This window comes from Halomonas sp. OfavH-34-E (genome assembly GCF_024124525.1).
Lineage (GTDB): Bacteria > Pseudomonadota > Gammaproteobacteria > Pseudomonadales > Halomonadaceae > Halomonas > Halomonas litopenaei.
This window is the reverse complement of record NZ_JAMXRY010000013.1, coordinates 57672-101592: the sequence shown is the minus strand read 5'-3', so window position 1 is coordinate 101592 and position 43921 is coordinate 57672. Positions and strand designations below refer to the sequence as shown.

General features: G+C 63.5%; 41 protein-coding genes and 1 tRNA gene (1 of these 42 running past the window's edge). 29 read left to right on the top strand and 13 right to left on the bottom strand.

What is annotated here, in order from left to right; genetic code table 11:
* The 6 genes from NH448_RS08040 to NH448_RS08020 all read right to left on the bottom strand — a co-directional run.
* Window positions 1–391, bottom strand: a 391-nt coding sequence (locus NH448_RS08040) for a UvrD-helicase domain-containing protein (RefSeq protein ID WP_253028661.1), incomplete at its 3' end; no start/stop codon positions are given.
* A complete protein-coding gene (recC, locus tag NH448_RS08035) occupies window positions 388–4122 on the bottom strand; it encodes an exodeoxyribonuclease V subunit gamma (protein ID WP_253028660.1) in 3735 nt (1244 codons plus the stop codon). The genes NH448_RS08040 and recC, both read right to left, overlap by 4 nt.
* Window positions 4123–4394: 272 nt before the next feature.
* Window positions 4395–4529 (bottom strand): hypothetical protein, encoded by a 135-nt coding sequence (locus tag NH448_RS23540; RefSeq protein ID WP_275041598.1) that lies wholly within the window; start codon window positions 4527–4529, stop codon window positions 4395–4397.
* 210 nt (window positions 4530–4739) lie between these two features.
* Window positions 4740–4961: a hypothetical protein gene (locus NH448_RS08030; protein ID WP_045991614.1), complete on the bottom strand. Its 222-nt coding sequence runs from the start codon at window positions 4959–4961 to the stop codon at window positions 4740–4742.
* A gap of 220 nt (window positions 4962–5181) precedes the next feature.
* A complete protein-coding gene (locus NH448_RS08025; RefSeq protein ID WP_045991613.1) occupies window positions 5182–5541 on the bottom strand; it encodes a hypothetical protein in 360 nt (119 codons plus the stop codon).
* 554 nt (window positions 5542–6095) lie between these two features.
* Window positions 6096–6172 (bottom strand) — tRNA-Pro (locus tag NH448_RS08020).
* Between the two features lie 205 nt (window positions 6173–6377).
* On the opposite strand from NH448_RS08020, the gene NH448_RS08015 reads away from it, so the two are divergent.
* The 7 genes from NH448_RS08015 to NH448_RS07985 all read left to right on the top strand — a co-directional run bounded on the left by NH448_RS08015 (window position 6378) and on the right by NH448_RS07985 (window position 12310).
* Window positions 6378–6731: a CidA/LrgA family protein gene (locus NH448_RS08015; RefSeq protein WP_045991507.1), complete on the top strand. Its 354-nt coding sequence runs from the start codon at window positions 6378–6380 to the stop codon at window positions 6729–6731.
* On the top strand, window positions 6731–7459 hold the full coding sequence (locus NH448_RS08010; protein WP_045991506.1) for an LrgB family protein: 729 nt from the start codon (window positions 6731–6733) through the stop codon (window positions 7457–7459). The genes NH448_RS08015 and NH448_RS08010 overlap by 1 nt, the downstream gene beginning before the upstream one ends.
* 75 nt (window positions 7460–7534) lie before the next feature.
* Window positions 7535–7708, top strand: a complete 174-nt coding sequence (locus NH448_RS08005; RefSeq protein ID WP_083970217.1) for a DUF2970 domain-containing protein — start codon at window positions 7535–7537, stop codon at window positions 7706–7708.
* A gap of 135 nt (window positions 7709–7843) precedes the next feature.
* Window positions 7844–8956 (top strand): cytochrome c oxidase subunit II, encoded by a 1113-nt coding sequence (gene coxB, locus NH448_RS08000; RefSeq protein ID WP_045991627.1) that lies wholly within the window; start codon window positions 7844–7846, stop codon window positions 8954–8956.
* Between the two features lie 211 nt (window positions 8957–9167).
* A complete protein-coding gene (ctaD, locus tag NH448_RS07995) occupies window positions 9168–10799 on the top strand; it encodes a cytochrome c oxidase subunit I (RefSeq protein ID WP_045991505.1) in 1632 nt (543 codons plus the stop codon).
* A gap of 15 nt (window positions 10800–10814) precedes the next feature.
* A complete protein-coding gene (locus tag NH448_RS07990; RefSeq protein WP_083970215.1) occupies window positions 10815–11450 on the top strand; it encodes a cytochrome c oxidase assembly protein in 636 nt (211 codons plus the stop codon).
* Complete coding sequence (locus tag NH448_RS07985; RefSeq protein ID WP_045991504.1) at window positions 11447–12310, top strand: cytochrome c oxidase subunit 3; 864 nt, start codon at window positions 11447–11449, stop codon at window positions 12308–12310. The genes NH448_RS07990 and NH448_RS07985 overlap by 4 nt, the downstream gene beginning before the upstream one ends.
* A 21-nt stretch (window positions 12311–12331) precedes the next feature.
* Here NH448_RS07985 and NH448_RS07980 read toward each other — a convergent pair whose 3' ends face one another.
* Window positions 12332–12523 (bottom strand): DUF2909 family protein, encoded by a 192-nt coding sequence (locus NH448_RS07980; RefSeq protein ID WP_045991503.1) that lies wholly within the window; start codon window positions 12521–12523, stop codon window positions 12332–12334.
* On the opposite strand from NH448_RS07980, the gene NH448_RS07975 reads away from it, so the two are divergent.
* The 13 genes from NH448_RS07975 (at window position 12522) to ihfA (ending at window position 25318) form a co-directional block, all read left to right on the top strand.
* On the top strand, window positions 12522–13277 hold the full coding sequence (locus tag NH448_RS07975) for an SURF1 family protein (protein ID WP_253028659.1): 756 nt from the start codon (window positions 12522–12524) through the stop codon (window positions 13275–13277). The two genes, NH448_RS07980 and NH448_RS07975, sit on opposite strands and share 2 nt — an antisense overlap.
* Window positions 13278–13495: 218 nt before the next feature.
* The gene (locus NH448_RS07970; protein ID WP_204248914.1) at window positions 13496–14149 is read left to right on the top strand and encodes a hypothetical protein; all 654 of its coding nucleotides are present in this window, start codon (window positions 13496–13498) and stop codon (window positions 14147–14149) included.
* The gene (locus tag NH448_RS07965; protein ID WP_045991501.1) at window positions 14142–15182 is read left to right on the top strand and encodes a COX15/CtaA family protein; all 1041 of its coding nucleotides are present in this window, start codon (window positions 14142–14144) and stop codon (window positions 15180–15182) included. The genes NH448_RS07970 and NH448_RS07965 overlap by 8 nt, the downstream gene beginning before the upstream one ends.
* Window positions 15175–16095, top strand: coding sequence for a heme o synthase (cyoE, locus tag NH448_RS07960; RefSeq protein ID WP_045991500.1), 921 nt, complete (start codon window positions 15175–15177; stop codon window positions 16093–16095). The genes NH448_RS07965 and cyoE overlap by 8 nt, the downstream gene beginning before the upstream one ends.
* 154 nt (window positions 16096–16249) lie before the next feature.
* Entirely contained in the window at window positions 16250–16717 is a 468-nt protein-coding gene (locus tag NH448_RS07955) for a DUF2489 domain-containing protein (protein ID WP_045991499.1), read from the top strand.
* Window positions 16718–17036: 319 nt separating this feature from the next.
* Entirely contained in the window at window positions 17037–17849 is an 813-nt protein-coding gene (locus tag NH448_RS07950; protein WP_045991498.1) for an OmpA family protein, read from the top strand.
* A gap of 267 nt (window positions 17850–18116) precedes the next feature.
* Window positions 18117–20015 (top strand): threonine--tRNA ligase, encoded by a 1899-nt coding sequence (gene thrS / locus NH448_RS07945; RefSeq protein WP_045991497.1) that lies wholly within the window; start codon window positions 18117–18119, stop codon window positions 20013–20015.
* 94 nt (window positions 20016–20109) lie between these two features.
* The gene (gene infC / locus NH448_RS07940; RefSeq protein WP_083970214.1) at window positions 20110–20649 is read left to right on the top strand and encodes a translation initiation factor IF-3; all 540 of its coding nucleotides are present in this window, start codon (window positions 20110–20112) and stop codon (window positions 20647–20649) included.
* A gap of 88 nt (window positions 20650–20737) precedes the next feature.
* Window positions 20738–20932, top strand: a complete 195-nt coding sequence (gene rpmI / locus NH448_RS07935; protein WP_045991495.1) for a 50S ribosomal protein L35 — start codon at window positions 20738–20740, stop codon at window positions 20930–20932.
* Between the two features lie 37 nt (window positions 20933–20969).
* Window positions 20970–21323 carry a 50S ribosomal protein L20 gene (rplT, locus tag NH448_RS07930; protein WP_045991494.1) on the top strand — a complete coding sequence of 118 codons (354 nt, stop codon included), beginning with the start codon at window positions 20970–20972 and terminating at the stop codon, window positions 21321–21323.
* Window positions 21324–21497: 174 nt separating this feature from the next.
* Complete coding sequence (gene pheS, locus NH448_RS07925) at window positions 21498–22517, top strand: phenylalanine--tRNA ligase subunit alpha (protein ID WP_045991493.1); 1020 nt, start codon at window positions 21498–21500, stop codon at window positions 22515–22517.
* Window positions 22518–22582: 65 nt separating this feature from the next.
* Entirely contained in the window at window positions 22583–24964 is a 2382-nt protein-coding gene (gene pheT, locus NH448_RS07920) for a phenylalanine--tRNA ligase subunit beta (RefSeq protein WP_253028658.1), read from the top strand.
* A gap of 57 nt (window positions 24965–25021) precedes the next feature.
* The gene (gene ihfA, locus NH448_RS07915; protein ID WP_045991491.1) at window positions 25022–25318 is read left to right on the top strand and encodes an integration host factor subunit alpha; all 297 of its coding nucleotides are present in this window, start codon (window positions 25022–25024) and stop codon (window positions 25316–25318) included.
* A 266-nt stretch (window positions 25319–25584) separates the two neighbouring features.
* On the opposite strand, the gene NH448_RS07910 is transcribed toward ihfA, so the two are convergent.
* Both NH448_RS07910 and NH448_RS07905 read right to left on the bottom strand, forming a co-directional pair.
* Complete coding sequence (locus NH448_RS07910) at window positions 25585–26964, bottom strand: nucleobase:cation symporter-2 family protein (RefSeq protein ID WP_108133571.1); 1380 nt, start codon at window positions 26962–26964, stop codon at window positions 25585–25587.
* Window positions 26965–27205: 241 nt separating this feature from the next.
* Window positions 27206–27412 carry a DUF2788 domain-containing protein gene (locus NH448_RS07905; protein WP_045991489.1) on the bottom strand — a complete coding sequence of 69 codons (207 nt, stop codon included), beginning with the start codon at window positions 27410–27412 and terminating at the stop codon, window positions 27206–27208.
* A gap of 152 nt (window positions 27413–27564) precedes the next feature.
* Here NH448_RS07905 and NH448_RS07900 point away from each other — a divergent pair, with 152 nt between their 5' ends.
* Window positions 27565–28029, top strand: a complete 465-nt coding sequence (locus NH448_RS07900; protein WP_045991488.1) for a flavodoxin domain-containing protein — start codon at window positions 27565–27567, stop codon at window positions 28027–28029.
* A complete protein-coding gene (locus tag NH448_RS07895) occupies window positions 28029–28397 on the top strand; it encodes a hypothetical protein (RefSeq protein ID WP_045991487.1) in 369 nt (122 codons plus the stop codon). The genes NH448_RS07900 and NH448_RS07895 overlap by 1 nt, the downstream gene beginning before the upstream one ends.
* Window positions 28398–28481: 84 nt before the next feature.
* Here the strand turns inward: NH448_RS07895 and ppnN are convergent, their stop codons facing one another.
* The gene (ppnN, locus tag NH448_RS07890; protein WP_045991486.1) at window positions 28482–29855 is read right to left on the bottom strand and encodes a nucleotide 5'-monophosphate nucleosidase PpnN; all 1374 of its coding nucleotides are present in this window, start codon (window positions 29853–29855) and stop codon (window positions 28482–28484) included.
* Window positions 29856–29881: 26 nt separating this feature from the next.
* Entirely contained in the window at window positions 29882–30220 is a 339-nt protein-coding gene (locus NH448_RS07885) for a YfcL family protein (protein WP_045991485.1), read from the bottom strand.
* A 193-nt stretch (window positions 30221–30413) separates the two neighbouring features.
* Here NH448_RS07885 and NH448_RS07880 point away from each other — a divergent pair, with 193 nt between their 5' ends.
* The 5 genes from NH448_RS07880 (at window position 30414) to NH448_RS07860 (ending at window position 38018) form a co-directional block, all read left to right on the top strand.
* Window positions 30414–31331 carry a LysR family transcriptional regulator gene (locus NH448_RS07880; protein WP_045991484.1) on the top strand — a complete coding sequence of 306 codons (918 nt, stop codon included), beginning with the start codon at window positions 30414–30416 and terminating at the stop codon, window positions 31329–31331.
* 221 nt (window positions 31332–31552) lie between these two features.
* On the top strand, window positions 31553–32881 hold the full coding sequence (locus NH448_RS07875; protein ID WP_045991483.1) for an allantoin permease: 1329 nt from the start codon (window positions 31553–31555) through the stop codon (window positions 32879–32881).
* 224 nt (window positions 32882–33105) lie between these two features.
* The gene (locus tag NH448_RS07870) at window positions 33106–34851 is read left to right on the top strand and encodes a hydantoinase B/oxoprolinase family protein (protein ID WP_108133634.1); all 1746 of its coding nucleotides are present in this window, start codon (window positions 33106–33108) and stop codon (window positions 34849–34851) included.
* 9 nt (window positions 34852–34860) lie between these two features.
* A complete protein-coding gene (locus NH448_RS07865) occupies window positions 34861–36948 on the top strand; it encodes a hydantoinase/oxoprolinase family protein (RefSeq protein ID WP_045991482.1) in 2088 nt (695 codons plus the stop codon).
* A gap of 110 nt (window positions 36949–37058) precedes the next feature.
* Complete coding sequence (locus NH448_RS07860) at window positions 37059–38018, top strand: helix-turn-helix domain-containing protein (protein WP_045991481.1); 960 nt, start codon at window positions 37059–37061, stop codon at window positions 38016–38018.
* 102 nt (window positions 38019–38120) lie between these two features.
* Here NH448_RS07860 and gcvP read toward each other — a convergent pair whose 3' ends face one another.
* Both gcvP and gcvH read right to left on the bottom strand, forming a co-directional pair.
* Window positions 38121–41015 carry an aminomethyl-transferring glycine dehydrogenase gene (gcvP, locus tag NH448_RS07855; protein WP_045991480.1) on the bottom strand — a complete coding sequence of 965 codons (2895 nt, stop codon included), beginning with the start codon at window positions 41013–41015 and terminating at the stop codon, window positions 38121–38123.
* 146 nt (window positions 41016–41161) lie between these two features.
* Window positions 41162–41554, bottom strand: coding sequence for a glycine cleavage system protein GcvH (gcvH, locus tag NH448_RS07850; protein WP_045991479.1), 393 nt, complete (start codon window positions 41552–41554; stop codon window positions 41162–41164).
* A 564-nt stretch (window positions 41555–42118) separates the two neighbouring features.
* On the opposite strand from gcvH, the gene NH448_RS07845 reads away from it, so the two are divergent.
* Entirely contained in the window at window positions 42119–43510 is a 1392-nt protein-coding gene (locus NH448_RS07845) for a sodium:alanine symporter family protein (protein WP_045991478.1), read from the top strand.
* A gap of 83 nt (window positions 43511–43593) precedes the next feature.
* Window positions 43594–43921 carry the 5' end (the start) of a glycine cleavage system aminomethyltransferase GcvT gene (gene gcvT / locus NH448_RS07840; RefSeq protein WP_045991477.1) on the top strand. 782 nt of this gene lie beyond the right edge of the window, so only the first 328 of its 1110 coding nucleotides appear in the window; the start codon lies at window positions 43594–43596; the stop codon falls past the right edge of the window.

Below are 43921 nucleotides of genomic sequence, written 5' to 3'. Positions count from 1 at the left end.
GCTCGGCGAGGCCGTCGTCCGGAGCGGTGGTTGAGCCGTCGTCCTTGTCGCCGGCGCGAAAGGCCTCGGCGGCCTGGACCAGGCGCGCCCGGATACGATCGCGCAGCTCCTGGCTTGCGGCCTCGGTAAAGGTCACCACCAGAATATCCGGCGGCACCAGCGGCTGGCTGAAGCCATTGTCACGTCGACTCGCCGGGTTGTCCGGCTGGCCGTGGCCCAGCACCAGACGCACGTAGAGCAGCGCGATGGTGAAGGTCTTGCCGGTGCCGGCGCTGGCCTCAATCAACTGACTGCCCTGCAGCGGAAGCGCCAATGGCAGCGGTGTCTGGCCGGCGTTGTCCGGGGAAGGCGGCTGGTCGTCGGTGGAAAAAAGGTCGGACGGCAGGCTCATGCGGATTTCTTCCCGGTGGTGGCGTTACTCTTGCCCGATGCTTTATCAGAGCCCTTGTGAGAGCCCTTGTCTGAGCCCTTGCGAGCGCTGCGCGCGGTGCTGATCCAGCCATGCAGGTCGGCGTAGAGCTCACGGCAGGCCTCGGCAAAGCCCTCGGCGCCGATCAGCGCGTCGAGTCTTGGAAATTCACGCAGCAGCAGCGGGCTTCGCTCCGGCAGTTTTTCCCAGGCCTGCTCCCAGGCCTTGCGCAATGTAGCTGACGTCTGGGCGTCTGCCGGTGGCCAGGCTGCATCCTCTGCCACGGGGTATTCCTCGAGCAGGGCGAAGGCGATGTCGGGGTGGCAAGGCGTGGCCCCCTGCATGGCGGCAAGCCAGCGCTGCATCAGCGCATCCAGGCGTCTTGCGGCCTGTTCGCGGGGCATGCCGGGGATCTCCAGCACGCCGCTGGGTGATACCAGATGGCTCGGCGAATTCGGGTAGAGGCACTGCAGCGCCAGGTGCGCCGGCCAGTGGCGCAGAATCTGGCTCCAGTGAAAATGCTCGCCCTGGTGGATCTGGCTGGTCAACAGCACGATGCGGGCGACCTCACCCGCACCCGCGTCGCCCTCGTCGCTGGCCCCGGAGGAGGGGGCAGAGTCGGTCGCGTGCAGGTGGGACAGGGCGTCCTCCAGTACCAGGGTCTCACTCGAGTCGGGCAAGGGAAGGCGACTGTCGTGGCGAAGCTGCGGTGCCCGCTCCAGCGAGCGTGGATAGCGCTCGAGCAGTTCGCGGTAGTGGTCGAGGGCGTCGGGGATTCGCTCCAGCAACTGGCGGCGGATCACCGGGCCCACCGGTGGCGGCGGGTAGTGGCCGGCGCGCTGCTGGCGCTGGACCTGGCGTTCGATCAACAGGGCGGGGTCGCAGGCGCGGTCGTGGGCCAGACGCTGGCCAAGCGGCTGCACCAGGGCCTCGCGCTGCTGCCATCTGGCAAGGCCGGCGAAGGCGAAGGGTTCGTCGTCGTCGCTCAGCGTCTGTTCGTCGCGCATGTTGGTGGACAGGCGCTGCTGGAACAGGGCGCCGACGGGATCGCGCAGCAGGCCAGAAAGCTGCGACAGGCCGATGGCGCCCTCGGGGCGCCAGGGTGGTAGCGGCTCATCGGCTGAGGTGGCCGTCATCGGGTCCGAGTGACGAGAATCACGCTGGTGCAGGGTCTGCCACTCGTCTGCGTAGGTATAAAGCGGCGAGCCCGCCAGGAAATAGCCGGCGCCGAAGGGCTGCAGCGGGTGCTCGGTGGTCAGGGCGGTGAGCAGGGCCTCGGTCATCTGCTGCTCTTCGGCCAGCGAGCGCTCATCGTGGGGCGGTTGGTCGGGAAGGCGCCAGCCCTTGCCGAGGTGATCGCGCAGCTGCCCGACCAGCACGCTGGGCGGCTTCTCGCCGTTGTCCTGGGGGCTGCGTCCGCACCAGCTGATGGTCAGTCGGTCCCGCGCTGACAGCAGTGCCTCGAGGAACAGGTAGCGGTCGTCGTCACGCCGGGAGCGGTCGCCGGCGCGATAGTGTCCGCGCATGGCCATCAGGTCGAAGTCCATGGCCTCGGCGCGGCGCGGGTAGGCGCCGTCGCTCATGCCCAGCAGCACGACGTGGCGGAAGGGGATTGCGCGCATGGGCATCAGGGTGGCGAAGGTGATGCGGCCCATCATGAAGCTCTGGGATAGCTGGGGCTGGTCGATGCGCGACAGCCAGCTTTCACGCACCACCGCCAGCGGCAGGCGGATGCCGACCTCGGCCGAGTCGACCTCCTCGTGCCAGGTCTCGAGCGCCCCCTGGATGCGCCCGAGCAAGGCCTCTTCGGCACTGGAGCCGGGGGCCAAGGTGCGCTCCAGCATGGTTCCCAGAATCTGGTCCCATTGGCTGGCGGTCTTGGGTTCGATCAGGCTCTGACGAACTTCGTCGAGGGTCATGATCAGCCGGTACAGCGGACCGACCAGGGTGGCGTCGAGGCCGGCGACTTCGTCGTAGGGCACGATGTCGCCCCAGTCCTCGCCGTCGTCGCTGGCCTCGCCCACGGCGTAGCCCATCAGCATGCGCTCCAGGCCGAAGCGCCAGGTGTGCAGCTCGTCGTGTTCCGGCAGGCCGAGTTCGGCTCGCTGGGAGGCATCGAGGCCCCAGCGCACGTTGGCCTCGCGAATCCAGCGTTGCAGGGTGGAAAGGTCCCCCTCGCCAAGGCCAAAGCGCGTGCGGATGGCCGGGATGTCCAGCAGGTCGAGGATCTCGCTGGCGCGAAAGCGCAGACGCGGCAGCGACAGCAGGGTCTCCAGTGCCACCAGCATGGGTTCGCGATGGCGTTCCTGCTGGTCGGCCACGTGGTAGGGCAGGTGGCGCTTCTCGCCCGGGGCGAACTGGCCGAATACCGCGTCGATATAGGGCGTGTAGTCATTGATGTCCGGCACCATCACCATCACGTCCCTGGGTTCGAGAGTCGCATCCTCGGCGAACGCCTCGAGCAGCTGGTCGTGCAGAACCTCCAGTTCACGCTGAGGGCTGTGGCAGATATGAAAACGGATCGAGTGGTCGTGCTCGGGATCAAGCGCTGGCCACTCGGCCTGGGTCTCCGCCAGTGGGCGCAGATTGAGGATGTCGTCCTGCAGTTGGCCCAGCAGGGTGTCGGTGGGCGGCGCCAGGAACAGATCCACCGAGTCGTCGAGCAGGGCGCTCAACGCCTCCACGTCGGTGTGGTCGTGTTCGCTGAGGAGCTGCAGGTAGTCGCGGCCCTGCTTGCCCCATGCCGCCAGCAGCGGATGGGCGTGCAGATGCAGCTGTTCGAGCGAGTGGTGAAGCTCCGCCGGCATGCCCTGGCGACGGCGCTGGCGCACGTGGCGGCGCAGGACCTCCTGGGTCTCGATGATCTCGCCCCAGTAGAACTGGCAGGGGTTGAGCAGACACAGCACCACCTCGCTGATGCTGGACAGGGCGGCCAGCACCTCCAGGGTCTGCTGGGGCAGCGACGAAATGCCGAACACCACGATACGCGGCGGTATTTCCGGGGGGCAGGCCGTCTCGCCCCGTTCGACCTCGCGGGTCAGCTGCTCGGCGGCCCGCTTGAAGCGCTGGTGCACGGCGCCGCGGTGACTGTGGCGCTGGTCGGCAGGCAGGGCGTCGCTGATCCTGCGCCACAGTGCCGGCTGCCAGCGCTGGTCATCGGGGACCTCTGTGACACGGTTACCGGGCAGGGTGAGCACATCGTTGCCGGCCTCCCAGGCGGTGAGCCAGTCGGCGCGATAGACCTGGTACTGATCGAACAGGTCAGCCAGGCGCTCGGCCAGCTGGTAACGCTTGCGCTGCTCATCGTCCTCGCGCAGGTAGCGCGCCAGCGGCTCGAACAGCGGGTCGTCCAGGGCTTCGGGCAGCAGCTTCATCAGGTGCCAGCGCAGGCGACTCTTGTCCCAGGGAGAGGTGGTCGGCACCTGGCCTGGGCCTTCCACCGCCTCGATCACCGCGCGGTAGGCCTGCCACTGAAAGCGCGCGGGCAGGGCAACGTCGGTGCCGAGGCAGACGCCGTAGCCCGGTTCGCCCTGGCGCTCGGCGATGGAGGTCTTGAGCCACTGGGCGATACCGTTGCTCTGCACCAGAAAAAGGGTGCGCGCCAGCGGATGCAGCGGGCGCCGCCCCAGCCACTTCAGGGTCAGATCACGCAGATCCTCCATACGGTTGCCCTGCAGGACGATCAAGCCCGAGGCGGCGGTGGTATCGGTCATGGCGAGTTCTCTGTACTGCGTGAAGGCGTGGCAGCCCGAGGCGGTGTCGGCGCTAGCTTGAGCAGCACACGCCAAGGCATCGTCGGGACGTCTCGGCATAGCCTAATGGATGCGGCGGCGGGGATCACCATCACCGGATGACCACCGTGTCTGGTCGTAGACGGGCATCATCTATAGACCAACATCGCAAGGTAGGCTTCGTCTGTGATGAAGAGGCGTTTCGATGGGAGTGAGCAAATGTCGGCCTCGGCCGAGGGGCGTCTTGCCGAGCACTACCGAGATGGCAACAGTTCATCGACCGGGGCGATATAGCGGCGTTCCGGGTCGTAGCGCTTTATCAGGCCATCGGCGGGCAGCCATTCAGTCGGCCAGAGCCAAAGATCGATAGTGAGCAGGTAGCGCTTCATGGATGATTTCCATCAAACAACGCTTCGATGACGTCCTCTTCCAGCGGAGCATCCCAGCCAGCCTTCGCCTCGATACGACCCTTGGTCAGTCCGTAGAGCTCATCCAGATCAAGTCCTTGATCTTTCAGTGCTTCAATGCGCGCGACCGGCTTCCCGTTCTTGCAGATCAGTACCTCCTGCCCGCGCTGAGCGGCAGCGATCCCGGAGTCCTTATCGAGAGTCTCGGTTTCTGACCACGAACCACAGCCAGATAGCGACACTCAGCGACAGATAGACCACCAGCGGAAGGGCGAGAAACAGCGCCAGCACCTTGATCGAGAAACCTTCCTTGAAAAAGTAGACGATCAGCAGCAGCGGGAAGATGCTGGCAACCAGCAGCGGCCCAGCCTCACGCCGTATCCACTGGACGACCGCAGTGGTCTTGTTGGGCATAAGCGTCCTCTGGTGGTCGTGGTTGGTGTTGCAGGAACTGCCGGAGCACCACTGACGACATCTTCCTGCCGGTGATGTCGGCGACGTTGTGCCGGTGGTCTTCGCAGGGACTACAACGAGATAGTGACTCGCCTGGCTGCGCGCCTTCAGGGCGTCGAAGAAAGGCCGTCGGCGCACCTGTAATCCTGCAGGCGCTGCCGACGGCCTGCTGCATCGCAGATCAGAGCATCTCATCGATGTTGTTGATGGTGGGTTCGAGAATCAGCTCGCCTGTGCCCTGTTGCACCACGCGATTGGGTTCGATGAAGCAGGTCACCAGGCACCTGGCGCTTTCACCACCATCGGAGATGGTGAAGGTCTTCTTGGTGGAGACAACCCTGCCTTGCACATAGACCAGGCTGGTTTTTTCGCCTTCTTCTGCGGTAAAGGGGAGCTCGATCAGATCATCGGTGGCTGGAACTTCCTGCAAGGAGTCGATCTGGTGCTCCGGCATTTCCAGTGGCGTGGGTTTCAGCAACAGTGGCTCGAGGGACTTGGTGTTCAGGGAGTCCGTAAGCTGAAACATCAGTCGGTAGTTCATGTCAGTTCCTGATTGGTGTCGTGAGACGCAGCCACTGCTGTGCGTCGATTTCCTGCCGGCCATTCCTGCTCGCCCTGGCGGCTGCTCGAGACGAGCAGGTCTACCCCGTCTGCTGCCTTGTATCCGCTGGCCGGCAGATGTCGGGTATGAAACGCCAGAGAATTCAATCATTTGTCGAATAAGAGCAGGCTAATATATAGCATTGGTAGTATCCGATCGCCAGCACTTTACGGTGACCGTTCGATGCGGCGGCTGGCGGTATAGAGGCACTGAGCGCAGGTCGCGGTAGCAGCCTGGGTCCCGCAGGGGTATCGGCTCCAGACAGCGCGATGTAACGACGCCACGAGGAGGACAAAGCGAGAAGGGTGAAAGTAGCAAGTGGGCCGAGTGGATAGTGCAGGAGGTAGTGCTGTCGATAGCGGAGTAAAAAGCGGAGTGGGGTCAGTTCAGGCGGTGCCCACGTGTGAACTCGATGCGATGAGAAGGGGGGGGCGAAAACGACGAAAAACGGCCACCGCTCTGATGAGCAAGGTGACCGTCATTCTTGAATTCAGTGGTCGGAGCGACAGGATTCGAACCTGCGACCTTTGCAACCCCATTGCAACGCGCTACCAAGCTGCGCCACGCTCCGACTTGGCCTACGGGTTGTGTGACCGTCTGGCCTGTCCCCCGAAGACGAGGCGTATACTAGCGCGTTCATTTCAAAATGAAAAGCCCCTTTTGCGCTTTTATTTCAATTGGTTGGAAATTGACCAGCCCCGGGCGTCAGCGCTGCCCACTTTGTCCGTGCTCTGACACACTAATGGTAGGCAATGGGACACGAGGAGGACCAGGGAATGCCGCTGATTCTGGGGATGAGTCTACTGCTGGCGTGTCAGTTCGCCGGCGAGTTGATCGCGCGGGGGCTGACGTTACCGATACCCGGGCCGGTGATCGGAATGGTGATCCTGCTGATCGGGCTGTCGATTCGCGGCAAGGTGCCGAAGAGCCTGCGTACGACAGGGGAAGGTCTGCTGCGTTACCTGACGCTGTTGTTTGTGCCTGCGGGTGTCGGGTTGATGGTGCATGGCCGCCTGATCGCCGATGACTGGCTCGCCATTGCGGCGACGCTGGTGCTGTCCACGGCCTTGACCCTGGCGGTCACCGCCTGGGTCATGGCAAGGCTGGCTGCTCGCCGGGGAGGTCAGTAATGGATGTGGCCGAACTCGATGAGCTATGGGTCTATCTGTCTGGCAATCCGCTGTTGTCGCTGCTGGTCACGCTGTTGGCCTTCGCCCTGGCGGTGCGCATCAACAAGTGGCTGGGCGGCACGCCGCTGCTTCACGCGGTAACCCTGAGTATTGCCCTGATCATCTCCTTCCTGCTGGTCACCGGGATCGACTACGCCACCTACTTCGAGGGCGCCCAGTTCATCCACTTTTTGCTGGGGCCCGCCACGGTGGCGCTGGCCATCCCGCTGTATGACCATCGCGAGCGGGTGCGTCAGTTACTGCTGCCGCTGTTGGTAGCTTGCGGCGCGGGTATCGTGACCGCGGTGGCCTCGACCCTTGGCATTGCGCTGTTGTTCGGGGCGGCGCCAGAAACCGTGCTGTCGTTGGCGCCGCGCTCGGTAACGTCGCCCATCGCCATGGGGGTGGCGGAGAAGATAGGCGGTATTCCGTCACTGGCGGCGGGGCTTGTGTTGATTACCGGCTCCATCGGCTGTGCGCTGGGGCCGTTCATCTTTCGTCTACTCGGCATCAAGGACCCGGTGATCCAGGGTTTTACCATGGGGCTCTCCGCCCACGGCTTTGGTACGGCCCAGGCGTTCGCCAAGCTGGGAGCCATGGCCGGCGCCTTCTCTGGCCTTGCCATGGGGCTGACGGGCTTGATCACCGCCTTTTTGCTGCCGCTGATTGTGGCGATATTCGGACTCTGACCTTCGTCTAATGCGCAACGCAAATTGTCTCCGGCTGAACTATGGTCAAGCGAAGGGATTGGGCCGGAGGTCAAGATGTGGAAGACCATCAAGTCGGTACTCGCCGCGTTTTTCGGCGTGCAACGCGAGTCCCGGCGTCAGGAAGACTTCACCACCGGCAAGGCGTCCAGCTTTATCGTCGTAGGCATCCTCATGGGGGTGCTGTTTGTCGTGATTCTGATCGTGATCGCCACCCTGGCGGCGGGTTGAGTGACCCGTTGGCAGGGTGGCGTCTTGCGTTGACGGCTCGGCCCGCTACAGGCGGGGCAGTGACCAGGCTCTTCTATACTCGAGCCATTGGCGAGCGAACAAGATAACAACGAGCTCCAGGAGGCATCGATGCGCATGCGGCATGTGTGGATGACTGCGGGAACGCTGTTCGCAGGACTCGGAGGGCACCTCCAGGCGTCCGACTGGAACATGCCGGTCGGGGTGACGGACGTCAGTCGTGAGGTGTATTCGCTGCACATGACGATCTTCTGGATCTGCGTGATCATTGGCGTGGTGGTCTTCGGCGCCATGTTCTACTCGCTGTTCCGCTATCGTCACTCCCAGGGCGCAAAGGCCGCCAAGTTCCATGAGCACACCACCGTCGAGGTGATCTGGACGGCCCTGCCGTTGCTCATTCTGGTCGGCATGGCAGTGCCGGCTACCGCCACGCTCAAGAAGATGTACGACGCCTCCGACGCCGACCTGGATGTGATGGTGACCGGCCAGCAATGGCGCTGGCACTACAGCTACCTGGGTGAAGATGTCGACTTTACTTCCAACCTTGCGACCCCCCGCGAGCAGATCTCCGGCGAGAGCGAGAAGGGGGAAAACTATCTACTCGAAGTCGATGAACCACTGGTGCTGCCGGTGGGCAAGAAGGTACGCCTGCTGCTGACCGCCGACGACGTCATCCACTCATGGTGGGTGCCCGAACTGGCGGTCAAGCAGGACGCGGTGCCAGGCTTCGTCAACGAAAACTGGGTGCGCATCAACGAGCCCGGCATCTATCGCGGCCAGTGCGCGGAACTCTGCGGCAAGGATCACGGTTTCATGCCAGTGGTGGTCGAGGCGGTCGAGCAGGAGCAGTTCGATACCTGGTTGGCCGAGCGCAAGGCCGCTGCTGCCCAGGAGGCCCAGGGGGTGGATCGCGAGTGGTCCATGGACGAACTGATGGAGCGTGGCGAGCAGGTCTACGGCTCCATCTGCGCCTCCTGTCACCAGGTCGATGGTAGTGGCCTGCCGCCTGCCTTCCCGGCGCTGGCGGGCAACCAGGCACTGCTGGACGAGCCGGAGCGCCATCTGGATACCGTCGTCAATGGTGTCTCGGGTACCGCCATGCCGGCCTTCCGCACCACCCTGAATCCGGTGGAGATCGCCGCCGTCATCACCTACGAACGCAACGCCTGGGGTAATGAGACAGGCGAGGTGACCCAGCCGGCCGATATCGCCGACATGCTGTCCGAGTAGCCGGACGAACGGCTGTCGGGATCGCGATTGGAGCAGCCGTTCAGGTGCCGGGAAATGCAAGCACAAGAGATGAACGAGCAAGGGAATAGCGAACAAGGGATGGTCGACGAACGACCAGTCCGAGCAACCGGGGGCTCTCAGGAGTCACGTTGAACGCACCATCGACGCCCGCCAAGAGTCAGGCAGGCGGCCAACAGGGGAGATCTTCGCCATGGCGTCACTGCCTCCCAAGCATCGACTCGAGTCGTCGGCCTCCGAGGCCAGCTCGGCGGGACACGACGAGCATCACTATCGCCCAGGCGGTCTGATGCGCTGGGTACTGACCACCAATCACAAGGAGATCGGTACCCTTTATCTGATCTTCTCCTTGACCATGTTTCTGATCGGTGGGGTCTTCGCGCTGGTGGTGCGGGCCGAATTGTTCCAGCCCGGTCTTCAGCTGGTGCAGCCCGAGTTCTTCAACCAGATGACCACCATGCATGGCCTGATCATGGTGTTCGGCGCGGTGATGCCGGCCTTCGTTGGGCTGGCCAACTGGATGGTGCCGCTGCAGATCGGGGCGCCGGACATGGCGTTGCCGAGGCTCAATAACTTCAGCTTCTGGCTGCTGCCGATCGCCTTTACCCTGATGTTGAGTACGTTGTTCATGCCGGGTGGGGCGCCGAATTTCGGCTGGACCTTCTATGCGCCGCTGTCCACCACCTACGCGCCGCCGTCCACCACCTTCTTTATATTGTCGCTGCACATCGCCGGTATCAGCTCGATCCTGGGGGCGATCAATATCATCGCCACCATCCTGAACCTGCGCGCACCGGGCATGCGCCTGATGGACATGACCCTGTTCGTCTGGACCTGGTTGATCACCGCCTTCCTGCTGATCGCGGTAATGCCGGTGCTGGCCGGGGTGGTTACCATGATGCTGATGGACATCAACTTCGGCACCAGCTTCTTCAATGCCGGTGGCGGTGGTGATCCGGTGCTGTTCCAGCATCTGTTCTGGTTCTTCGGGCATCCCGAGGTCTACATCATGATCCTGCCGGCTTTCGGCATCGTTTCGGTGATCATTCCGACGTTCGCCCGCAAGCGGCTGTTCGGCTATGCCTCCATGGTCTACGCCACCGCTTCCATCGCCATCCTGTCGTTTTTGGTGTGGGCACACCACATGTTCGTGGTGGGGTTACCGTTGGTGGCGGAGCTGTTCTTCATGTACAGCACCATGCTGATCGCAGTGCCGACCGGGGTGAAGGTGTTCAACTGGATCACCACCCTGTTCCGGGGTTCGATCAGCTTCGAGCCGGCGATGCTGTTCGCCATCGCCTTTGTGGTGCTGTTTACCATCGGTGGCTTCTCGGGGCTGATGTTGGCGATCTCGCCGGCGGACTTCCAGTACCACGACACCTACTTCGTGGTGGCGCACTTTCACTACGTGCTGGTGCCCGGCGCGGTGTTCTCGATCATGGCGGGGGTCTACTATTGGCTGCCCAAGTGGACCGGCCACTACCCGCACCTGCGGCTGTCCCAGTGGCACTTCTGGCTGTCGATGATCGGGGTCAATCTGACCTTCTTCCCGATGCACTTTTCAGGGCTTGCCGGCATGCCGCGACGGATTCCCGACTACTCGTTGCAGTTTGCCGACTTCAACATGCTCTCCAGTATCGGTGCCTTCATGTTCGGCTTCTCGCAGCTGTTGTTCGTGGTCATCGTGATCATGTGCGTGCGGGGCGGCAAGAAGGCGCCGGCCAAGGCCTGGGATGGCGCCGAGGATCTTGAATGGACGGTGCCGAGCCCGGCGCCTCTGCATACCTTCGAGCACCCGCCCCAGTATCGGCCGGTGGAGCACTGAGTCGGGAGTGTCGCCATGACGGACGTCGTCGAGGATCGCAGTCCCCAGGTTCGACGAACCGTGGTGAAGACTCTGGTGGTGCTGGCGGGGATGTTTGGCTTCGCGTTTGCCCTGGTCCCGCTGTATGACGTCTTCTGCCAGGTGACGGGGCTCAACGGCAAGACCTCGACCAGCGCTCAGACGCTGGTGCACGAAGAGGTCGATACCGAACGCACGGTGACGATGCAGTTCGTGACTCGTGGCAGTGCGGGACTGCCGTGGAAGCTGGAGGCCCACAGTCGCCAGGTTCGGGTTCACCCAGGGCAGAGCACGGAGGTGTATTTCACCTTTCGCAATCTGGGTGACCAGGCGCTGGTGGCAAGGGCGGTGCCCAGCGTGACCCCATCTCCGGCGTCGTTACATCTGCGCAAGCTGGCCTGTTTCTGTTTCGACAATCAACGGCTGGCGCCGGGGGAGAGCTTCGAGGCGCCACTGGTGTTTCAACTGACCCGCGATCTCCCCGAAGAGATCAAGACCGTGACCCTGGTGTACACGCTCTACCCGCAGGACCAGGGACCGGACGTGGCGGTGGCGACGGTGGCCGACGGCGCACCGGGCAGTGACAAGGGACGCCGACCGGCGTCTGGCGAAGATCCAGGAGGTGAAGCATGAGTGGTGGCAGCTACTACGTACCCGCGACCAGCAAGTGGCCGATCCTCGGTTCCCTGGCCATGGGCGTGATGATGGTCGGCGGGGGCACCTGGCTGGTGCACGGGGCGGCGGGGTCGCCGATCATGCTGGCGGGGCTGGTGGGCATCCTGGCGGTGATGGTGCTGTGGTTCAGGGATGTCATCAAGGAGTCCATGTCAGGGCTCTATGACGCCCAGATGGATCGGTCCTTCCGCTGGGGCATGGGCTGGTTCATCTTCTCGGAAGTGATGTTCTTCGGCGCCTTCTTCGGTGCGCTGTTCTATGTGCGGACTTTGGCGCTGCCATGGCTCGATGGTGAAGGTGCCAAGGGCGTGTCGGCATTGCTGTGGCCCGACTTCACCGCCAGCTGGCCGCTGGAGAACCCACCGGACAGCGCCATCTCGGGGCCGACCGAGACCCTGAGCCCGTGGCAGCTGCCGCTGGTCAACACCCTGCTGCTGGTGTCCTCGAGCATTACCCTGACGGTCGCCCACGAAGCGTTGAAGATGGGGGAGCGTCGCGCTACCCACAACTGGTTGTTCGGTACGGTGCTGCTGGGCACCTTCTTCATCATCATCCAGGGGGTCGAGTACTACGAAGCCTACCATCACCTGGGCCTGACCCTGGAGGCGGGCATCTACGGCTCGACCTTCTTCATGCTGACGGGCTTCCATGGCCTTCACGTCATCATCGGCACCATCATCCTGGCCAGCATCCTGATGCGTATCCGCAAGGGCCATTTCAGTGGCGACAACCACTTCGGTTTCGAGGCGGCGGCCTGGTACTGGCACTTTGTCGACGTGGTCTGGCTGGGGCTGTTCATCTTTGTCTACGTGTTCTGAGGCAGGCGGCGTGGGGGCCGCTCAGCCGATCGTTCCGGTGGCGAAGCCATAGGCCAGCAACGCCAGCAGCAGGGCGGCCAGGGCTACCCGGATCTTGAGCGAGACCAGCAGGCGGCGTGAGTGGCTGTCGTCCTTGAGCAGGAAGCCGACCCCGGCCGCGAGACTGGCCAGCATGGCCACGAACACGATCAGAATCAGGATCTTGAGCAGCATGGTGAGAGTCCGTTCGAGTGAGGGAAAAAGGTGTGGTCCGGGTCGGCTGGTGGCCTGGTGCCTGCTGTGTGCAGCGCTGATGGTGCTGGGTATCGGCCTTGGACTATGGCAGTGGGAGCGCGCCGCCGGCAAGCGCGACTATCTTGCAAACCTTGCCGAGGCACCGACCTTGAACATGCCAGGGACATTGCCGCCGGACGGCAGCCGCCTGTCGCTCGAAGGCGTCTTTCAGGCCGACGAAACCCTCTACCTGGACAATCGGATGCTCGGCAATCGACTCGGGGTAGCGGTGCTCACGCCCTTTGTCGACGTCGAGGGACAGCGGTGGCTGGTGGAGCGCGGCTTTCTCGAGACAGGGGTGTCGCGCCAGGCGCCCTACGCAGAGACGCCGAAGGGGCTGGTGTCGCTGAGCGGTGACTGGCAGGCGGATGGCCGGCGTACGCCGCGGTTCGGTGACAACCTCGAAGGCACGCGACTGCAGCGCATCGAACTCGGAGCCTGGGACGAGGAGTTCAGCTTTGCCGGTTGGCTGCATCAGCGCCAGGGTCCCGGGCATCTGGAGGACTGGTGGACGCCTAACGTCATGCCACCAGAGCGACATCTGGCCTATGCACTGCAGTGGTGGGGGCTTTCGTTGGTGGCGCTGCTGGCGCTGCTGTTTGGAGGTCGACGACTCTATCGCGATCTTTGCGGGGCGGGCGTCACGAGCGCTGAAAGGTCAATTGTTGATATGTCCGCCAGGCAAGAACGCTAAGGCCGTGAGATGGCAAGACCGCGAAAGAAAACCGCGAAAGAAAACTGCGGAAGACAATAACGCCGCGAAAGACAGGAAAGGGTCGAAAGACAAGCGACATCGGCGAGGGCAAGAGGCTAGCGCGAGAGCACGACACTAACGCGAGAACAACAGATACCCGATAGCCCAGCGGACACGACAGGACCGAACGTGTCGACGCAAGGAGTGGAGGTGCGAGGATGACGACGATGGGGTGGCAGCGGCTGAAGCTGGTCGCACTGATCGCGATCTTTGTGATGCCCATGGCGCTTGCCTGGGGCATGGTCGAGTTCCGTATCGGCATTCCCGACAACCGTACCGCACACGGGGCGCTTGATGCCGATGTGCCGCCGCTATCCCGGTGGCCGGCTCTTGAGCGCACAGACATTGCCAGTCGCGATCGTGGAGGGGAGGTCGCGGCGCATGCCTGGACCCTGGCCTACGACTGCGGCGATAGCTGCGCCGAAGACGCGGATCGCTGGTGGCGCCTGCACCGGGCGTTGGGCAAGGACGCCCATCGTCTGAGTCGGGTGCGCGTGGGTGGAGACGCTGCCGCCTTGCCTGGCGAGTCGCTGGTGACCTGGACCGAGTCGCCGGAGTGGGCCAGTCAGGGGCAGGCATGGCTGCTTGACCCCCAGGGGTGGGTGGCGGTCGCCTATCCTGCCGGGGTGGAGACCCGGGCGGTGATGGACGACATCGAGCATCTGTTCAAGCGCAACCCCGAGCCACCGCTTGCTGCCCTGGGCGAAGATCCCGGTGAGGCCGAGGCTACGCAAGGTGCCACCGAACTGGTCAGTCTGAACGACAGCCAAGGTGCCAGCGAAGACGCCCGCCAGGAGGTGCGCCATGAATGATCGACGCCTGGCGACGCTGCGGCTCCTGAGTCTTGTGGGGGCGCTGTTCACCGCCCTGGTCATCATGGCCGGTGCCTTCACCCGGTTGCTGGATGCGGGGCTGGGTTGTCCCGACTGGCCGGGCTGCTATGGGGCGCTGGTCGTGCCCGATGCAAGCAGCGCTCTGCTGCATAGTCCGGATGCACCGCTGGAGGCATCCAAGGCCTGGATGGAAATGATTCATCGCTACCTGGCCGGATGTCTCGGGGTCATGGTGATGGCCCTGCTGGTGCTGGCCTGGCCCAGGCGGCGCAAGCCTGGGTTTCCCTGGCGTCTGATGCTGATGCTGTTCGCCGCCTTGATGGTGCAGGGGGCCTTCGGTGCCTACACCGTGACCCTCAAGCTGTGGCCCCAGGTGGTAACCCTTCACCTGCTGGGTGGTCTCACGGTGATGACGCTGTTCATCTGGCTGCATCTGCGCCTGCGTCGTGTCGCCAGGGGGGAGGCGGCGCTCGCTGCCCGACCACTGGGGGCGCTGATGGGGGTGGCCACCATGCTGCTGGTACTGCAACTGGCGCTGGGGGGCTGGACCTCCAGCAACTACGCGGGCATCGCCTGTCAGGGGTTTCCCACCTGCAATAGCCAGTGGGTTCCCGACACCGACTGGGGTGAGGGCTTCCACCTTACCCAGACGGTGGGTCCCAACTATCTGCACGGGGCCCTGCACGCCGAAGCACGCACGACGATCCATCTGGCCCATCGGCTGGGAGCGCTGGCGTTGACGCTGGCGCTGGCACTGGTGGTGATCCGTCGCTGGCATCGCCGTGAGATGCGGCCCTGGCTGCTGACGCTGGCCGGGGCGACGGCGTTGCAGGTCGCCCTGGGTATCGCCAATGTGCTGCTGTGGCTGCCGCTGGGCCTGGCGCTTCTGCATACTGCCGGCGCGGTACTGCTGGTCTTCAGTTTTACCCTGGTAGCGTGGAAGCAGCGCCATTCAAGACAGGCGGTGAAGGGACGTCAACGCCAGACCAGAGGAGGGTGGCTCCATGCGTGATGCACAGGCCATGGGTGCAGCGACCCATCCGCTATGGCGTGACTTGCTGACGTTGTGCAAATGGCGAGTGGTCATGGTGATGCTGGTATGCGCCCTGGTGGGGATGTTGCTGGCGATCCCCGGTGCGATATCGCCAGCTGCGCTTAACGCCATGGTGTGCGGGCTTATCGGGATTGCACTGGCCGCCGCCGGGGCGGCGGCGATCAACCACGTGGTGGATCGCAAGCTGGATGCGCGGATGCATCGCACCTCGCGGCGCCCGCTGGCGTCCGGTCGCTTGTCGACGCCACTGGCGCTGGCCTGGGCGCTGTCATTGTCCACCTCGGGGGTGGCGCTGCTGGCGCTGACCGTCAATCCGTTGACCGCTTGGCTTACGCTGTGGTCGCTGGTCGGTTATGCGTTGATCTACACGGTATTTCTGAAACGGGCCACGCCGCAGAATATCGTCATCGGTGGTGTCGCAGGTGCCGCGCCGCCACTGCTGGGCTGGACCAGCGTGACCGGGACAGTGGGAGCCGAACCGCTGCTGCTCATGTTGATCATCTTTGCCTGGACGCCGCCGCACTTCTGGGCGCTGGCGATCTACAAGCGCGATGAATACGCCGAGGCCGGCGTACCGATGCTGCCGGTAACCCATGGCCTCGCCTTTGCCAGACTGCAGGTCTGGCTATATGGCTGGTTGACGGTAGCGGCCACCTTGCTGCCGTTCACCATCGGCATGAGTGGCTGGCTCTATCTGGTCAGCGTCTGTGTGCTCAATCTACGCTTCATGCAGTGGAATCTCAGGGTCTGGCGTGGACACGACGAACAGGCGCCCTTGCAGGCCTTCTGGTTTTCCATACGCTATCTGCTTGGCGTCTTTCTGGCCTTGTTGCTGGATCACTATCTGAGTATCGCCTTGAGTCCTGCATAGCCCTTGCCGTCATTCAACGGTTCGGTGTCACGGGAGTGTCATCGGCAGGTGGCAACAATGCAGACGGCAGTCACCGGTCTTTCTCGCGATGGATGGTTCAGCCTCTCTGGTAGATGTGTAGAATGCCCCCTTTGACCATCGCACAGGGGGCTGCATGTCCACGACGCTCGCTTATGCCTTGCTCGGGCTTGGCATTGTCATCATTGCCGCGTTGGCGTGGTACGCCTGGTCGTTGAAGAATGAGGTGCGGCGCCGAGAGGGAGTGATTCGGGACGAGGAACGTCGTGCCAGGGAAAATGGCCTGGAAAACCTCGGTCTGGTTGCGTCGGCGCTATTGCAGCGTCAGGTCGATGTGACCGAAGGCTGCTGGCGGTTGAAAGTATTGTTCGAGATCATCGATCCGGCACTGCTTGAGCGGCGCGAGTTCAGAGTCTTTGCCGAGGTCTACGAACAGACCCGTCATCTGCACACACATCAGGCTCGTCAAGAGCTTACGCCCAAGGAGCGGTTCGCTGAAGACAAGCAGCGACTGGCCGTGGAAGAAGCGAATCGCGACGATGTGCTGGCTGCGGCACAGGCTGCGCTGGATTTTCAAGCCCGTTACCCCGACTCTCTCAATTGAGCGATCTCGAACACTGTTCGATGAAGTGAATGACGGGCGGGTATCGCCTGTGCTAGTTTGATTGTACAGAAGCGATACGTCATGATATCGCCTGCAAGGGATTGGTCGTGCAGCAATTGTCTTGCACGATGGGCCGTTGGCAGAAGACGTTGAGATATTGGCGACTAATAGACTGGCTAGGCGCTGTATTTCATGCTTTTCTTGCCTATGAGGAAGTAGGGTACCTATCCTGTTTCTCGATCGGCACAACATTGGACCCGCTGAAGAACAGGGTTACCCGTATTCAGCATTGAGTGTCAGATAGAAGAAGGAGTCTTACATGAAAAAATCAACGACTGGCTTGCTGCTCGGTTCTGCACTGGTTGTCGGCCTCTCCGGCTGCGCCAGCTCCGCCTCTCAGTCCTCCTCCGGCATGAGCGCATCTGACGCCAAGCCGTGGTACCAGCACCCGATGGTGTGTGGTATCGCTGGTGGTCTGATCGGCGGTGGTATCGGCTACGGCACCACCAGCGATGACGACGAGGAAACCGGCGCTGCTGTCGGCGCGACCGTCGGCACCGTGGCTGGCGCTCTGCTGTGTGCCGAGCCGAACAAGGAGCCGATGAACGCTCCGAAGGATTCCGACGGTGACGGCGTCTACGACGCCAACGACCAGTGCCCGGGTACTCCGGCCGGTGTCGCCGTGGACGCAGTGGGTTGCCCGCTGGATTCCGACAACGATGGCGTGCCGGACTTCCAGGACCAGTGCCCGGGTACTCCGGCTGGCGTCGAGGTCAACTCCCTCGGTTGCGAGAAGGACCTGGTCCTGCGTGACGTGAACTTCGAGTTCGACTCCGCCGTCCTGACCGCTCAGGCTGAGCAGGTTCTGGCTGGTGTTGCCGAGCGTCTGCGCGCCAACCCGAACGTCGGCGTGCGCATCGAAGGTCACACCGACAGCGTCGGTTCCGACAGCTACAACAAGCAGCTGTCTCAGGAGCGTGCCGCTTCCGTTGCTCGCTTCCTGGCGAGCCAGGGTGTTCAGCCGAACCGCATGCGTGCCATCGGTTACGGTGAAGAGCAGCCCATCGCGACCAACGACACCGATGCAGGTCGTGCGGAAAACCGTCGTGTGGAACTGGGTGAGTGGCAGTAAGTCTGCCCTGACCGAGTCCGTCTCGATCGCCTGATCGAGCACGATGACATCAGCGAGGCGCCTTCGGGCGCCTCGCTGCGTTTCGGGTGGTGGTGGCCAGGCTTGCCATTCCGCTCGCTAAAGGTGTCGCGACGCCCTCCACAGGGGTAGAGCATGGCGCCGGCGGCGCCATTTCTGATATTCTATGTCGCTGTTTCACCCCTCGAATCCATTTTGGCGACACGTGATCCCTGGTATGGATCACCACTGCGCACAAGGACAGCTTGCATGCCCATCGTGACACTGCCTGACGGCAGTCAGAGAACCTTCGATTCCCCCCTTAGCGTCATGGAGCTGGCCGAGAGCATCGGCCCGGGACTTGCCAAGGCCTGCGTGGCCGGCAAGATCGACGGCGTATTGGTGGACGCCGCGGACCTGATCGAGACGGACGCCGAGGTGGCGATCCTGACCGCACGTGACGAGGAAGGCCTGGAGATCATCCGGCATTCCTGTGCCCACCTGATCGGGCACGCGGTCAAGCAGCTCTATCCCGAGGCCAAGATGGCCATCGGCCCGGTGATCACCGACGGCTTCTATTACGACATCGATTTCGGCCAGTCGATCACCCCGGAAGACCTCGAGACCATCGAGAAGCGCATGAAGCAGCTAATCGATGAAGAGTACGACGTGGTCCGCGAGTACGTCGATCGCGATGCCGCGATGCTGGAATTCCTGCATCGCGATGAGCCCTACAAGCAGGAAATCGTGCGCGGGATTCCCGAAGGCGACACTATTCGCCTCTACCGCCACAAGGAATATACCGACATGTGTCGTGGGCCCCACGTGCCCAACACTCGTCACCTCAAGGCGTTCAAGCTGACCAAGCTGGCCGGTGCCTACTGGCGCGGCAATGCCGACAACGCCATGCTGACCCGCATCTACGGCACCGCCTGGGGCGACAAGAAGCAGCTCAAGGCCTACCTGCACCGCCTCGAGGAGGCCGAGAAGCGCGATCACCGCAAGCTGGCGCGTCGTCTCGACCTCTTCCACATGCAGGAAGAGGCGCCGGGCATGGTGTTCTGGCACCCCAACGGCTGGACCCTGTGGCAGCGCGTCGAGCAGTACATGCGCGGCGTCTACAAGGAGGGCGGCTATCAGGAGATTCGCTGCCCTCAGATCATGGACGTGTCGCTGTGGAAGAAGTCCGGCCATTGGGATAACTACGCCGACGGCATGTTCTTCACCGAGTCCGAGAAGCGTGAGTACGCGCTCAAGCCGATGAACTGCCCGGGCCACGTCCAGGTGTTCAACTCCGGTCTGCGCAGCTACCGTGAACTGCCGGTGCGCTTCGGCGAATTCGGCGGCTGTCACCGTAATGAGCCGTCCGGCGCGCTGCACGGCATCATGCGAGTGCGCGCCTTTACCCAGGACGACGGCCACATCTTCTGTACCGAAGAGCAGGTGCAGCCCGAGGTGACGAGCTTCCATCGCCAGGCGCTCAAGGTCTACAGCGACTTTGGCTTCGAGGATATCGCGATCAAGATCGCCCTGCGCCCGGAAAAGCGCATCGGCGACGACGACACCTGGGATCGTGCCGAGAACGCCCTGCGTGGAGCGCTGGAGGCCTGTGGGGTCGAGTGGCAGGAGCTGCCGGGCGAGGGCGCCTTCTATGGTCCCAAGATCGAGTATCACATGAAGGACTGCCTGGGCCGCGAGTGGCAGGTCGGCACCATGCAGGTCGACTTCATGATGCCCACGCGGCTGGGTGCCCAGTACGTGACCGAAGAGGGCGAGCGCAAGCCGCCGGTCATGCTGCACCGTGCCATCGTCGGTTCCATGGAGCGCTTTATCGGCATCCTGATCGAGCACTACGCCGGCGCCATGCCGCTGTGGCTCGCGCCGGAGCAGGCGGTGGTGATGATCATCACCGATGCCCAGAAGGAATACGCCGAAGCCTTGACCTCACGACTGCAAAAAATCGGTCTTCGCGTCAAGTCGGACTTGAGGAACGAGAAGATCGGCTTTAAAATTCGCGAGCATACGTTGCAGAAGGTACCCTATCTCCTGGTGGTCGGAGATAAGGAAGTAGAGGCCGACTCGGTGGCTGTGCGTACGCGCAGCGGCGAAAATCTGGGCACCATGACCGTGGACGCCTTTATTGAACGAGTTCAGGCCGAGCGGTACTAACGGGTAGGCGGCATGGGCCGCCCCCTCGTGTGAGGCTCTAGGCACGCACCTTCCCAGCTCTCGCACCTTCCAAAGCTACAGTGGAGACGGAACCATCAAGAGAAGCAACCCCAGAGGACGCCCCCAGGACAAGCGTCCGCCAATGAACGAGCGCATCACCGAAGATCAGGTCCGCCTGATCGCCAGCGACGGCGAACAGCTTGGCATCGTGGATACCCGCGACGCCCTTGAGCGTGCCGAAGCGGAAGGGATGGACCTCGTACAGATTTCCAATGCCGATCCGATCGTCTGCAAGATCATGGATTACGGCAAGTTCGTCTTCGAGCAGAAGAAGCAGAAAGCTGCTCAGAAGAAGAAGCAGAAGCAAATCCAGGTCAAGGAAGTCAAATTCCGTCCTGGCACCGACGAGGGTGACTATCAGGTCAAGATGAAGAACCTGATTCGATTCCTCGAAGGTGGCGACAAGGGCAAGGTCACCCTGCGTTTCCGCGGGCGTGAAATGGCGCACCAGGACATCGGCCGCAAGCTGATGGAACGGATCGCAGCGGATCTCGAGGAAATCGGGACCGTGGAATCCTTCCCCAAGATGGAAGGGCGCCAGATGATCATGATCATTGCCCCCAAGAAGAAGTGATCCGACGGCCGGTTCAACGATTGGTCAGCCTGTGAAGGCTGGCCATTGGCCCCGGATTTTCTAAAGAAACTCGAGCGGAGTTATTCTCATGCCGAAGATCAAGAGCAACAGCGGCGCTGCCAAGCGCTTCAAGAAGACTGCCAACGGCTTCAAGCACAAGCAGTCCTTCCGTAGTCACATTCTGACCAAGAAGTCCACCAAGCGTAAGCGTCAGCTGCGCGGCATGCAGCAGATCCACGACGCCGACAAGGCACTCGTGCGTCGCATGCTGCCGTACGTATAAACCCTTGGTGAACCCCCTTTAACGTCAGGAGAGTGCTATGACTCGTGTCAAGCGTGGTGTCGTCGCCCGTCGTCGTCACAAGAAGATCATGAAGCAGGCCAAGGGCTACTACGGTGCCCGTTCGCGCGTCTTTCGCGTTGCCAAGCAGGCCGTCATCAAGGCCGGCCAGTACGCGTACCGCGACCGTCGCCAGCGCAAGCGTCAGTTCCGTGCCCTGTGGATCCAGCGTATCAACGCCGGTGCCCGTCAGCACGGTCTGTCCTACAGCCGCTTCGTCGGTGGTCTGAAGAAGGCCGGTATCGAAATCGACCGCAAGGTCCTGGCTGACCTGGCCGTTCACGAGAAGGCAGCCTTTGCTGCCATCGTCGAGAAGGCCAAGGCTGCCCAGTAAGCGCGTTCGAATGATGAGCGAGCTCTCCCCATGGGGAGACGAGCGTTCATGATCGCCCCAGGGGAAGAGCAGCCGCTCTTCCCCTGTTTTTTTGGCGACCCCTTTTTCATCGCGATCTCTACTATTGCGCGACCACTCCACCACTGAACGATCAACGATATCGGAGCTCAACGTATGGACCACCTTCCCGACCTGGTTCAACAAGCTCGCGACGCCATCCAGTCAGCCGACTCCATGGCCGCACTCGACGAGATTCGCGTCAAGTACCTGGGCAAGAAGGGCGAACTGACCGCGCTGCTCAAGGGGCTCGGCAAGCTGCCCGCCGAGGAGCGCCCGGCGGCCGGTGAGCGCATCAACCAGGCCAAGCAGGAGCTGGCCAAGGAACTCGATACCCGGCGCGAGGCCCTGGCCAAGGCCGAACTCGACGCCAAGCTTGCCGCAGAACGCCTGGACGTGACCCTGCCGGGTCGTGGACAGCCCACTGGTGGCCTGCATCCGGTGACACGCACCCTGGAGCGTATCGAAGGCCTGTTCCGTCGCATCGGCTACGAGGTGGCGGTGGGGCCAGAGCTCGAAGACGATCACCACAACTTTGAAGCCTTGAACATCCCGGCCCACCATCCGGCGCGGGGCATGGCCGACACCTTCTATTTCGACGCCACCCGGCTGCTGCGCACCCACACCTCGCCGGTCCAGGTGCGCACCATGAAGGCCGAGGAGCCGCCGATTCGCATCGTCTGCCCGGGTCGGGTGTACCGCAGTGACTCGGATCTGACCCATACCCCGATGTTCCATCAGGTCGAGGGCCTGCTGATCGAGGAAGACGTCAGTTTCGCCGACCTCAAGGGCACCATCGAAGACTTTCTGCATGCCTTCTTCGAGCGCGATGACCTGTCGGTACGTTTCCGTCCGTCCTACTTCCCCTTTACCGAGCCCTCCGCCGAGGTCGATATCGCCTGCGTGATGTGTGCCGGTGAAGGTTGCCGTGTGTGCTCCCACACCGGCTGGCTCGAGGTGATGGGCTGCGGCATGGTCCACCCGGAAGTCTTCCGTCACGGCGGCATCGATCCCGAGCGCTATACCGGTTTCGCCTTCGGTATGGGTGCCGAGCGCCTGGCCATGCTGCGCTATGGCGTCAACGATCTGCGCCTGTTCTTTGAAAACGATCTGCGCTTTCTTCGTCAGTTTCACTGAGCGCTGCGGGCCAAAGGGCCCGATAAAGAACATCGAATGCAGGAACAGGACGTCAAGGAGTCCTCATGAAAGTATCCGAACAGTGGCTGCGTGAGTGGGTATCTCCGCAGCTTTCCACCCAGGGGCTTGCCGACCAGATCACCATGGCGGGGCTCGAGGTGGACGCCGTCGAACCCGTGGCGGCGGCCTTCAGCGAGGTGGTAGTGGCCAAGGTGGTCGACAAGGCCCAGCACCCTGATGCCGACAAGCTCAACGTCTGTCAGGTCGACGACGGAAGCGGCGAGACCGTGCAGGTGGTATGTGGCGCCCCCAATGTGGCCGCCGGCCAGCATATCCCGTTCGCCCGGGTGGGCGCGGTATTGCCGGGTGACTTCAAGATCAAGAAGGCCAAGCTCAGGGGCGTCGAGTCCCGCGGCATGATCTGCTCCGCCTCGGAGCTGGGCCTGGAGGAGGGCACCTCCGAGGGTATCCTGGTGTTGCCCGAGGACGCTCCGGTGGGCACCGCCCTGCGCGACTACCTGGGCCTGGATGACCACACCATCGAGGTCGATCTGACGCCGAACCGCGGCGACTGTCTGAGCGTCCAGGGCCTGGCCCGCGAGGTTGGCGTGCTCAACCGTCTTGGCCTGGACGAGCCGCAGATCTCCGAGGTTGCGGCCAGCCATGACGAAACCTTCCCGGTCAGGGTCGAGGACGCAGAGCGCTGCCCGCGCTATATCGGCCGTCTGATCAAGGGCGTCGATATCAGCCGTCCCACGCCGATGTGGATGGTGGAGCGTCTGCGCCGCAGCGGCGTACGCGCCATCGATCCGGCGGTGGACGTGACCAACTACGTGATGCTGGAACTGGGTCAGCCGCTGCACGCCTTCGATCGTGCCAACCTCGAGGGTGCCGTGATCGTGCGTCTGGCACGCCAGGGCGAGGAGCTCGTGCTGCTCGATGGCCAGACCGTCAGTCTCGACCCGAGCACCCTGATCATCGCCGACGAGAAGGGACCGCTGGCCCTGGCCGGAGTGATGGGCGGCGAACACTCCGGTGTCGGCGAGGCCACCCGCGATATCTTCCTGGAAGGCGCCTTCTTCACCCCCTTGGCGGTGGCCGGACAAGCGCGCTCCTACGGGCTTCACACCGATGCCTCGCATCGCTTCGAGCGCGGCGTCGATCCCGAGCTGACGCGCCGTGCCATCGAGCGGGCGACCGAGCTTCTGATCGCCATCTGCGGCGGCGAAGCCGGGCCGCTCAATGAGCAGGCATCCGACGCTCACCTGCCGGCTCAGCGTGAGGTGACCCTGCGCACGGAGCGGCTGGCCAAGGCGCTGTCCAAGCGCCTGGACGACGCCGAGGTCGGCGAGATCCTCGAGCGCCTGGGCATGGCGGTGGAAAGCATCGACGCTGGCTTCCGGGTCAAGGTGCCGAGCTGGCGTTTCGACGTCACCATCGAGGAAGACCTGATCGAGGAAGTGGCGCGGATTCACGGCTATAACCGTTTGCCGGTGCGTCGCCCCGCCGTGCGTCTGGCACTCAAGGCAGACCATGAGTCCAGGAGCCCGTTGTCGCGGTTGCGTCGTCAAATGACCGCACGTGGCTACCAGGAAGCGATCACCTACAGTTTCGTCGCCCCGGAGCTGCAGCGTGTGCTGCTGCCCGAAGCGGTGTCGCCGGTGCTGGCCAACCCGATTTCTGCGGATCTGTCGGTGATGCGGGCGAGCCTGTTCCCGGGCCTGGTCAGGGCGCTTGAGCACAATCTCAATCGCCAGCAGACCCGCGTGCGCCTGTTCGAGAGCGGCCTCATTTTCCGCGGTGAGCTCGATGAACTGGAGCAGGTGCCGATGCTCGGCGCCATCGTCTGCGGCTCGCGCCTTCCCGAAGGCTGGGCTGGCGGTCGCGACAAGGTCGACTTCTTCGATCTCAAGGGTGACCTCGAGAGTCTGTTCGAAGTGACCGGCAGCGCCGACGCCTGGCGTTTCGAGCCGGGCGAGCACCCGTCACTGCATCCCGGACAGTGCGCGCGCATCCTCCATCGCGGCGAGGAAGCCGGCTGGATCGGCACCCTGCACCCGGCGGTCAAGGCCAAGCTTGGTCTCAAGACCGACGCCGTGCTGTTCGAGGTGCGCCTCGATGCGCTCAGCCAGGGCAGCATCCCTGCCTTTGCGCCGCTGTCACGGTATCCCGAGGTGCGTCGCGACCTGGCCTTTGTGGTGGATGAGGACCAGCCGGTGCAGGCGCTGCTCGACCGCGTGCGTGCCGAAGCCGGTGAATGGCTCACCGAACTGGGGCTTTTCGACGTCTATCAGGGTAAAGGCGTAGCCGAAGGTCGTAAGAGTGTGGCCTTGGGCTTGACCTGGCAGCATCCTTCGCGCACGCTAAATGACGAAGAAATCAATCAGTTGGTCGATGCCATCGTGGCAACGGCTCGGCAGGGACTCGATGCCGAGCTGCGTGCCTGACGCTTTCCCCTGACGGGCGCGGACGGTTGGCGTGACCATCACCATGAGGATAAGAACATGGGAGCGTTGACCAAGGCAGAACTGGCCGAGCATCTGCATACCGAGCTCGGCCTGTCCAAGCGGGAGGCGAAGACCATGGTGGAAGCCTTCTTCGAGGAAATTCGCGCCTGTCTGCGGGAAAACGAGCAGGTCAAACTGTCGGGGTTCGGCAATTTCGACCTGCGCGACAAGCGTGAAAGGCCTGGGCGAAACCCCAAGACGGGAGAAGAGATTCCGATCTCGGCTCGGCGTGTGGTGACCTTCCGGCCCGGGCAGAAATTGAAAAGCCAGGTGGGGCATCCCGAGGAAGCCTAGAGGTGTGAAGCCTTGGCTTTGCCGGCCTCGCCCGATCGCCAAGCGTTGCTCCACGACGGTGTCGTCTTGCATCGTCTTGAAAGGTCCCGGCCCGTAAAGGCGTCACCCTGAAGAAGTGCCGTAACCGAAGGTCGTGACGCAAAGTGTCATCGTAAAAAGCGCCGCCCCAAGAGGGCGGCGCTTTTTTTGTGACGGGACTGGAGTGGAGCCTTGCAATAGAGCCTTTGCAGCCGTGGCTGATATGAAGGTCACCGGCGTACCGGGCGTCAGCCTTCCTCGGTGCTCTGGCGATCGAGGTTCGTCTGTCGGGCTTCTTCCTCCCTTTCCTGAGCCTCCTGGGCCAGTGTCTTGCGCGGCAACAGCAGGTTCAACAGGAAGGCGCTGATCGCGGCGATCACGATAGGTGCGCCTGTGACCACGTCCTTGACCGTTTCCGGGAACTGCTCGATCGCCGACGGCACCGAGGTGATGCCCAGGCTCAGGGCCAGCGACAGCCCGACGATGGTCATGTTGCGGGCGGTCATCTCGTCCTTGATCAATAGCTGGATGCCGGTCACCGTGATCATCCCGAACACGGTGATGGTGGCGCCACCGATGACCGGATAAGGGATGGTCGTCATCAGCGCGCCGAACTTGGGGCTGAGGCCGGCCAGCAGTACGATGACACCCGCCAGCATGAAGACGCTTCGACTGATGACCTTGGTGATCGCCACGATGCCGACGTTCTGGCTGTAGGTGGAGGTCGGCAGGGCACCGAAGAAGGTGCTCAGGGTGGTCGTCAGGCCATTGCCGAGCAGGCCGCCGGTGAGTTCCTTTGTCGCCAGTTCCCGGTTCATTCCCGCCACGCTGGTCGCGGAGAGATCGCCAATCGTCTGGACCGAATTGATCACGCAGATCACCACCATGGAAATGATGGCCGCGGAGTGAAACTCCATCTCGAACGGCATCAACTCCGGCACTGCCAGCCACGGGGCGTTGTTCACCGGCGAAAAGTCGATCATGCCCAGGGGGATGGCGACCAGATAGCCCACCAGCATGCCGATGATGATGGCCGACAGCTTGACCACGCCGCGCCCGAACTGGGACGCCACCAGGACGGTGACCAGCGTCAGAACGCCCAGGCCCCAGTTGACGAGATCACCGAAGCCTTCGGCGTTGACGTTGCCACTGCCAGCCATGTAACGGATGGCGATGTCGTACAGCGACAGTCCGATCACCAGCACCACGGTGCCCGCCACCACCGGGGGAAAGAGGTGGCGGATGAACTGGATGAAGTAGCCCACCACCATCATGGTGATGCCACCGATCAATTGGGCGCCCAGGATGCCCTCGATGCCGTACTGGGCGCCGACGGCGATCAGCGTTGGCACATAGGCGAAGCCGACACCGAAGATGGCCGGCAGGCGGGCGCCGAACTTCCAGACGCCGTAGAGGTGGAAGAGGGTGCAGACGCCGGAGGCCAGCACCGCTACCTGAATCAGCTGGAGTTTTTCCGCCGGGGTGGCGCCGACCACGCCGGCGACGATAAGCGGCGGCGTGATGACACCGGCGATCATCGCCAGCACGTGTTGAAGCGAAATGGGCAGCGCCCGGGCTATGCCGGGCCGGCCGTGGAAGTCGAACAGCGTCGTGGGGGGTGTCTGCATGATCCTGGCCATTGTGGTTGTTGTCAGGGCGTCTGTGGTCGCTGAATACACTATGCAACGTTAGTGTATCCAATGTAGGACGACGAACTGTATACAACAATGGTTCGATACCTGATATCGGCGGTACGAACAAAACGGCAGAATCGGTAAGACAACGACGACATGGACAATGGCGATATCGACCTGGAGGCCGAGGCTCTGGTGGAATAGTCGACGAGTGCAAGTGTCGCCAGGAGCGGTGCTAGACCCCCTTGCCTTCCAGATACCAGGTAATGACGACCTTTGCCACGTAGCCCAGCATGCCGGCGCCAAGCACGATGAACAGCATCAGGGTGCCGAAGCGGCCAGCCTTCGACTGCTTCGCCAGGTCCCAGATGATAAAGCACATGAACAGGATCAGGCCGCCGATCATGATGGGGGTGATCCAGGCCTCGAAGGTCTCGCGCATGGGGCTCTCGCTTGTGTGGTGGCGGTGGGCGGGGGAGTGTGAACTGGCCTGCCATGGTATCCGGTCCAGACACGGCTTGCAGCGCCCGAGGGATGCGCAGGCGCCAGCCTACGTGCTAGAATCCGACCAAAATTTTCAGGTAATTCCATCACATGCCTACTCTCAAGATACTGGTTGGCACCATGTACGGTGGTGCTCTCGACGTAGCCGAACAGGTCAAGCCGTTATTCGAGGACGCGGGCTACGAGGTTTCTGTGCTCGAAAACCCGACCCTGGCCGACGTCACCGACGACGCACCCGATCTGGCGCTGTTCTGCGTGTCCACCACCGGCAGCGGTGACTTTCCGGGAAACTTCGTCAGCTTCGTGCGTGAGTTGCAGGACAAGAGCCCCGGCCTTGGGCAGCTTCGCTATGGCCTGATCGCCCTGGGCGACAGCTCCTACGGAGAAACCTTCTGCGGCGCCGGGCGCCGCCTGGACCAGCTGCTAGAGGAACAGGGCGCAACACGCCTCGACGACCGACTCGAGATCGACGCCATGGAGACCTTCATGGCCGATGACGAGGCGCTGCCCTGGGTCGAGGGCTGGATTGCCCGTCAGAACCTGAAGGTGGCCTGATGGCCAGGGCGATCGCGAGCCCTGCTCGCCTTAGCCTGATGGTCGGCCTGATGCTGGTGCTTGCGCTGACTCTGCCGCGCTACCAGATGGCCGGTCTCGATACCCGCGAGACGCTGGGCTATATCGTGCTCGGTGTACTGGCCCTGGCCAGCCTGTTTCAGTGGCGGTTGCTCGATGGCGCGGGACGCTCGCGCTTTCTACGCATGCTGTTCACCCTGTTGGGCTGCATGGTCGTAGGCCTGGTGGTAATGGCGATCTACAGCACCCTGGTCGATGGCATGGCGCTTGGCCTGGCGGTGCTTTCCCAGGGCGCGACCGCGGGGCTGTTGCTGCACGCCGTGGTGCTGGTGTTCTCGAAGCGGGATTGATTAAAGGTCTCAATGCACATCGCCCCGAGCCTTGCGGCTCGGGGCGATGTGTTTTTATGGTGCTGCGGGTACGGATGAGGCCGATCAGGCGACAGCGCCGCCCAGGGTATAGCAGGGAACATAGTCACCCGCGAGTTTCATGCGACCCTGGGCGACGAAGGACGTCAGCAGGGCGTCGAGCTTCTCCATCAGGTCGGCCTCGGCGTGCAGGCGGAAGGGGCCGTGGGCCTCGATGGCGCGAATGCCCTGTTCCTTGACGTTGCCGGCGACGATGCCGGAAAAGGCGCGGCGCAGATTGGCGGCCAGTTCGTGCTTGGGCAGTTCACGGTTCAGCGCCAGCGACGCCATGGCTTCGTGGGTCGGCACGAAGGGCTCCTGGAAGTTACGCGCGATGGTCAGGCGCCAGTTGTAGTAGAAGGCATCCTGGCGGGCGCGCCGATACTCGGTGACCTTGTCGATGTTGGCGCGCATGGTGCGGGCCACCTCGGTCGGGTCATCGATGATGATCTGATAGAGCTCGCGCACCGATTCGCCGAGGGTGTAGACCAGGAATTCGTCGATTCGCTGGAAGTACGCGGCGGCGCTGGCGGGGCCGGTGAACACCACCGGGAACTCCATGTCGGCGTTGTCCGGGTGCAGCAGGATGCCGAGCAGGTAGAGGATTTCCTCGGCGGTGCCGACCCCGCCGGGGAAGACGATGATACCGTGGCCCAGGCGCACGAAGGCTTCCAGGCGCTTCTCGATATCCGGCATCACCACCAGTTCGTTGACGATGGGATTCGGCGCCTCGGCGGCGATGATGCCGGGCTCCGACACCCCCAGGTAACGGCCGGGGTAGCGGCGCTGCTTGGCGTGGGCGACGTTGGCGCCCTTCATCGGTCCCTTCATGGCGCCAGGGCCGCAGCCGGTGCAGATGTCGAGATCGCGAAGCCCCAGGTGGTAGCCCACGTCCTTGGTGTACTCGTACTCCTCACGGGAGATCGAGTGGCCACCCCAGCACACCACGAGGCTGGGATCCCGGCTAGGCTTGAGCGTGCCGGCCTTGCGCAGGATATGGAACACCGCGTTGGTGGTGCCCTCGCCGGTGGCCAGGTCGAAGCGCGACTGGTTCTGGATCTCATTGTAGACGTAGACGATGTCGCGCAACACGCTGGAGATATGCTCGCGGATGCCGCGAATCATGCGGCCGTCGACGAAGGCCTCGGCGGGGGCATCGGTCAGCTTCAGACGTACCCCGCGGTCCTGCTGCAATAGCTCGATATCGAAGTTGGGGTAGGTCTCCAGCAGGGCCAGGCCGTCATCCATGGGGTTGCCGGAATTGAGCACCGCCAGCGTACAGCGGCGCAGCATCTCGTGCAGACCGGTCTGGGAGCTGTCGCGCAGACGATTGACCTCGTGCTGGGACAGAATCTCGAGGCTGCCCTCGGGGGAGATCGTGGTGGAAATGGTCTCGGGCATAAAAGGCTTCCTTGTCTGGGCGGGTGTCAGGGCGCAGGGGCCTTGGCACACGCCTGATTGAAGAGGGCGCGCACGGCGCTCTGATCCGCGTCGCTCATGCCGTCCTGGGCAAAGGCGCCGTCCAGCCATTCATGGAAGACGGCGTCGAAATCGTCACTGGTGACTTCGCTCGGGTCGTAGTCCAGCTGGTCCACCACCAGGGGGATCTGGGGAATCAGATAGCCCAGCGGAAACAGCTCCTCGGCGCTGGCGTCACGCTCCATGTCGATCAGGGCATCATGGATGGCGTCGGCACGGGCGGCGATGGGGTCATGCATGGTGGTGAACTCTTGGTCGGAGGTGGTGTGAAATGAACGCTCGATCATGGCTCGATGCTACCACGGCCGGGCGTCAGGGCGCACCGCTGCGGGCTTCGTGCTGAAGTGGTAGACTATGCCGACCCAAGGAAAGGGCCTCGGTCACTGCGTGGGCATTTCCTCAATTGGCCTTGGTTTGCAGCAGCCGTGACCTGGCTTGTCGCTGGCCTGCAAACCGGACGGATCACCCTGGCGTCACTCCATGTTCAATGCCCTGTACTTCCGCACCTTCATCACCCTGGTAGAGACCGGCAGCTTCACCCGTACCGCCCAGCGTCTCGAGATGACCCAGCCGGGGGTGAGCCAGCACGTGCGCAAGCTCGAGCGTTATCTGGACAAGACCCTGCTGGAGCGCCAGGGGCGCCGCTTCCGGCTGACCGAGGCCGGTCGCCGAGCTTACGACTACGCGGTAAAGCTGTTTTCCGAGCATGAACAGTTTCGTCACTCTCTGGACGACGAGAGTCTCGACAGTGGCGAGTGTCGGCTGGCGTCACCCGGCAGCATCGGGCTCATGCTCTATCCGTTTATCCTGGGCCAGCAGCAGCGGCATCCAGGACTGACCGTATCCTATTGCTTCGCCTTCCATCAGGAGATCCTGGCCGATGTGCTGGCCGGTCGGCACGATCTCGGCATCGTCACCGAGGTCACCCGTCACCCGGATCTCGAGTGTGAGGCGTGGCACGACGAACCCTTGAGCCTGGTAGTGCCGGCGGACTTTACCGGCACCAGCCTCAATGACCTGCTGGGGCTCGGCTTCATCAGCTATACCGATGGTCTGGACAAGGCCGGTAGCCTGCTGCGAGCCAATTTTCCCGACGACTTCAGCTCCATGAGCCATTTCCCGCGCCAGGGCTTCACCAACGAGGTGGGCATGGTGCTCGACGCCGTGGCCCGTGGCCTCGGCTTCAGCGTGGTCTCGCGCCTGGTGCTCGAGACCTCGCCCTGGCAACGTCAGGTGCGCGAGATGACCCTGACCCACCCCATGGACGAGACGCTCTACCTCGTCAGCCGACGCGGGGCGCGGGTCCCCAGTCGCTACCACCACCTGCTCGAGGCCTTTCGCGAGCAGCGACACCTGGAGCGCTTCGGCCACCCCGAGGGTCGCCAGGCCGAGGGCTGAGGCGTCAGTCCTTCCTCCTTGTATCAACCGCCAGTTTTCCGTCAGTGCCCTGTGACGCAAGCGCCGGGGCGCTGAGCGCCAAGCCTTTTCTCTTGTGACCTTTCAGTCTGGCAGTGCCGTGATCCGCGCTGGGCAAGTTGCCCGCCGACGCCCGACAGGCGTCTGACGTGCGCTGTCGTGCTGCGTCAGGACCCGGCCGACAACAACAAGAGGAAATCACCATGGCTAGTCCCCCCATCACTGAACACCGCGCAAGCGAGGCGCAGGAAGACGCTGACCGCATGTCCCGCTCAAGCCTGATGATGGCCTGGTGGGCTGTGCTCAGCGCCATCTTCTATCTGGTCGTGGCGGCGGCCATGGCCAGAAGCTATGGCACCGCCAATGCGCTGATCGGGATCGTCATGAGCATCCTGGTCTACAGCGCCATCAACGCGGTACTGAGCCGTTTCGCCCAGCGCACCGGTCTCACCGTTGCCGAGTTTTCCCGTACGCTTTTCGGTCGCCTGGGAGCCCTGGTGGCGACCCTGATCTTCTTTGCCACGGCGCTGTACTACGCCGTCTTCGAAGGCTACGTGATGGCCCTGGCGCTGAGCCACCAGAGTGGCTGGCCGATGGCGCTGACCACCCTGGTCGTGGTGATCGTCGGCATCGCCCTGATCGGCGCTGGAGTCCAGCGCTTCCTGGACCGTTTCAACGCCTGGCTGTTGCCGGTCTATCTGCTGGGTATGCTGGCGGCAGTGTGGCTGGCCATCGATGGATACGGCTATCCAGAGGGCTGGCTGACCCGGGTGCCTGAAGGGGGCGCCCCGGCCTTCGGCTGGTGGCACACCTTCACCTACTACATGGGTATCTGGGTGCTGATGATGTTCACCTTCGACTACGCCCGTTTCGGCAAGGACCGCGATCGTCGCTTCCACGCTCGCATCACCTTCGGCCTGCCGTTCTACGCGCTGGCCTTCGGCTTCAGCGCAGTGGTGGGCATCCTGCTGGACGCCACCCTGCCAACCGCAGGGCTCTCCGAGGCGGCCATCGTCATGGGCCTGCTGGAGCTGATGGGGCTGGCGGGTCTTGTGCTGGTGTGGGTGACCCAGAGCCGCATCAATACCGCCAACTACTTCCTCGCTACCTCCAACCTCGCCAGCCTGCTGGGACAATGGCGCCCTGGAAAGGCGTGCTATGGACTGGCCATGGCACTGGTGGCGGCTCTGGCCTGGGCGCTGATGTCGGCCGACGTCTTCGGCTATCTGCTTACCGCCTTGGCTTATCAAGGCATCTTCGTGGTCGCCTGGGTCGGGGTCGCGCTGAGTCATATCCTGTCCCGCGCCGTTCGTGAAACTGCACCTGCGAGTGTCGAGGAAGACGAGCCGGTCTACCGGTTGGCGGGGCTCGGCGCCTGGGCCGGCGCCTGCCTGGTCGGGGTGGTGCTGATGCACCAGCCGACCCTCGCCAGCTTCTCGGCACCGGCCACCTTCCTGCTGGCCTTCACCCTGGCACGCCTGCTGCCAGGCGGTTCCATCAACGTCGCCGGATTGTCGCCGTCCCGGGATTGACCTGCACCAGGGCCTCCCGGTGGCCAGGCGACGAGGGTCCGCGCCCGGAGTTCCTCTCCGCAGGCGCGGACCCTGTGCATTTGCCGCCAGCCCACCCTCCAGTGCACTCAGCGTCAACTCCTGTCTCCTTCAACGCCAATCCCTGGATGGCCGTCGGCGAGAAGATGACGATGAGGAGCGGCGCACCGCTTCGACTCCAACAACCACAAGAGCGCGGAGTGACCATGACAACTGTGGATCCCATTACCCTGGCGGTCGTCCGGGGAGCGCTGGAGACGGCGCAGCGCGAGATGACCCTGACGCTGGAAAAGACCGGACGATCCAGCGTCTTCAATCTGGCCCATGACTATTCCAATGCCCTGTTCGATGCCGTACCCGAAATGATCCTGCAGGGCCAGGACATCCCGATACATCTGGGTTCCCTGATTCCTGCCATGAAGGCGGTGGCCGGCTTCTACGGCGAGGACATCGCGCCCGGGGACGTCGTCTACCACAACGACCCGGCCTACAAGGGCAGTCATATCATCGACTGCTGCATGTACAAGCCGGTGTTCTTCGAGGGTGAACTGGTGTTCTGGACGGTGTGCAAGGGCCACCTGACGGATATCGGTGGCCCGGTCCCGGCGGGCTACAACCCCGACGCCAAGGAGATCTACGCCGAGGGCCTGAGGATTCCCCCGGTCAAGCTGTGGGAGAAGGGGCGCCGTCGCGAAGACGTGATCAACCTGCTGTTGACCAACATGCGTGCCCGCGAGCATCAGGAAGGCGACCTCAACGCCCAGTACGGTGCCTGCGGCGTCGGCGAGCGTCACCTGCTACGCCTGCTCGAGCGCTACGGTGTCGATACCGTCAAGGCGGCGATCGCCGAACTCAAGGCGATGGCGGACCGCCAGATGCGCAGTTTGATCGCCGAGGTGGCCGACGGCGAGTACAGCGGCACCGCCGTGCTGGAGGATTCCGGCCATGGGCTTGGCGATCTCGAGATCACCGCCCATGTGAAGATTGAGGGTGACGAAGTGGCCATTCGTATCGACAGCCCTCCTCAGGTGCCTTACTTCATCAATTCCTATGAGGGCAACTCGATGTCCGGCGTGCTGCTGGGGCTGATGATGTTCGCCCAGCTACCGCCTCCCTACAACGAGGGGCTCTATCGTTGCCTGAGCGTCGATATGGGCCCGCCCGGCACCCTGTGCAACGCCAGCGAGCCGGCACCCCACGCCAACTGCACCACCACGCCCATGGAGACCTTGACCGATGCGGTACGCCTGGCCTTCGAGCAGGCGGCGCCCGAGCGGGTCAGCGCGTCCTGGGGACACGCCAGCGGCATCAATATCGCCGGTTTCGACCCACGTCATGGCAACGAGCAGTACGTGACCATGGTGCTGGCGTCGATCATCTCCGGCGCCGGTGCCACCCGGACCATGGACGGCTGGCACTCACGGGGTCCGCTGTGTTGCTTCGGTGCGCTGATGTCCGGTGACATCGAACTGCTCGAGACCTCCTATCCGATCCTGATCCATCGCTACGGTCTGGTGACCGACAGCTGTGGCGCGGGAGAGCGGCGCGGCGGGTCCGGGACCTGGCTGGAAATCGAGCCGCTGGACCACGCCATGACGGCGGTAGCCTTCGGCGAGGGACGACAGTACGCCACTGCTGGCGCAGGCGGTGCGCGCAATGCCCTGGTCGAGCCCAAGCTCGGGCGGCTGGTGCATCGCCACCGAGACGGCAGCGAGACGGTCTATGACCGCAATGCGCTGTTGACCATCGAACCCGGCGAGCGGGTCATCAACGTCAATCCTGGTGGCGGTGGCTTCGGCGACCCCTGGACACGACCGCCGCAGGAGGTTGCCGGCGACGTCCGTGATGGTCTGGTGTCCCGTGTGGGCGCCCGCCAGGACTACGGGGTAGTGGTCGATGACCAGCTGCACCTGGATGAGTCCGCCACCCGTCAACTGCGCCAGACACGCTAGGAGATTCCCATGACCGCAATCTATCGACTCGGCATCGACGCCGGCGGCACCTTTACCGATTTCATCCTGGCAGAGCGGGGCAAGGGCGTCAGCCTGTTCAAGAGCCCCTCAACCCCTGAGGACGGCACCCAGGCGATCCGCGCGGGGCTTGCCCAGATCGCCGATGCGCTGGGACGCCCCGCCAGTGAGGTGGTGGCCAATGCCGATCTCTGCATCAACGGCACCACGGTGGCGCTCAACGCACTGATCGAGCGTCAGGGCGCCAAGGTTGGCCTGCTGTGCACCGAGGGCCATGAAGACAGCCTGGAAATCCGCCTCGGTCACAAGGAAGACGGCTATCGCTATGATCCGGAGTATCCCCCGGCGCATATGCTGGTGCCGCGCTATCTTCGCCGGCCGATCGGCGGTCGCATGCTGGCCGACGGCAGCGAGCGTCAGCCGCTGGACGAGGAGGCGATTCGTGACGCCGTGGCGCTGTTCAAGCGTGAAGGGGTGGACGCGGTGGCGATCTCGTTTCTGTGGTCGGTGGCCAACACCGACCACGAGCAGCGCGCCCTGGCCATCGTGCGAGAGCTGATGCCCGACACCTTCGTCTGCTGCGGCAGTGAGGTCTATCCCCAGGTGCGCGAATACACCCGCACCTCGACCACCGTGGTCAACGCCTATCTGAGCCCGGTGATGCAGCGCTATGTCTCGCGCATCGACGCCCTGTTCGAGGAACTGGGGGCTCGCCAGCCGGTACAGTATTTCCAGTCCAACGGCGGACTGGCGCTGGGCAAGGTGATGCGCGAGAAGGCCGTGGCGGCGATCAACTCGGGCCCGGCCTCGGCGCCCCAGGCCGGGCTGTACATGGCCGGGCCGCTGGGTGTCGACAACGTCATCACCGTGGACATGGGCGGCACCTCCTTCGACATCACCCTGACCCGGGGTGGCCAGACCAACTACAGCAAGGATGTGGACTTCCTGCGCCAGCGCATCGGGGTGCCGATGATCCAGGTCGAGACCCTGGGGGCCGGCGGTGGCTCCATCGCCCACCTCAACGAGCAGGGCATGCTGCAGGTGGGGCCGCGCAGCGCCGGCGCCTCGCCGGGGCCGGTGTGCTACGGCAAGGGCGGGCGCGAACCCACCGTCACCGACGCCAATCTGGTGCTTGGGTACCTCGATCCCGAAGCGGTGCTCGGCGGTACCGTGCGCCTCGACCGCGAGGCGGCGGTGGCGGCGATCCACGAAAGGATCGCCGAGCCGCTGGGCATCAGCGTCGAGCGTGCGGCCTTCGGCATTTGCACCCTGGTCAACCTGAACATGGTCAATGGCATTCGCCGGGTATCGGTGGAGCAGGGTTATGATCCCCGTGACTTCACCCTGATCGGCGCCGGTGGCGCAGCCGGCATGCATCTGGTGCGCCTGGCCGAGGAGATCGGCGTGCGCCAGGTGCTGGTACCCAAGGTGGCCTCAGGACTCTGCGCCTTCGGCCAGATCATTTCCAATGTTCAGCATGAGCGGCTGACCTCCCTGGTGCTGCCGTTGGATGACGACCCGGAGCACCGCGTGCGGGTCAACCGGCGCCTTGCCGAGTTGCGCGATGAAGGCGTGGCCGAGCTCAAGCGGGACGGTTTCGAGGATAACGCCATTGCCTGCCGTTATCGCTTCGAGATCCGCTATCGCGGCCAGATCCACGAGTGTACGGTCGAGAGCGAGCGCGGAGAGTTCGATGAGGCCGGCTGGTGCGAGCTGCGCGACGCCTTCCACGCTCGCCATGAGGCGCTCTATTCCTACTGCGAGCCGGACAGCGAGGTGGAGCTGGTCAACCTGGAGTGCTCGGTGATCGGTGAGGTGGAACCGCCGACCATGCCGACCCTGGAGGCCCGAGGGGGGGAGCTCGAGGCGGCGCTGCTGGGTCGCCGTGATATGCTGTTCGACGGTGAAGGCGAACCCGTGCCCACGCCGGTCTACGACGGCGAGGCACTGGACCCCCGGCATGAGGTGACAGGGCCAGCGGTCATCCAGGAGGCCACCACCAATATCGTGCTGCCACCCGGCTGGAAGGCGACCCTGTCGAGCACTGCAAGCTATGTGCTCAGCCCGATCGACGGCTGAGGCGACGGTTTCCCGGGATCGGCAGGATCGATCTCGGGTTCTGCGCCACGAGACAGCCACACCAGACCGCAACAACAATAACGAGAGGCACGAGTGCCGAGGAGGTTGGCATGAGTGACATGGTCACGACACAGGATACCAGGGCGCGCTGGTCGCGCTGGATCTCCGATACCTACTTTCCCCTGAGCCTGAGCTACCGCGACGAAAACGCGCCGTTTCGCGGCGATCTCAAGGTGTGGAAGACCGACGATCAGGACTTCTCGCTGTCACGCCTGACTTCCGACGGGCTAGTGTATTCCCGCGACCAGGCGCAGATCGCCGCCGATCCCGAGAGTTCTTTCCTGGTGACCATCCCCCAACGTGCCGAGGTGTTCTTCGAGCAGGGCGGACGTTCGCTGCGTTGCGAGCCGGGGCAGTTTCTGGTCGAGCGGGGGGATCTTCCCTATCGCTTCGGCTACGAGCAGGCCAATGCCATGTGGGTGTTCAAGGTGCCGGATGCATCGATGAAGCATCGGGTGCGCGGTGTCGAGCGCTACGCTCAGCACTGCTTCGAGGCGAACACTGGCATGGGGCGGGCCTTCGTCGAGTTTCTGGCGATCTGTGCCAGTCGCTTCGATGAGTGTTCCCGCGATGAGCGTCAGCGCCTGTTCGAGCAGGCGCTATCGATGCTGTCGCTGGTGCTGGAGAAGGATGACCGGGTGTTGGTCAGCGACCAGTCCCAGTTGAAAAGCGCCCACCTGATGCGGATCGAGCGATTTATCTCTGCCCGCCTTGGCGACCCGGAACTGGGGCCGTCAATGGTGGCGGAGGGATGTGGCATTTCGCTGCGCTATCTGCACAAGTTGCTGTCCGAGACCGGCCACTCGGTCAACGACTGGATTCGCATGCAGCGGCTCGAGGCCGCGCGTCGGGACCTGTGCGATCTGGCGGAAGGGGTGAGCATCGGTGAGATCGCCTACCGCTGGGGGTTCAGCGACCAGGCGCAGTTCTGCCGTGCCTTTCGACGCCGTTTCGACTGCTCGGCCAGCCAGATGCGACATCGTCATCGGGATGGCCAGGGGGCCGGCTGAAGCCCGCCTTCGACAAGCTCCGAAACAAGGAGATACAGCAAACGCAACGACGCGGCCCAAGGGCCGCGTCGTTGTTTGTCACCGCAGGAGCGTTGTGGGCGCTCAGTCGCGGTATTCGTCGATGCTCGGGCAGGAGCAGATCAGCTGGCGATCGCCCAGCACGTTGTCGACCCGGTTGACCGCCGGCCAGTACTTGGCACCCTTGACCGCCTCGGAGGGGAAGGCGCCGATCTCGCGGGAGTAGCCCCGGTTCCAGTCCGCGTCCATCAGGTCGGCCATGGTGTGCGGGGCCTTCACCAGAGGGTTGTCCTCCAGGCTCCACTCGCCGCTCTCGACCCGGGCGATCTCCTCGCGGATGCCGATCATGGCGTCACAGAAGCGGTCCAGCTCATAGAGTGACTCCGACTCGGTGGGCTCGATCATCAGGGTGCCGGCCACCGGGAAGGACATGGTGGGGGCGTGGAAGCCGTAGTCCATCAGGCGCTTGGCGATGTCTTCCTCGCTGATGCCGGAAGCCGCCTTGAGCGGACGGATGTCGATGATGCACTCGTGGGCCACGGTGCCGTTCTGGCCCTTGTAGAGCACCGGATAGTGCGCTTCCAGGCGAGTGGCGATGTAGTTGGCGCCGAGGATGGCAAGCTCGGTGGCCTCGCGCAGGCCGCGTGCTCCCATCATCTTGATGTAGGCCCAGGAGATCGGCAGGATCGAGGCCGAGCCGAAGGCCGCCGCGGACACCGCGCCGGAGTCCTCTTCGACACCGTCGATCGGGGTCACGCTGTGGTTGGCCACGTGGGGCGCCAGGTGCGCCTTGACACCGATCGGGCCCATGCCGGGGCCACCACCGCCGTGGGGGATACAGAAGGTCTTGTGCAGGTTGAGGTGGCTGACGTCGCCGCCGAAGTCACCCGGACGTGCCACGCCGACCTGAGCATTCATGTTGGCGCCGTCGATATACACCTGGCCACCGTTGGCGTGGACGATGTCGCAGGCCTCGCGCACGCCTTCCTCGAACACCCCGTGGGTGGACGGGTAGGTGAGCATGATCGCGGACAGCGCCTGTGAGTGCTGCTCGGCCTTGGCCTTGAGGTCGGCCAGGTCGATGTTGCCATCCTCGTCGCACTCCACCACCACCACGCGCATGCTGCACATGGCAGCAGAGGCCGGGTTGGTACCGTGGGCGGAGCTGGGAATCAGGCAGACGTCACGGTGGCCCTCGCCCTGGGCCGCCTGGTAGCGACGGATCGCCAGCAGACCGGCGTATTCGCCCTGGGCGCCGGAGTTGGGCTGCATCGAGATGTGGTCGTAGCCGGTGATCTCCACCAGGAAGGCCGCCAGTTCGTCGATCATCTGGCGATAGCCGGCGACCTGATCCTTCGGCGCGAAGGGATGGATGCGGGCGAACTCCGGCCAGGTGATCGGCATCATCTCGGTGGTGGCGTTGAGCTTCATTGTGCAGGAGCCCAGTGGAATCATCGCGTGGGCCAGCGACAGGTCCTTGTTCTCCAGGCGCTTGAGGTAGCGCAGCATCTCGGTTTCGCTGCGATAGCGCTGGAAGGTCGGGTGCTCAAGGAAGTCGCTCTCGCGTCGGCAGGCGGCGGGAATGCCGCTGGCCTGGGACTCGAGGATGCCGTCGTCGAGTTCGCGCACGCCAAGGCCGTGCTCCTCGCCCAGCAGCACGTCGAACAGCGCGTCCAGATCGTGGGCGGTGGTGGTCTCGTCGAGGCTGACACCCACGTCGCCGTTGTCGAAGTAGCGCAGGTTGATCTCGTGGGTCATGGCTCGACCGTGGATCTTGCCGCGATCGACCCCGGTCAGACGCAGGGTGTCGAAGTAGCTGTCGTTGGCCAGGCTGACGCCTTTCTGGGCCAGGCCGGTGGCCAGGATGGTGGTCAGCCGATGGATGCGCCCGGCGATGGTGCGCAGGCCCTCGGCGCCGTGATACACCGCGTAGAAGCCGGCGATGTTGGCCAGCAGCGCCTGGGCGGTGCAGATGTTGGAGGTGGCCTTCTCGCGACGGATGTGCTGCTCGCGGGTCTGCATGGCCATGCGCAGGGCGGTGTTGCCGCGGGCATCCTTCGACACCCCGATGATACGGCCGGGGATCGAGCGCTTGAGCTTGTCGGTGGTGGCGAAGAAGGCAGCGTGGGGGCCACCGAAGCCCATCGGCACGCCGAAACGCTGGCTCGAGCCGACCACGATATCGGCGCCCATGGCGCCGGGCTCCTTGAGCAGTACCAGGGCCATCAGGTCGGTGGCAACGCAGGTCATCACGCCACGCTTCTTGGCCTCGGCGATCAGCGGTGCCAGGTCGTGGACGCGGCCGTCATTGCCGGGGTACTGCAGCAGTGCGCCGAAGACGTCATGGCTTGCGAGTTCTTCCGCCGGGGCGATGACGATCTCGTAGCCGAACCAGGAGGCGCGGGTCTTGAGTACGTCCAGGGTCTGGGGGAATACATCGTCGGCAACGAAGAAGGCATTGGTCTTGGCCTTCTTGTTGGAGCGTCGGCACAGCGCCATGGCCTCGGCGGCGGCGGTGGCTTCATCCAGCAGCGAGGCGTTGGCCAATTCCATCCCGGTCAGGTCCATCACCATCTGCTGGAAGTTCAGCAGGCCTTCCAGGCGGCCCTGGGAGATCTCGGGCTGATAGGGGGTGTAGGCGGTGTACCAGCCCGGGTTTTCCAGCACGTTGCGCTGAATGACCGCCGGCAGGTGGGTGTCGTAGTAGCCCTGGCCAATGTAGCTGCGGGCGACCTTGTTCTGGCGGGCCAGACGATACAGGTAGTCCAGCGCCTCGGCTTCGGCCTTGGGGGGATCCAGATCGAGCTCACGGCCCAGGCGGATGTTGGCGGGCACCGTCTTGTCGATCAAGGACTCCACGCCTTCGACACCCAGGGCCGACAGCATCTTGGCCCTGTCGTCCCCATCGGGACCATTGTGACGACGGAGAAAGGCATCGTGATCGGCCAGTTCGGCCAGGCGACGTGTATCGAAAGCCATGGAACACCTTGAGTGTGACGGACCCCGAAGATCCGGATGAATAACGGGTTGCCTCGCGTGGTGGCGGGCGCGTTGGCCGGGGCCACATGGCCCCGGCGAGGGGAGGGAGTGGCTCCCCCTTGTGGCGCGGGTCGCAGAGGCCCGGCTCAGCCTTCGGCGTCGACCACCGCCTGATAGGCGTCGGCGTCGAGCAGGTCGTCGAGGGCGCTCTGGTCGTCGAGGCGCACCTTCATGATCCAGCCATCCTCGTAAGGCGCTTCGTTGACGGTCTCCGGAGCGTCCTCGAGGGACTCGTTGACCTCGACGATCTCGCCGTCCACCGGCGCATAGAGGTCAGAGGCGGCCTTGACCGACTCGATAACGCCGAATTCGTCGCCCTTGGCGAGGCTGGTGCCGACCTCGGGCAGGTCGACGAAGACCACGTCACCCAGGGCTTCCTGAGCGTGATCGGTGATGCCGATGGTGACGGTTCCGTCGCCGTTGTCCTGAATCCATTCGTGGCTGTCGACATAGCGCAGGTTGGCGGGGATTGAGCTCATCTCGATTTCCTATACGAAAAAGGTTTTCCGGTTTCGCGCATGCTAACGCCATTCTCGGCGTTTGGCGAGTCCATGATGAGAGAAAAACGGGGTGGTCGCCGCACTCTCAAGACATAGGGTGGAACGACTCGCGGTTGGCGTCCAGTCCACGCCCGTGGCTGAAGCCACGGTGAGGTGAAGGGGATGGGCGGATGGCACGTGATGGACGCGTTGGTGGCGAGACCCGGCATGATTCGACGTTGGCGACTATGCTACAGACGTCGAAGAGGCGCGGGGGCCTTCAGCGACCAAAGGGGGATTTGCCAAGACCAACCGCCTTGGCTAAGGTGGCAAAAGTTTCCAATAGGAAACACGGTTGACGTTCATGCAAACAACGGCTGGCGAAGCGGCGTTAGCGTGGACAAGCGTTGCTGGTGCCCTTGCGACAATATCCGCTATCGTAGGCGGGTCCGTGCTGTCGATTCGTCTGATATGCCTGTTATTCCGATAACAATTCACGGTAAACAGGCTTTCTGCTGGTCGACAGCGCATAACAACAAGTGCCGAGTCAAAAGGGAGACTTCCGTGGAAGCACTCAACAATATCTTCTCCGCCATCAATGGGGTGGTGTGGGGACCGATCATGCTGATCCTGTTGCTGGGGGTGGGTATCTACCTCCAGTTGGGTCTCAAGCTCATGCCCATCCGCAAGCTGGGGATGGGGTTCAAGCTGATGTGGGGCGGGCGTGACAGCAAGTCCGAAAGCAAGGATGAAGGCGAGATCTCGCCGTTCAACGCCTTGATGACGGCGCTGTCGGCGACCATTGGTACCGGTAACATCGCCGGTGTGGCCACGGCGATTGCCCTGGGTGGCCCCGGTGCGGTGTTCTGGATGTGGATCACCGCCCTGGTGGGCATGGCCACCAAGTTTGCCGAGGCAGTGCTGGCGGTGCGCTATCGCGAGACCGATGACACCGGTTTCCATATCGGTGGGCCGATGTACTACATCAAGAACGGACTCGGCCGCAAGTGGCTGTGGCTGGGCGGTGCCTTCGCCTTCTTCGGCGCCGTGGCCGCCTTCGGTATCGGTAACACCGTGCAGTCCAACTCGGTGGCCGACGCCCTCGAGTCGAGCTTCGGCATCGAGCCCTGGATTACCGGTGTGGTGATCATGGTGCTGGCCGGTGCGGTGATCCTCGGCGGCATCAAGCGCATCGCCAAGGTGGCCGGCAAGCTGGTGCCGATCATGGGTATCGCCTACATCATCGCCGGTGTCAGTGCCCTGGCGGTCAACGCCGACCAGATCGGTGGCGCCCTGAGCAACATCTTCTACTACGCCTTCAATCCCCACGCCGCCATGGGTGGTTTCGCCGGCGCAGCGGTGATGGCGGCCATCCGTTTCGGTGTCGCTCGGGGTATCTTCTCCAACGAGGCCGGCCTTGGCAGCGCGCCGATCGCCCACGCCGCGGCCCAGACCAAGAACCCGGTTCGCCAGGGGCTGATAGCCATGCTCGGTACCTTCATCGATACCATCATGGTGTGCACCATCACCGCCCTGGTGATCCTGACCGCGCCGATCTGGGAGACCGGTGAGGCCGGCGCCTCGCTGACCGCGCTGTCGTTCGACAATGCCCTGCCCAATGGCTGGGGTGAGGCCATCGTGTCGATCGCCCTGGCGATCTTCGCCTTCACCACCATCCTTGGCTGGTCCTTCTATGGCGAGAAGTGCTTCCAGTTCCTGTTCGGTACCCGCTCCATCATGATCTACCGGGTACTGTTCGTGCTGGCCATTCCGGTGGGTGCGCTGGCCCAGCTTGGCTTCATCTGGCTGATGGCCGACACCTTCAACGCCATGATGGCGATTCCCAACCTGATCGCCCTGGCGCTGCTGTCGCCGGTGGTGTTCAAGCTGACCAAGGACTACTTCGACGGCAAGGACATCCTGCCGGGCGAGGCCCTTGATCACGACAAGTCCTGAGCCTGAGCCGACCACGGGAGGTGCCCTCAGGGGCACCTCCTGTCGTTGCAAGGGTTCTTTCACGAACCACGAGACGAAACGCCATGAGTGAACTCAAGACGACACCGCTGAATGCCCTGCATCGAGAGCTGGGGGCCAAGATGGTCCCGTTCGCGGGCTATGACATGCCCGTTCAGTATCCGCTGGGGGTCAAGAAAGAGCACGAGCACACCCGCGCGGCCTGCGGCCTGTTCGACGTCTCGCACATGGCGCAGATCCTGATTCGTGGCGAGAACGCGCTGGCCGCGCTGGAGACCCTGGTGCCGGCGGATCTGGTCGGCCTGCCCGAAGGCATGCAGCGCTATGGCCTGTTTACCAGCGAAGACGGCGGGATCCTCGATGACCTGATGACGGTCAACGCCGGTGACCACC

Bases quoted from the DNA above. Each gene is read 5' to 3' on its own strand.
- recC (WP_253028660.1), bottom strand. From the start codon at position 4,122: ATGACCGATACCACCGCCGCCTCGGGCTTGATCGTCCTGCAGGGCAAC.
- NH448_RS23540 (WP_275041598.1), bottom strand. From the start codon at position 4,529: ATGAAGCGCTACCTGCTCACTATCGATCTTTGGCTCTGGCCGACTGAA.
- NH448_RS08030 (WP_045991614.1), bottom strand. From the start codon at position 4,961: ATGCCCAACAAGACCACTGCGGTCGTCCAGTGGATACGGCGTGAGGCT.
- NH448_RS08025 (WP_045991613.1), bottom strand. From the start codon at position 5,541: ATGAACTACCGACTGATGTTTCAGCTTACGGACTCCCTGAACACCAAG.
- NH448_RS08015 (WP_045991507.1), top strand. From the start codon at position 6,378: ATGCCGCTGATTCTGGGGATGAGTCTACTGCTGGCGTGTCAGTTCGCC.
- NH448_RS08010 (WP_045991506.1), top strand. From the start codon at position 6,731: ATGGATGTGGCCGAACTCGATGAGCTATGGGTCTATCTGTCTGGCAAT.
- NH448_RS08005 (WP_083970217.1), top strand. From the start codon at position 7,535: ATGTGGAAGACCATCAAGTCGGTACTCGCCGCGTTTTTCGGCGTGCAA.
- coxB (WP_045991627.1), top strand. From the start codon at position 7,844: ATGCGGCATGTGTGGATGACTGCGGGAACGCTGTTCGCAGGACTCGGA.
- ctaD (WP_045991505.1), top strand. From the start codon at position 9,168: ATGGCGTCACTGCCTCCCAAGCATCGACTCGAGTCGTCGGCCTCCGAG.
- NH448_RS07990 (WP_083970215.1), top strand. From the start codon at position 10,815: ATGACGGACGTCGTCGAGGATCGCAGTCCCCAGGTTCGACGAACCGTG.
- NH448_RS07985 (WP_045991504.1), top strand. From the start codon at position 11,447: ATGAGTGGTGGCAGCTACTACGTACCCGCGACCAGCAAGTGGCCGATC.
- NH448_RS07975 (WP_253028659.1), top strand. From the start codon at position 12,522: ATGGTGAGAGTCCGTTCGAGTGAGGGAAAAAGGTGTGGTCCGGGTCGG.
- NH448_RS07980 (WP_045991503.1), bottom strand. From the start codon at position 12,523: ATGCTGCTCAAGATCCTGATTCTGATCGTGTTCGTGGCCATGCTGGCC.
- NH448_RS07970 (WP_204248914.1), top strand. From the start codon at position 13,496: ATGACGACGATGGGGTGGCAGCGGCTGAAGCTGGTCGCACTGATCGCG.
- NH448_RS07965 (WP_045991501.1), top strand. From the start codon at position 14,142: ATGAATGATCGACGCCTGGCGACGCTGCGGCTCCTGAGTCTTGTGGGG.
- cyoE (WP_045991500.1), top strand. From the start codon at position 15,175: ATGCGTGATGCACAGGCCATGGGTGCAGCGACCCATCCGCTATGGCGT.
- NH448_RS07955 (WP_045991499.1), top strand. From the start codon at position 16,250: ATGTCCACGACGCTCGCTTATGCCTTGCTCGGGCTTGGCATTGTCATC.
- NH448_RS07950 (WP_045991498.1), top strand. From the start codon at position 17,037: ATGAAAAAATCAACGACTGGCTTGCTGCTCGGTTCTGCACTGGTTGTC.
- thrS (WP_045991497.1), top strand. From the start codon at position 18,117: ATGCCCATCGTGACACTGCCTGACGGCAGTCAGAGAACCTTCGATTCC.
- rpmI (WP_045991495.1), top strand. From the start codon at position 20,738: ATGCCGAAGATCAAGAGCAACAGCGGCGCTGCCAAGCGCTTCAAGAAG.
- rplT (WP_045991494.1), top strand. From the start codon at position 20,970: ATGACTCGTGTCAAGCGTGGTGTCGTCGCCCGTCGTCGTCACAAGAAG.
- pheS (WP_045991493.1), top strand. From the start codon at position 21,498: ATGGACCACCTTCCCGACCTGGTTCAACAAGCTCGCGACGCCATCCAG.
- pheT (WP_253028658.1), top strand. From the start codon at position 22,583: ATGAAAGTATCCGAACAGTGGCTGCGTGAGTGGGTATCTCCGCAGCTT.
- ihfA (WP_045991491.1), top strand. From the start codon at position 25,022: ATGGGAGCGTTGACCAAGGCAGAACTGGCCGAGCATCTGCATACCGAG.
- NH448_RS07910 (WP_108133571.1), bottom strand. From the start codon at position 26,964: ATGCAGACACCCCCCACGACGCTGTTCGACTTCCACGGCCGGCCCGGC.
- NH448_RS07905 (WP_045991489.1), bottom strand. From the start codon at position 27,412: ATGCGCGAGACCTTCGAGGCCTGGATCACCCCCATCATGATCGGCGGC.
- NH448_RS07900 (WP_045991488.1), top strand. From the start codon at position 27,565: ATGCCTACTCTCAAGATACTGGTTGGCACCATGTACGGTGGTGCTCTC.
- NH448_RS07895 (WP_045991487.1), top strand. From the start codon at position 28,029: ATGGCCAGGGCGATCGCGAGCCCTGCTCGCCTTAGCCTGATGGTCGGC.
- ppnN (WP_045991486.1), bottom strand. From the start codon at position 29,855: ATGCCCGAGACCATTTCCACCACGATCTCCCCCGAGGGCAGCCTCGAG.
- NH448_RS07885 (WP_045991485.1), bottom strand. From the start codon at position 30,220: ATGATCGAGCGTTCATTTCACACCACCTCCGACCAAGAGTTCACCACC.
- NH448_RS07880 (WP_045991484.1), top strand. From the start codon at position 30,414: ATGTTCAATGCCCTGTACTTCCGCACCTTCATCACCCTGGTAGAGACC.
- NH448_RS07875 (WP_045991483.1), top strand. From the start codon at position 31,553: ATGGCTAGTCCCCCCATCACTGAACACCGCGCAAGCGAGGCGCAGGAA.
- NH448_RS07870 (WP_108133634.1), top strand. From the start codon at position 33,106: ATGACAACTGTGGATCCCATTACCCTGGCGGTCGTCCGGGGAGCGCTG.
- NH448_RS07865 (WP_045991482.1), top strand. From the start codon at position 34,861: ATGACCGCAATCTATCGACTCGGCATCGACGCCGGCGGCACCTTTACC.
- NH448_RS07860 (WP_045991481.1), top strand. From the start codon at position 37,059: ATGAGTGACATGGTCACGACACAGGATACCAGGGCGCGCTGGTCGCGC.
- gcvP (WP_045991480.1), bottom strand. From the start codon at position 41,015: ATGGCTTTCGATACACGTCGCCTGGCCGAACTGGCCGATCACGATGCC.
- gcvH (WP_045991479.1), bottom strand. From the start codon at position 41,554: ATGAGCTCAATCCCCGCCAACCTGCGCTATGTCGACAGCCACGAATGG.